The organism is Salmonella sp. 32070601201500089SM, assembly GCF_017573605.1.
Taxonomy (GTDB): domain Bacteria; phylum Pseudomonadota; class Gammaproteobacteria; order Enterobacterales; family Enterobacteriaceae; genus Salmonella; species Salmonella enterica.
Genome location: NZ_JAGETK010000021.1, coordinates 1 through 57,671, shown reverse-complemented (window position 1 = coordinate 57,671; position 57,671 = coordinate 1). Strand labels below are relative to the sequence as shown.

At 54.1% G+C, this 57,671-nt stretch carries 56 protein-coding genes, 1 pseudogene and 1 riboswitch (1 of these 58 running past the window's edge); of the genes and pseudogenes, 35 read left to right on the top strand and 22 right to left on the bottom strand.

What is annotated here, in order from left to right; genetic code table 11:
• The 3 genes from J4728_RS22615 to J4728_RS22605 form a co-directional block, all read left to right on the top strand.
• On the top strand, positions 1-287 hold the final stretch of the coding sequence (locus tag J4728_RS22615; RefSeq protein ID WP_023238012.1) for a triphosphoribosyl-dephospho-CoA synthase. It extends 412 nt beyond the left edge of the window; the window shows 287 of its 699 coding nt (coding positions 413-699); the start codon falls outside the window, past its left edge; it ends in the stop codon at positions 285-287.
• 379 nt (positions 288-666) lie between these two features.
• Positions 667-1,746 (top strand): FecCD family ABC transporter permease, encoded by a 1,080-nt coding sequence (locus tag J4728_RS22610; RefSeq protein ID WP_000128327.1) that lies wholly within the window; start codon positions 667-669, stop codon positions 1,744-1,746.
• Positions 1,746-2,522 carry an ABC transporter ATP-binding protein gene (locus J4728_RS22605; RefSeq protein ID WP_001214710.1) on the top strand — a complete coding sequence of 259 codons (777 nt, stop codon included), beginning with the start codon at positions 1,746-1,748 and terminating at the stop codon, positions 2,520-2,522. The genes J4728_RS22610 and J4728_RS22605 overlap by 1 nt, the downstream gene beginning before the upstream one ends.
• A 90-nt stretch (positions 2,523-2,612) precedes the next feature.
• Here J4728_RS22605 and gpmA read toward each other — a convergent pair whose 3' ends face one another.
• From gpmA to modE, 8 genes are all read right to left on the bottom strand, one after another.
• Positions 2,613-3,365, bottom strand: coding sequence for a 2,3-diphosphoglycerate-dependent phosphoglycerate mutase (gene gpmA / locus J4728_RS22600; RefSeq protein WP_000301556.1), 753 nt, complete (start codon positions 3,363-3,365; stop codon positions 2,613-2,615).
• A gap of 223 nt (positions 3,366-3,588) precedes the next feature.
• Positions 3,589-4,629 carry a galactose-1-epimerase gene (galM, locus tag J4728_RS22595; RefSeq protein WP_023221277.1) on the bottom strand — a complete coding sequence of 347 codons (1,041 nt, stop codon included), beginning with the start codon at positions 4,627-4,629 and terminating at the stop codon, positions 3,589-3,591.
• Entirely contained in the window at positions 4,623-5,771 is a 1,149-nt protein-coding gene (gene galK, locus J4728_RS22590) for a galactokinase (protein ID WP_023228500.1), read from the bottom strand. The genes galM and galK overlap by 7 nt, the downstream gene beginning before the upstream one ends.
• A gap of 2 nt (positions 5,772-5,773) precedes the next feature.
• Complete coding sequence (gene galT / locus J4728_RS22585) at positions 5,774-6,820, bottom strand: galactose-1-phosphate uridylyltransferase (RefSeq protein ID WP_000187471.1); 1,047 nt, start codon at positions 6,818-6,820, stop codon at positions 5,774-5,776.
• Between the two features lie 10 nt (positions 6,821-6,830).
• Positions 6,831-7,847, bottom strand: coding sequence for a UDP-glucose 4-epimerase GalE (gene galE / locus J4728_RS22580; RefSeq protein ID WP_001265465.1), 1,017 nt, complete (start codon positions 7,845-7,847; stop codon positions 6,831-6,833).
• A gap of 222 nt (positions 7,848-8,069) precedes the next feature.
• Positions 8,070-8,978, bottom strand: coding sequence for a DUF2167 domain-containing protein (locus J4728_RS22575; protein WP_208212452.1), 909 nt, complete (start codon positions 8,976-8,978; stop codon positions 8,070-8,072).
• Between the two features lie 170 nt (positions 8,979-9,148).
• Entirely contained in the window at positions 9,149-10,624 is a 1,476-nt protein-coding gene (gene modF, locus J4728_RS22570; RefSeq protein ID WP_208212450.1) for a molybdate ABC transporter ATP-binding protein ModF, read from the bottom strand.
• 67 nt (positions 10,625-10,691) lie between these two features.
• Entirely contained in the window at positions 10,692-11,480 is a 789-nt protein-coding gene (modE, locus tag J4728_RS22565) for a molybdenum-dependent transcriptional regulator (RefSeq protein WP_001147418.1), read from the bottom strand.
• 128 nt (positions 11,481-11,608) lie between these two features.
• Here modE and J4728_RS22560 point away from each other — a divergent pair, with 128 nt between their 5' ends.
• From J4728_RS22560 to modC, 4 genes are all read left to right on the top strand, one after another.
• A complete protein-coding gene (locus tag J4728_RS22560; RefSeq protein ID WP_000891513.1) occupies positions 11,609-11,758 on the top strand; it encodes an AcrZ family multidrug efflux pump-associated protein in 150 nt (49 codons plus the stop codon).
• 166 nt (positions 11,759-11,924) lie between these two features.
• Positions 11,925-12,698, top strand: a complete 774-nt coding sequence (modA, locus tag J4728_RS22555; RefSeq protein WP_000951416.1) for a molybdate ABC transporter substrate-binding protein — start codon at positions 11,925-11,927, stop codon at positions 12,696-12,698.
• A complete protein-coding gene (modB, locus tag J4728_RS22550; RefSeq protein WP_023258605.1) occupies positions 12,698-13,387 on the top strand; it encodes a molybdate ABC transporter permease subunit in 690 nt (229 codons plus the stop codon). The genes modA and modB overlap by 1 nt, the downstream gene beginning before the upstream one ends.
• Before the next feature lie 2 nt (positions 13,388-13,389).
• Complete coding sequence (gene modC / locus J4728_RS22545; RefSeq protein ID WP_000891710.1) at positions 13,390-14,448, top strand: molybdenum ABC transporter ATP-binding protein ModC; 1,059 nt, start codon at positions 13,390-13,392, stop codon at positions 14,446-14,448.
• Here modC and J4728_RS22540 read toward each other — a convergent pair whose 3' ends face one another.
• On the bottom strand, positions 14,449-15,267 hold the full coding sequence (locus J4728_RS22540) for a pyridoxal phosphatase (RefSeq protein WP_000127031.1): 819 nt from the start codon (positions 15,265-15,267) through the stop codon (positions 14,449-14,451).
• Positions 15,268-15,430: 163 nt separating this feature from the next.
• Between J4728_RS22540 and pgl the strand changes: the two genes are divergently transcribed.
• Positions 15,431-16,426: a 6-phosphogluconolactonase gene (gene pgl, locus J4728_RS22535; protein WP_000815475.1), complete on the top strand. Its 996-nt coding sequence runs from the start codon at positions 15,431-15,433 to the stop codon at positions 16,424-16,426.
• Between the two features lie 143 nt (positions 16,427-16,569).
• Here the strand turns inward: pgl and J4728_RS22530 are convergent, their stop codons facing one another.
• Complete coding sequence (locus J4728_RS22530; protein ID WP_001094776.1) at positions 16,570-17,853, bottom strand: putative acyl-CoA thioester hydrolase; 1,284 nt, start codon at positions 17,851-17,853, stop codon at positions 16,570-16,572.
• Between the two features lie 237 nt (positions 17,854-18,090).
• On the opposite strand from J4728_RS22530, the gene hutI reads away from it, so the two are divergent.
• From hutI to hutH, 5 genes are all read left to right on the top strand, one after another.
• Entirely contained in the window at positions 18,091-19,314 is a 1,224-nt protein-coding gene (gene hutI / locus J4728_RS22525) for an imidazolonepropionase (protein ID WP_001249470.1), read from the top strand.
• Entirely contained in the window at positions 19,311-20,252 is a 942-nt protein-coding gene (gene hutG, locus J4728_RS22520; protein WP_000195682.1) for a formimidoylglutamase, read from the top strand. Before hutI ends, hutG begins: the two co-directional genes overlap by 4 nt.
• A 44-nt stretch (positions 20,253-20,296) precedes the next feature.
• Positions 20,297-21,022, top strand: a complete 726-nt coding sequence (locus J4728_RS22515; RefSeq protein WP_000287413.1) for a histidine utilization repressor — start codon at positions 20,297-20,299, stop codon at positions 21,020-21,022.
• Positions 21,023-21,218: 196 nt separating this feature from the next.
• Positions 21,219-22,904: a urocanate hydratase gene (gene hutU, locus J4728_RS22510; protein ID WP_061424170.1), complete on the top strand. Its 1,686-nt coding sequence runs from the start codon at positions 21,219-21,221 to the stop codon at positions 22,902-22,904.
• A gap of 1 nt (position 22,905) precedes the next feature.
• On the top strand, positions 22,906-24,426 hold the full coding sequence (gene hutH / locus J4728_RS22505) for a histidine ammonia-lyase (RefSeq protein WP_208212447.1): 1,521 nt from the start codon (positions 22,906-22,908) through the stop codon (positions 24,424-24,426).
• Positions 24,427-24,510: 84 nt separating this feature from the next.
• Here hutH and J4728_RS22500 read toward each other — a convergent pair whose 3' ends face one another.
• A complete protein-coding gene (locus tag J4728_RS22500; RefSeq protein ID WP_000767403.1) occupies positions 24,511-24,987 on the bottom strand; it encodes a kinase inhibitor in 477 nt (158 codons plus the stop codon).
• 57 nt (positions 24,988-25,044) lie between these two features.
• A complete protein-coding gene (gene bioA, locus J4728_RS22495; protein WP_023198004.1) occupies positions 25,045-26,334 on the bottom strand; it encodes an adenosylmethionine--8-amino-7-oxononanoate transaminase in 1,290 nt (429 codons plus the stop codon).
• Between the two features lie 86 nt (positions 26,335-26,420).
• Here bioA and bioB point away from each other — a divergent pair, with 86 nt between their 5' ends.
• The 7 genes and pseudogenes from bioB (at position 26,421) to slrP (ending at position 35,460) form a co-directional block, all read left to right on the top strand.
• A complete protein-coding gene (gene bioB / locus J4728_RS22490; protein ID WP_000090729.1) occupies positions 26,421-27,461 on the top strand; it encodes a biotin synthase BioB in 1,041 nt (346 codons plus the stop codon).
• Complete coding sequence (gene bioF / locus J4728_RS22485) at positions 27,458-28,615, top strand: 8-amino-7-oxononanoate synthase (protein WP_000118944.1); 1,158 nt, start codon at positions 27,458-27,460, stop codon at positions 28,613-28,615. Before bioB ends, bioF begins: the two co-directional genes overlap by 4 nt.
• Entirely contained in the window at positions 28,599-29,354 is a 756-nt protein-coding gene (gene bioC, locus J4728_RS22480; RefSeq protein ID WP_000079911.1) for a malonyl-ACP O-methyltransferase BioC, read from the top strand. Before bioF ends, bioC begins: the two co-directional genes overlap by 17 nt.
• The gene (gene bioD, locus J4728_RS22475; RefSeq protein ID WP_208212445.1) at positions 29,347-30,033 is read left to right on the top strand and encodes a dethiobiotin synthase; all 687 of its coding nucleotides are present in this window, start codon (positions 29,347-29,349) and stop codon (positions 30,031-30,033) included. Before bioC ends, bioD begins: the two co-directional genes overlap by 8 nt.
• Positions 30,034-30,683: 650 nt before the next feature.
• Entirely contained in the window at positions 30,684-32,705 is a 2,022-nt protein-coding gene (gene uvrB / locus J4728_RS22470; protein ID WP_000042502.1) for an excinuclease ABC subunit UvrB, read from the top strand.
• Between the two features lie 308 nt (positions 32,706-33,013).
• Positions 33,014-33,187 carry a hypothetical protein gene (locus J4728_RS22465; RefSeq protein WP_001539544.1) on the top strand — a complete coding sequence of 58 codons (174 nt, stop codon included), beginning with the start codon at positions 33,014-33,016 and terminating at the stop codon, positions 33,185-33,187.
• A 7-nt stretch (positions 33,188-33,194) separates the two neighbouring features.
• Positions 33,195-35,460 (top strand): annotated as a pseudogene (gene slrP, locus J4728_RS22460) (SPI-1 type III secretion system effector E3 ubiquitin transferase SlrP).
• Positions 35,461-35,554: 94 nt separating this feature from the next.
• On the opposite strand, the gene yvcK reads toward slrP, so the two are convergent.
• On the bottom strand, positions 35,555-36,463 hold the full coding sequence (yvcK, locus tag J4728_RS22455; protein ID WP_001246031.1) for a uridine diphosphate-N-acetylglucosamine-binding protein YvcK: 909 nt from the start codon (positions 36,461-36,463) through the stop codon (positions 35,555-35,557).
• Between the two features lie 264 nt (positions 36,464-36,727).
• A riboswitch (molybdenum cofactor riboswitch) is annotated at positions 36,728-36,872 on the top strand.
• On the opposite strand from yvcK, the gene moaA reads away from it, so the two are divergent.
• From moaA to J4728_RS22410, 9 genes are all read left to right on the top strand, one after another.
• Positions 36,860-37,849 (top strand): GTP 3',8-cyclase MoaA, encoded by a 990-nt coding sequence (gene moaA, locus J4728_RS22450; RefSeq protein ID WP_017465732.1) that lies wholly within the window; start codon positions 36,860-36,862, stop codon positions 37,847-37,849. Its footprint overlaps the riboswitch before it by 13 nt.
• 21 nt (positions 37,850-37,870) lie before the next feature.
• Complete coding sequence (gene moaB, locus J4728_RS22445) at positions 37,871-38,383, top strand: molybdenum cofactor biosynthesis protein B (RefSeq protein WP_000084604.1); 513 nt, start codon at positions 37,871-37,873, stop codon at positions 38,381-38,383.
• Between the two features lie 2 nt (positions 38,384-38,385).
• Positions 38,386-38,871, top strand: coding sequence for a cyclic pyranopterin monophosphate synthase MoaC (moaC, locus tag J4728_RS22440; RefSeq protein WP_208212443.1), 486 nt, complete (start codon positions 38,386-38,388; stop codon positions 38,869-38,871).
• Complete coding sequence (moaD, locus tag J4728_RS22435; RefSeq protein WP_000598596.1) at positions 38,864-39,109, top strand: molybdopterin synthase sulfur carrier subunit; 246 nt, start codon at positions 38,864-38,866, stop codon at positions 39,107-39,109. Before moaC ends, moaD begins: the two co-directional genes overlap by 8 nt.
• A gap of 1 nt (position 39,110) precedes the next feature.
• Positions 39,111-39,563 (top strand): molybdopterin synthase catalytic subunit MoaE, encoded by a 453-nt coding sequence (moaE, locus tag J4728_RS22430; protein ID WP_208212441.1) that lies wholly within the window; start codon positions 39,111-39,113, stop codon positions 39,561-39,563.
• A 47-nt stretch (positions 39,564-39,610) separates the two neighbouring features.
• Positions 39,611-40,315 carry a Bax inhibitor-1 family protein gene (locus J4728_RS22425; RefSeq protein WP_000373611.1) on the top strand — a complete coding sequence of 235 codons (705 nt, stop codon included), beginning with the start codon at positions 39,611-39,613 and terminating at the stop codon, positions 40,313-40,315.
• A 146-nt stretch (positions 40,316-40,461) separates the two neighbouring features.
• Positions 40,462-41,169, top strand: coding sequence for a Bax inhibitor-1 family protein (locus J4728_RS22420; RefSeq protein WP_208212439.1), 708 nt, complete (start codon positions 40,462-40,464; stop codon positions 41,167-41,169).
• Between the two features lie 23 nt (positions 41,170-41,192).
• Positions 41,193-41,801 (top strand): hypothetical protein, encoded by a 609-nt coding sequence (locus J4728_RS22415; protein ID WP_208212458.1) that lies wholly within the window; start codon positions 41,193-41,195, stop codon positions 41,799-41,801.
• A gap of 7 nt (positions 41,802-41,808) precedes the next feature.
• Positions 41,809-42,369, top strand: coding sequence for a hypothetical protein (locus J4728_RS22410; protein ID WP_001052197.1), 561 nt, complete (start codon positions 41,809-41,811; stop codon positions 42,367-42,369).
• Between the two features lie 2 nt (positions 42,370-42,371).
• Here the strand turns inward: J4728_RS22410 and J4728_RS22405 are convergent, their stop codons facing one another.
• The 3 genes from J4728_RS22405 to J4728_RS22395 are packed head-to-tail and all read right to left on the bottom strand — an operon-like array spanning position 42,372 to position 45,330.
• Complete coding sequence (locus J4728_RS22405; protein ID WP_001129813.1) at positions 42,372-43,334, bottom strand: YbhN family protein; 963 nt, start codon at positions 43,332-43,334, stop codon at positions 42,372-42,374.
• Entirely contained in the window at positions 43,334-44,575 is a 1,242-nt protein-coding gene (clsB, locus tag J4728_RS22400) for a cardiolipin synthase ClsB (RefSeq protein ID WP_000649639.1), read from the bottom strand. The genes J4728_RS22405 and clsB overlap by 1 nt, the downstream gene beginning before the upstream one ends.
• Positions 44,572-45,330 carry an endonuclease/exonuclease/phosphatase family protein gene (locus tag J4728_RS22395; RefSeq protein ID WP_000192039.1) on the bottom strand — a complete coding sequence of 253 codons (759 nt, stop codon included), beginning with the start codon at positions 45,328-45,330 and terminating at the stop codon, positions 44,572-44,574. Before J4728_RS22395 ends, clsB begins: the two co-directional genes overlap by 4 nt.
• A gap of 132 nt (positions 45,331-45,462) precedes the next feature.
• Between J4728_RS22395 and J4728_RS22390 the strand changes: the two genes are divergently transcribed.
• Positions 45,463-45,873, top strand: a complete 411-nt coding sequence (locus J4728_RS22390; protein ID WP_000871970.1) for a YbhQ family protein — start codon at positions 45,463-45,465, stop codon at positions 45,871-45,873.
• Here J4728_RS22390 and J4728_RS22385 read toward each other — a convergent pair.
• From J4728_RS22385 to J4728_RS22360, 6 genes are all read right to left on the bottom strand, one after another.
• A complete protein-coding gene (locus J4728_RS22385; protein ID WP_000469050.1) occupies positions 45,835-46,941 on the bottom strand; it encodes an ABC transporter permease in 1,107 nt (368 codons plus the stop codon). The two genes, J4728_RS22390 and J4728_RS22385, sit on opposite strands and share 39 nt — an antisense overlap.
• A 115-nt stretch (positions 46,942-47,056) precedes the next feature.
• The gene (locus tag J4728_RS22380; RefSeq protein WP_000045765.1) at positions 47,057-48,187 is read right to left on the bottom strand and encodes an ABC transporter permease; all 1,131 of its coding nucleotides are present in this window, start codon (positions 48,185-48,187) and stop codon (positions 47,057-47,059) included.
• Positions 48,180-49,916: an ATP-binding cassette domain-containing protein gene (locus J4728_RS22375; protein ID WP_001287616.1), complete on the bottom strand. Its 1,737-nt coding sequence runs from the start codon at positions 49,914-49,916 to the stop codon at positions 48,180-48,182. Before J4728_RS22375 ends, J4728_RS22380 begins: the two co-directional genes overlap by 8 nt.
• Positions 49,909-50,904 carry a secretion protein HlyD gene (gene hlyD / locus J4728_RS22370; protein WP_000743434.1) on the bottom strand — a complete coding sequence of 332 codons (996 nt, stop codon included), beginning with the start codon at positions 50,902-50,904 and terminating at the stop codon, positions 49,909-49,911. Before hlyD ends, J4728_RS22375 begins: the two co-directional genes overlap by 8 nt.
• Entirely contained in the window at positions 50,904-51,578 is a 675-nt protein-coding gene (cecR, locus tag J4728_RS22365; protein ID WP_208212437.1) for a transcriptional regulator CecR, read from the bottom strand. The genes hlyD and cecR overlap by 1 nt, the downstream gene beginning before the upstream one ends.
• A 73-nt stretch (positions 51,579-51,651) precedes the next feature.
• The gene (locus tag J4728_RS22360) at positions 51,652-52,575 is read right to left on the bottom strand and encodes a LysR substrate-binding domain-containing protein (RefSeq protein ID WP_001075547.1); all 924 of its coding nucleotides are present in this window, start codon (positions 52,573-52,575) and stop codon (positions 51,652-51,654) included.
• 540 nt (positions 52,576-53,115) lie between these two features.
• Between J4728_RS22360 and J4728_RS22355 the strand changes: the two genes are divergently transcribed.
• The 5 genes from J4728_RS22355 to J4728_RS22335 form a co-directional block, all read left to right on the top strand.
• Positions 53,116-54,447: an MFS transporter gene (locus J4728_RS22355; RefSeq protein ID WP_001518324.1), complete on the top strand. Its 1,332-nt coding sequence runs from the start codon at positions 53,116-53,118 to the stop codon at positions 54,445-54,447.
• Between the two features lie 50 nt (positions 54,448-54,497).
• Entirely contained in the window at positions 54,498-55,247 is a 750-nt protein-coding gene (locus J4728_RS22350; RefSeq protein ID WP_208212435.1) for an SDR family NAD(P)-dependent oxidoreductase, read from the top strand.
• Between the two features lie 13 nt (positions 55,248-55,260).
• Entirely contained in the window at positions 55,261-56,106 is an 846-nt protein-coding gene (locus tag J4728_RS22345; protein WP_208212433.1) for a transketolase, read from the top strand.
• Positions 56,106-57,098: a transketolase family protein gene (locus J4728_RS22340; protein WP_000083414.1), complete on the top strand. Its 993-nt coding sequence runs from the start codon at positions 56,106-56,108 to the stop codon at positions 57,096-57,098. The genes J4728_RS22345 and J4728_RS22340 overlap by 1 nt, the downstream gene beginning before the upstream one ends.
• 56 nt (positions 57,099-57,154) lie before the next feature.
• Positions 57,155-57,671: aldehyde dehydrogenase family protein (locus J4728_RS22335; RefSeq protein WP_138010226.1), on the top strand; the 517-nt coding region annotated here is incomplete at its 3' end.

Below are 57,671 nucleotides of genomic sequence, written 5' to 3'. Positions count from 1 at the left end.
TGCCGGTTTACCGGCGGCTGTTGCGGGATCAACATTCTCACGGTGTCTGCCTGCAGCAGGCTCTGCTGCACCTGCTGGCCTGGAAGAGCGATTCTCCCTGGGCGCGGCAGCAGGCGCAGCGGCTGCTCTGGCAGGGCGGCGTGCTGGGCGATAAAGGTGAGTTTGCGCTTATGACGCTGGATGATGAACTGCGGGAGCGCCAGATTGAGTGGCCCGGGCTGTGGTCGCTGCTGGCCGTCACCGGGTTTCTGGCGAAATTCCCTGCCGGGCCGATATTTGCTGACTGAAAAATGAGGACTGCTGACAATTATCTGTTGTGTTGGCATTTCTGCGAGAGGCAGCTAGCGCTTTGACTGATTTACGAAATGAGAATATCAACAGATTACGTACTTTTTGTAGGTCCGTGGTTGGAACATTGCCACCTGGTTACACGTTGTCAGCAGCCTCAAGCGTGGATGGTTCCACGCTTTTTTTGTCTATGGAAAACCCCCAGCCAGGCCCTGTCTCTTGATCAGGAGGTCTGATCAAGAGACAGGGCTATGCCGGAGGATATTTATTGGAAACCGATGAGATAGTCCACCGTGTCACCAATCGAAATATAAATAAATATATAACGAAATAATTCGGCGCTATAATTCTCCTCTGATTAATAACGTAGCCCGAACCATGACCTGTCAGGATAAATCACTTTTAGCCCCCGCTCTCGCTTCCACGCCCGTCATTCCGCGCTATCGCCAGATCATACGCAAACGGGCCGTGCTCATGTTAGCTATTGCGCTGGCGATGATGGCTTCACTGATGGTGGATGTAACCTGTGGGTCTTCTGGTTTACCGCTCAGTGCGCTGTGGCAGGCGCTTTTCCAGCCGGAAAAGGTGAATGCGGGCATACACGTTATTGTCTGGGATATCCGCTTACCCTATGCCCTGATGGCGCTGCTGGTAGGCATGGCGTTAGGGTTAGCGGGCGCCGAAATGCAAACCATTTTAAATAATCCGCTGGCGACGCCGTTTACCCTCGGCGTATCGTCCGCGGCGGCTTTTGGCGCTGCGCTGGCGATTGTGTTGGGGATCGGTATTCCCGGTATTCCTGCCGCCTGGTTTATCCCGGCCAATGCGTTCATCTTTGCGCTTTTATCCGCGTTACTCCTGGACGGTATTACCCGTTGGACAGGCGTCGCCGCATCCGGAGTGGTGTTGTTCGGTATTGCGCTGGTATTCACCTTTAACGCGTTGGTCGCCATTATGCAGTTTGTGGCTGATGAAGATACGCTGCAGGGGCTGGTATTCTGGACGATGGGGAGCCTGGTCCGCGCGTCGTGGGAAAAATTGGGCGTACTGGCCGTGGTGTTTATTGCTGTGCTTTTTTGCGCGTTACGAAGCGCCTGGCAACTCACGGCATTACGTCTGGGCGAAGAGAGGGCGATGAGCTTTGGGATTCATGTCCGCCGTTTACGCCTGCTGTCATTGTTGCGTATCAGCTTGTTATCAGCGCTGGCGGTAGCTTTCGTCGGGCCGATTGGTTTTATTGGTCTCGTTGCGCCGCACATTGCGCGAATACTTTTGGGGGAAGATCACCGTTTCTACCTTCCGGGCAGCGTGCTGATAGGCGGGCTGGTGTTATCGCTGGCCTCTATTGCGGCGAAAAATAGTATTCCGGGCGTCATGGTGCCGGTGGGGATTGTCACCTCGCTGGTCGGGGTTCCGTTCTTTTTAAGCATTGTATTGCGACATCGGGGGAGTCTCTGATGCGCGGGTTAATGCTCCGCTCATTTAGCGCCGGCTATTCCACTCAGCCGGTTATTGCAGATCTCAACGTTCCCTTACTGCCGCGCGGGAAAATTACCATTTTGCTGGGGCCGAACGGCTGTGGTAAATCGACGTTACTACGTTCGCTGGCCGGGCTGAATAACGCCGACGGCGAGGCGCTGCTTGATGGCGAAGATCTCATGTCGTTATCGTTTGCCGAGCGGGCGCAGAAAGTTGTATTTTTGCCGCAGTCATTACCGCAGGGCGTACATCTGCATGTACTGGAGTCGATTATCGTGGTACTGCGGGCATCAGGCGGCAGAGACAATGCGCAGGGCAGAGCGCAGATACTGGCTATCCTTGAGCAATTGGGCATAACGCATCTGGCGTTGCAGTATCTCGACCAGCTTTCCGGCGGTCAGCGGCAGTTAGTGGGTCTGGCGCAATCGCTAATTCGTCGCCCTGAACTTCTGTTGCTGGATGAGCCGCTCAGCGCGCTGGATTTAAACTATCAGTTTCACGTAATGGATCTCGTGCGTCGGGATACCCAGGCGCAAAATAGGGTGACGATAGTCGTGGCGCATGACATTAATATTGCACTGCGTCATGGTGACCATGTCCTGATGCTAAAAGACGGCAGGCTGGTCGCCAGCGGCGCGCCGGAGACGGTGATTACTGCGGAGCGTCTGGCTGAAGTGTACCGGGTACGAGGACGCGTGGAGCGCTGTTCGCAGGGGAAATTGCAGGTGGTGCTGGACGGCGTGATCGCTGTTTAAGACGTATTGCCTGATGGCGCTGCGCTTATCCGGCCTACCCATTGCTCGTAGGCCGGATAAGGCAGCTATACCGCCATCCGGCAAAGGTGATTACTTCGCTTTACCCTGATTCGCCACGGCAGCCGCTTTCGCGGCGATTTCGTCAGCGTTGCCCAGATAGTAATGTTTGAGCGGCTTGAAGTTTTCGTCGAACTCATACACCAGCGGCACGCCGGTCGGGATGTTTAATTCAAGAATCTCATCTTCGCTCATGTTATCCAGGTATTTCACCAGCGCACGCAATGAGTTACCGTGAGCGGCGATGATCACGCGCTCACCGCTCTTCATACGCGGCAGGATGGTGTCGTTCCAGTAAGGAATAACGCGGTCGATGGTCAGCGCCAGACTTTCGGTCAACGGCAGCTCTTTCTCGCTCAGTTTGGCATAACGTGGATCGTGACCCGGATAACGCTCATCATCTTTGGTTAGTTCCGGCGGCGTTACGGCAAAACCGCGGCGCCACTGCTTAACCTGCTCGTCACCATATTTTTCGGCCGTTTCCGCTTTATTCAGCCCCTGCAACGCGCCATAGTGACGTTCGTTGAGTTTCCAGGACTTTTCCACCGGCAGCCACGCCTGATCCAGTTCATCCAGTACGTTCCACAGCGTATGGATAGCGCGTTTCAGTACGGAAGTGTAGGCAAAATCAAAGCTGAAACCTTCTTCTTTTAGCAGTTTACCTGCTGCTTTTGCTTCGCTTACGCCTTTTTCAGACAGGTCAACATCATACCAGCCGGTGAAACGGTTCTCTTTGTTCCATTGACTTTCACCGTGACGTACCAGAACCAGCTTAGTTACAGCCATACTCTCACTCCTATAAATCATATGTAATGATAATAATTCTCATTATATTGCCGCGAGGTGTTGGCGGCAATGCTTACGCATAACCATAGCGAAAATAGTGGCGCAGTGTAAGGTTCTTGTGAACTCAGAGTTGCGATTTTGTCTTTAAGTGGTGGAGGTTTGAGCAGGGCAATGGCGCGTAGGCCCGATAAGCTTGCGTCATCGGGCATGTAGCGGCATATCGTTAGAACGGAATAAACTGATACTCGGTCAGGCTGGCGTACTCCTCGCCAGGGCGAAGGATACAGTCAGGCTGCGGCCATTCAGGATGATTCGGGCTGTCCGGCAGCAGTTCGCTTTCCAGCGCCAGCCCTTGCCAGTCGGCATAAGGTTCCGGCCCGCGGGAAGGCGTACCCGCCAGATAATTGCCGGAATAAAACTGTAGCGCCGGGGCGGTGGTGTAAACCATCATTTGTAGCTTTCCATCCTGTGACCACAGACGGGCCGCCGGCTTTTTGCCATCACCCTGCGTCTGTAGCAGGAAAGCATGGTCGTAGCCTTTAACCTTGCGCTGATCGTCATCGGCGAGAAACTCGCTGGCAATGACTTTTGGCATTCGGAAGTCAAACGAGGTATTGGCTACCGATTTTAGCCCCTGGCGTGGAATACCGGATTCATCTACCGGCAGATACTCATCCGCCAGAATTTGCAGCTTATGTTGGCGCACGTCGGTCCGATCGCCGTCCAGATTAAAATAGACGTGGTTGGTCAAATTCACCGGACAGGGTTTATCGACCGTCGCCCGGTAGGTGATGGATATTCTATTGTCATCGGTCAGACGATATTGCGCCGTGGCGCAAAGATGGCCGGGAAAGCCCTGGTCGCCGTCATCAGAGGTGAGCGCGAATAATACCTGGCGATCGTTCTGGTTCACAATTTGCCAGCGGCGCTTGTCAAAGCCTTCCGGTCCGCCGTGTAACTGGTTCTCGCCCTGGCTTGGGCTTAACTGTACGGTTTCGCCGGCAAACGTATAGCGGCTATTAGCGATACGGTTCGCGTAACGGCCAATAGAGGCGCCGAGGAACGACGTCTGTCCAGGGTAGTGTTCCGGGCTGGCGCAGCCCAGCAATGCTTCCCGAACGCTGCCGTCAGACAGCGGAATACGGGCGGAAAGAAGAGTGGCTCCCCAGTCCATCAGCGTTACCACCATCCCTGCGCTGTTGCGCAGGGTTAGCAGGCGGTACGGTTGACCATCGGGGGCCAGTGCGGGCGTTTCATTTAGCACTGTCCTGCTCCTTGTGACGGTTTGCATACATAAAAGGTTTCTTTGATTCCGGTTTTCGCTTCGTACTGTTGCGCAACGGCCTGCTGCACAGCGGGAACCAGATCTTCCGGGATCAGCGCGACAACACACCCGCCAAAGCCGCCGCCGGTCATGCGCACGCCGCCTCGATCGCCGATGGTCGCTTTGACGATGTCTACCAGCGTGTCTATCTGCGGGACGGTAATTTCGAAATCATCGCGCATTGAGGCATGGGACTCCGCCATCAGTTGGCCCATACGTTGCAAATCACCTTTCTCCAGCGCGCTTGCCGCTTCAACGGTGCGCGCATTTTCGCTCAATACATGGCGAACACGTTTTGCGACTACCGGGTCCAGTTCGCTGGCAACGGCATTGAACGCCTCAAGGCTGACATCGCGCAGGGCCGGCTGCTGGAAGAAACGGGCGCCGGTTTCGCACTGTTCACGGCGGGTATTATACTCGCTGCCCACCAGCGTGCGCTTAAAGTTACTATTGATGATCACCACGGCGACACCTTTCGGCATGGAAACCGCTTTGGCGCCGAGCGTACGGCAATCAATCAGCAACGCATGATCTTTTTTGCCGAGCGCAGAGATGAGCTGATCCATAATGCCGCAGTTACAGCCGACAAACTGGTTCTCGGCCTCTTGTCCGTTGAGCGCAATTTGCGCGCCGTCCAGCGGCAGGTGATAAAGCTGCTGGAAGACGGTGCCCACCGCCACTTCCAGCGAAGCGGAGGAGCTTAACCCGGCGCCCTGCGGCACATTGCCGCTGATGACCATATCCACGCCGCCAAACGCGTTGTTACGCTGCTGCAGGTGTTTCACTACGCCGCGCACATAGTTAGACCACTGCTGGCTATCGTGGGTCACGATCGGCGCATCCAGTGAAAATTCGTCCACCTGATTGTCGTAATCGGCGGCAATCACCCGTATGGTACGATCGTCGCGCGGCGCACAGCTAATTACGGTCTGGTAATCAATAGCGCAGGGCAGAACAAAACCATCATTGTAATCAGTGTGCTCGCCGATCAGATTGACGCGGCCTGGCGCCTGAATCGTGTGGGTGGCAGGGTAGCCGAAAATTTCAGCAAACAGCGCGCGCGTTTTCTCTTTCAGATTCATTTTTATACTCCGGATTCGCGAAAATGGATGTCGCTGACCGCGCGCAGGCGTTCAGCCGCTTGTTCTGCGGTTAAATCACGCTGGGTTTCCGCCAGCATTTCATAGCCGACCATAAATTTACGGACGGTCGCAGAGCGCAGCAGCGGCGGATAAAAGTGCGCGTGCAACTGCCAGTGCGCGTTTTCTTCACCGTTAAACGGCGCGCCGTGCCAGCCCATTGAGTAGGGGAAGGAACACTGGAACAGGTTGTCATAACGACTGGTCAGCTTTTTCAACGCCAGCGCCAGAGAGTCGCGCTGCTCGTCGTTTAAATCGGTAATGCGCAGGACATGCGTTTTGGGTAACAGGAGCGTTTCGAACGGCCACGCCGCCCAGTAAGGCACCACCGCCAGCCAGTGTTCGGTTTCGACCACGGTGCGGCTGCCGTCCGCCAGTTCCCGCTGGACATAATCCACCAGCATTGGCGAGCGCTGCTCGGCGAAATAGGCTTTTTGTAAACGATCTTCGCGTTCGGCCTCATTCGGCAGAAAGCTGTTGGCCCAGACCTGCCCATGCGGATGCGGGTTCGAACAGCCCATCGCCGCGCCTTTATTTTCAAAGACCTGCACCCACGGATAGGTTTTGCCTAACTCGGCGGTCTGCGTCTGCCAGGTTCTGACGATTTCCGTCAGCGCGGGCAGGCTCAACTCCGGCAGCGTTTTACTGTGATCGGGAGAAAAGCAGATCACGCGGCTGGTGCCGCGCGCGCTCTGACAGCGCATCAGCGGATCGTGGCTGTCCGGCGCATCCGGCGTATCGGCCATCAGCGCCGCGAAATCGTTAGTAAAGACGTAAGTCCCTTTGTAATCGGGATTTTTATCGCCGGTGACACGCGTATTGCCCGCACACAGGAAGCAGTCCGGATCGTGGGCCGGCAGCATTTGCTGAGACGGCGTTTCCTGCGCCCCCTGCCAGGGGCGTTTTGCGCGATGCGGCGAAACCAGAACCCACTGGCCGGTAAGCGGGTTATAACGGCGATGCGGATGATCGATGGGATTAAATGGGGTCATAACAACGTCCTTAATCTGGGTATCCCTGCGGATGGCGTGACTGCCAGTGCCAGGTGTCCTGCGCCATTTCGTCAAGCGTGCGGGTGACGCGCCAGTTCAGCTCGCGATCGGCTTTGCTGGCATCCGCCCAATACGCCGGGAGATCGCCGTCGCGGCGCGGCGCGAAGTGGTAATTAATGGGTTTACCGCAGGCTTTACTAAAGGCGTTGACCACATCCAGGACGCTACTGCCGACACCCGCGCCGAGGTTATAAATATGTACGCCGGATTTGTCCGCCAGTTTTTCCATCGCCACGACGTGCCCGTCGGCTAAGTCCATAACGTGAATGTAATCGCGTACGCCGGTGCCATCCTCGGTCGGGTAATCGTTGCCGAAAACGGCGAGCGATTCGCGACGACCCACGGCGACCTGGGCGATATAGGGCATCAGGTTATTCGGAATACCTTGCGGATCTTCTCCCATGTCGCCCGACGGGTGCGCGCCGACCGGGTTGAAATAACGCAGCAGCGCAATACTCCACTCCGGCTGGGCTTTTTGCAGATCGGTGAGGATCTGTTCTACCATCAATTTACTTTTGCCGTAGGGGCTTTGCGGCGTGCCGGTAGGAAAACTTTCGACGTAAGGGATCTTGGGCTGATCGCCATAAACGGTGGCAGAGGAGCTAAAAATAAGGTTTTTAACGTTGGCCGCACGCATGGCGCTGACCAACCGCAGCGTACCGTTGACGTTGTTGTCATAGTACTCCAGCGGCCTGGCGACCGATTCGCCGACGGCTTTCAGGCCGGCAAAGTGAATCACGGTATCAATCGCGTGATCGTGCAGAATTTCGGTTATAAGCGCTTCGTTGCGAATATCGCCTTCGACAAAGGTCGGGTGCTTACCGCCCAAACGTTCAATCACGGGCAGCACGCTGCGCTTGCTGTTGCAGAGGTTATCGAGGATGACGACGTCATGACCATTTTGCAGCAATTGTACGCAGGTATGACTTCCAATGTAACCGCTACCACCTGTAACCAATACTCTCATAATTCGCTCCGTTAAGCCTATGGTATGGAATAACCATAGCATAACAAAGATGCGAAAAGTGTGACATGTAATAAATTAGTGGAATCGTTTACACAATGGTGATTTTACGCATTTGTATCGATTAAATGATTACAAATCATCTGGCTTGAGAATGCTTCTGCTTTTTATCCGAAAAAAAGGCGCGTTACGCGCCTGGGAATAAAACGGACGGGGCAGGAGCTGTCAGTCTTTTTTACGCGAGAGTAGCTTCCTGGCGAGCGCCCCGACAGCGATGACGCCGATAGCGGTCACTTTCCAGAATTTAAGTAACGCGATACCGAGCATAGCAAGCAGTCCTACTTTCTTGGCCGCGATACCGCCAATCAGCGCGGCGAGCCCATACTCCGCTATTTTGTCCGTTGATTCGTTGAAGTCAGCGTAGCGTTGTCCAGCGTTGAACTTGACGGAACTGAGAATTCTTTTCGCCAGAGGGATTTCGTGGTCAACAGAACCTCTGTCGGTCACCAGATTTAAAGAAAAATAGCCTTCACGTCCCAGCAGATAGGTGTTGTAGTTCACGCCTTGTTCATTCAGTGGTTCGTTGGTGCCGATATCCTGGATGGCGGCGGACCAGATCAGACGATGATTGGTTGCATCGTAGGTAGGCTTCTCGATCCAGCCAATAATTTCTATCGGCTCAATGCCTTTTGCAATACGATCTTTATTCGCTTCTTTTGTGCCTTTGCGCAGGTTATCCATTAATTCATCGGCATCCCAATTTTTTGCATCATCATCTTTTACATAACCAGAATCATCATATTCGATAGAAATAAATCCATTCATTTCCTTTTTAAATACGAGACCGTAAAAATATTCATCGTCAACATAGTTACCAATTTCACGCATAAATACCGCCGCTTCTTTTGCGGGTATCCAGGTAAATCCTTCCGGCAGATTAAGCGTGGCTTTATCACCTAAACTAATCTTTGTCGGACCCGCAACGGCGGCGCGACTCATGCCTTCAACAGCGACCTCAACGGCGGTTTTACGCGCTTCCTGCGCAGCGGTAGGCTTTTGCTCAGCATAACTGCCGGGGCAAAATAACATGGCTGCCAGTAAAAATAGTATTATTTGTGGAAAACGAAAAGCCATAATGAATCCCTTATATTCACATACGACATCATTGTCGAAAATTTCAGGATTATTATGACAATGAGGCGGTCAGCGATTCAAGAGATAGTAAGCTTATCGACCGTTATTATTATTCTTAATAAAAGGAGAGTGGTTCCAGAATGGCGCGCGGCGCCATTCTGATAATACATTTAATTATTGCATCGTCCGGAAACGTACTTATAACGTTCGCCATCTGGTACAAATTCCAGCCGGTGGGTAATACAGGCAGGCGCATCCTCTGCATGATGGGAAACGAACAGCAGTTGGGTCTCTCCCTGGCGAATTAATACATCTACAAAACGGCGTACCAGTTGGCGGTTCAGCGGGTCCAACCCTTGCAGCGGCTCATCCAGAATCAACACTGTCGGATGTTTAACTAGCGCGCGCACGATCAGCGCCAGCCGCTGCTGTCCCCAGGAGAGACTGTGGAAGGGGGCATCCGCCGTACGCTTATCGATTCCCAGAATATCCAGCCACTGTTGCGCCAGTTTTCGTTGCCTGTCTGAAACGGCCTGGTAAATGCCGATAGAATCGAAATAGCCGGAGAGAATGACATTGCGCACCGTGGTACTGACGCGGTAATCCAGATGTAAACTGCTGCTGACGTAGCCGATATGTTTTTTGATATCCCAGATTGTTTCGCCGCTTCCTCGCCGCCGCCCGAACAGCGTAAGAGCGTTGCTGTAGCCTTGCGGATGATCGCCAGTAATAAGGCTAAGCAACGTAGACTTACCCGCTCCGTTAGGACCGACGATCTGCCAGTGTTCGCCCGGATTGACTCGCCAGCTTAGGTGGTGGAGGATAGGGCGATCGTTATACGAGACTACGCCATCGTTAAGTACGATCCGTGGTTCGCCATCGGGTAACGCATGGCGGGCGGAAGGTTCGTCCGGTTCGGGTAATTGTACGTCGGTCAGACGCTCGCTGTGCGCGAGTTGAGCGACCAACGCCCGTTGCAGTAACTCTGTCGTCGTTCCGGTCTCCGCCAGCGTACAGTCGGCAAGCACGCCGGCAAACTGCACGAAGTCCGGGATCTCATCAAAACGGTTGAGTACCAGCGCCAGGGTCATACCCGCCTGGTTCAACGCCGTCAGGCGTTGCGCCAGTTGTTGACGGGCGGTCACGTCAAGCCCGTCGAACGGTTCATCAAGGATTAATAACTCCGGCTCAGACATCAGCGCCTGACATAGCAGCGCTTTTCGCGTCTCGCCGGTAGAAAGGTATTTAAAACGCCTGTCGAGTAAAGCGGAAATGCCGAACTGCTGCGCCAGCATCGCACAGCGGGCAGGATGGTGAACTTCATCCTGAATAATTTCCGCGGTAGTGCGCCCGGTATCGTCTTCGCCAGGACTGAGCATATCGGTGTTATTACGTTGCCACTCATCGCTGACCAGCTTTTGCAATTGTTCAAAGGACAGACGAGTAATGCGGGTAAACCGGCACTGGCGCTCGCCAGTTAATAACGGCAGTTCACCCGCCAGCGCGCGGGCGAGCGCCGACTTCCCGCTCCCGTTAGCCCCAACGAATGCCCAGCTATCGCCCGCATTGAGCGTCAGCGAATCCAGATGAAGTGTTTTTGTATCGCTCAGACGAAACGTGCCTTGCGAAATTTGCAACGATGACATTTTGCATCCCATTTTTTGCAGCGATGAATGACAGGGATACGTCTTTCGGCAACGGATGTCAATGTGCTTAGCACAACGTTGCAATAATCACTCTGTCCGCATTAAACCAGGCAATCACGTCATCGCCTTCCTTTAACGTGGCGGCATCTGAAGTCGGTATCGTGGCGCACAGCGTCTGGCCGTCCGGCAGCGCCATCAACACTTCACACTGTTCCGCGCCGCGCTCGATATGGCTGATCGTTCCCGACAACTGATTGTCAGCGGCGCGCGCAACGGCTGCATCCCGGGTAATGCCAACCCACGGCGCTTTTAGCAGGATCAGCACTTCTTTTCCCTCCTCCAGGCCGAGACGCTCGCCGCTTTGCGCCGTCAGCGCGACTTTGAGCCGCGTTTTGCCGTCGGCCAGCAGCACGTCGACATGCTGTTGCACCTGATCGCGATCGCGGGCGGTAATGGTGCCGAACCACTGATTTCGGGCGCTGGTTTGCAGTGAAAAGCGGGAGATAGCGGCCAGCAGACTGTCAAGCGGCAGGGCGTCATCGTCGCTTAACACATCGAACGCTTTTTGCTGAATTTGGCCCAGCAAATCGTAAAGCTGGATCAGACGCTGGCCATAGCGGGTTAATACCGCGCCGCCGCCGCCTTTGCCGCCCGTTGCGCGTTCAACCAGCATATGTTCGCTAAGCTGGTTCATGTCGTTTATCGCATCCCAGGCGCTCTTATAGCTGATTCCCGCGTCTTTCGCGCCCTGACTAATCGAGCCGGAAAGCGCAATGTGTTTCAGCAGAGAGATACGTCGGGGATCGGCAAAAAGCTTTTGCTGAAGTTTCAGGGTAAGAAGGATTTCGGCCTGCATAACCAGCTCCTGGTAAAAAGACTATTGTGACTGAAAAGCGCGTCAGCGCAAAGCCGACCGCACAAAAGGGGAGTGCTTTTCTGTGTGATGCGGTTAAAATACAAAAAGGACTATATCTGGAGTTGCCCATGTTAGAGTTATTAAAAAGTCTGGTATTCGCCGTCATCATGGTACCGGTAGTGATGGCCATCATCCTCGGTCTGATTTACGGTCTGGGTGAGGTGTTCAACATTTTTTCCGGTATCGGTCAGAAAGACCAGTCCAGACAGAACCGCTGATTTCCCCAAACGCCCGCTCAGTCGGGCGTTTTTGTTACTCAAGATCCTGCTTTTCCTGCCGATATTTTCTGTGTTTAATCGTTAATGGGTATGAATAACCGCTGGGAAACCCCTGAGATTATCGTTATATTGTCGTTTACATAACGAAACGCACAAGGAGTTACAGATGGCGCATTCCTGGTTACGCCTGGTCGCAGGGGCGACATTATCTTTCGTCATCGCTGGTCATGCGCTGGCGGATGAAGGCAAGATCACCGTATTTGCCGCCGCGTCGCTAACGAACGCGATGCAAGACATTGCGGCAGAATATAAAAAAGAGAAAAATGTGGATGTGGTCTCCTCATTCGCCTCCTCTTCAACGCTGGCGCGCCAGATAGAAGCGGGCGCGCCGGCGGATCTGTTCATCTCTGCTGACCAGAAATGGATGGATTACGCAGCCGATAAAAAAGCGGTGGATACCACGACGCGCGAAACATTGCTTGGCAATAGCCTGGTGGTGGTAGCGCCGAAAGCCAGCGAGCAGAAACCGTTTACCATCGACAACAAAACGGACTGGATTCGTCTGCTGAACGGCGGACGTCTGGCGGTGGGCGATCCGCAACACGTACCGGCGGGAATTTATGCCAAAGAAGCGCTGCAAAAGTTGGGCGCATGGCAAACGCTTGAACCGAAACTGGCGCCGGGCGAGGATGTGCGCGGCGCGTTGGCGCTGGTCGAACGTAACGAAGCGCCTTTGGGCATTGTATACGGTTCTGATGCGGTCGCCAGCAAGGGGGTCAACGTGGTGGCGACGTTCCCGGAAGATTCACATAAAAAAGTGGAATACCCCATCGCTATCGTGGAGGGGCATAAAAATGCGACCGTCAGCGCGTTCTATGATTACCTGAAAGGACCGCAGGCCTCGGCAATCTTTAAACGTTATGGATTTACGACGAAGTAATGATACTGACCGATCCAGAATGGCAGGCTGTCCTTCTTAGCCTGAAAGTGTCTTCCCTGGCCGTGCTGTTTAGCCTGCCGTTTGGGATCTTTTTTGCCTGGTTACTGGTGCGATGCCGGTTTCCGGGCAAAGCCTTACTTGATAGTGTCCTGCATCTGCCGCTGGTGCTGCCGCCGGTGGTGGTCGGCTATCTGCTGCTGGTGTCGATGGGGCGACGCGGGTTTATTGGCCAGTGGCTGTATGACTGGTTCGGTCTCACGTTTGCCTTTAGCTGGCGCGGCGCCGTGCTGGCGGCGGCGGTGATGTCCTTCCCGCTGATGGTGCGGGCCATTCGGCTGGCGCTGGAGGGGGTGGATATCAAGCTTGAACAGGCCGCCAGAACGCTGGGCGCCGGGCGCTGGCGCGTTTTTCTGACTATCACCTTACCGCTTACCCTGCCGGGTATTATTGTTGGTACGGTGCTGGCGTTTGCCCGTTCGCTTGGCGAATTTGGCGCGACCATTACCTTTGTTTCCAATATTCCGGGCGAAACCCGCACCATACCTTCCGCCATGTATACTTTGATTCAGACGCCTGGCGGGGAGAGCGCGGCGGCGAGGCTGTGCGTGATTTCGATTGTATTAGCGCTGATTTCGCTATTAATTTCTGAATGGCTGGCGCGGATGAGCCGTGAACGGACGGGGCGCTAACCATGCTGGAGCTTAATTTTTCCCAGACGCTGGGAACGCACTGTTTAACCCTCAACGAAACGCTGCCAGCCAGTGGGATCACGGCTATCTTTGGCGTCTCTGGCGCGGGAAAAACCTCGCTGATTAATGCCATTAGCGGTTTAACTCGCCCGCAAAAAGGACGCATCGCGCTGAATGGCCGGGTGTTGCATGACGCGGAAAACGGTATCTGTTTAACGCCGGAAAAGCGCCGCATCGGTTATGTTTTCCAGGATGCGCGCCTGTTCCCCCATTACAAAGTACGCGGCAATTTGCGCTACGGCATGGCGAAAAGCATGACCGGCCAGTTTGATAAGCTGGTGTCGCTGCTGGGAATTGAAGCGTTGCTTGATCGCCTGCCGGGGAGCCTGTCCGGCGGAGAAAAACAGCGCGTAGCGATAGGCCGGGCATTGCTCACCGCCCCGGAGTTGCTGCTGTTGGACGAACCGTTGGCCTCGCTGGATATCCCGCGAAAACGCGAATTACTGCCGTACCTGCAACGGCTGGCGCGGGAAATCAATATTCCCATGCTGTATGTCAGCCATTCTCTCGATGAAATTCTCCACCTGGCGGATAAAGTCATGGTGCTGGAGGATGGACAGGTTAAAGCGTTTGGCCCGCTGGAGGAGGTCTGGGGAAGCAGCGTTATGCACCCGTGGCTGCCGAAAGAGCAACAGAGCAGTATTCTGAAAGTCAGCGTGCTGGAGCATCACCCGCATTATGCCATGACCGCCCTGGCGCTTGGCGACCAGCACCTGTGGGTAAATAAACTCAATCAGCCGCTGCAATCCACACTGCGTATTCGTATACAGGCGTCGGATGTCTCGCTGGTACTACAGCCGCCGCAGCAGACCAGTATCCGCAACGTATTGCGGGCAAAAGTGGCGAATTGCTATGACGATAACGGGCAGGTGGAAGTCCAGCTTGAGATAGGCGGCAGAACGCTGTGGGCGCGAATAAGCCCGTGGGCCAGGGATGAGCTGAATATCAAGCCTGGCCTGTGGCTTTACGCGCAGGTGAAAAGCGTTTCTATCACCGCCTGACTATAGCAGGTGGGTGTAAATAAATTTGGCGATGCTATCGGTAGTGTTATCGCCGATCACGACGTCAGCGCGCGCTTTCACCGCCTCATCGGCGTTGCCCATCGCAACGCCGGTGCCTGCCGCCTCCAGCATACTGATGTCGTTGTAGTTATCGCCGAAAGCGATCACATTTTTCATTGACCCTCCCTGCGCTTCTATCCACTGGGTAAGGCGCTTGCCTTTACTGTTGCCTTTGCGCGCGATATCCACCTGATCGTGCCATGACCATTCGCACTCCAGGCCAAGCGCCTGTTCAACATGCTGACCGAACCGCTGTAGTCTGGGAATATCTTCATCGGTAAGCGCAAACTTCCACACGGCATTCACGTCGCGCGCCGCCTGCGCTAACGAAGAGACCTGTGTAAAGGTCGGACGTTGTTCCGGCGGCAAGGTCTGCGCCCACCGGGAGGTACGCACGACGTGGCCGGTTGGGTGTTCGTAAAGCATAGCGTCATCAACATACATCAGGCCGTGAATCTGATGCTCATCCAGTAAATCAATCAACTGCAACGCCTTATCCACGGGCATAGGATCGGCATCCAGGACAGTTTTAGCTTGATAATCATACAAATAGGTGCCGTTGCAGCAAATAGCAGGTGTTTCCAGCGCCAGCGCCTGATAAAAAGGATGAATAGCAACGTGATGGCGACCAGTGACAATGATAAGTTGAAAGCCCGCCTCTTTGGCGCGTGATAGCGCTTCAAGCGAGGAGGGGAGTAAGGTTTTATGCGGGGTTAATAATGTTCCGTCTAAATCGAGGGCAATCACGCGTGCAGTCATAATTTTTTCCAGATTAAGAGTAATAATTCCGTCTGTCGGCATGGTACACCGGGACGGTAAGCAGACAAAATTCTGCGTCTGAATTCAGCATTCGCCGTCAAAAGCGACTACGTTAAGCTGTGTCCTGTTATTGCAGCTACATGCCATATGCAAAGGAGTATTCATGAAACAAACAGTCTATACCGCCAGCCCTGAGAGTCAGCAAATTCACGTCTGGAGCCTGAACCACGAAGGGACGCTGACGCTGGTGCAGGTCGTGGATGTGCCCGGTCAGGTTCAGCCGATGGTGGTCAGTCCGGATAAACGCTACCTCTATGTCGGCGTGCGCCCGGAGTTTCGTGTCCTGGCGTATCGTATTGCGCCGGATGATGGCGTGCTGACGTTTGCCGCCGAATCCGCCCTGCCGGGTAGCCCGACCCATATTTCTACCGATCATCATGGTCGTTTTGTCTTTGTCGGATCGTATAACGCCGGTAATGTCAGCGTGACGCGCTTACAGGATGGCCTGCCGGTTGAGTTGGTGGATGTGGTGGAGGGGCTGGACGGCTGCCACTCGGCAAATATTACGCCTGATAACCGTACTCTGTGGGTGCCTGCGCTAAAACAGGATCGCATTTGTCTGTTTACGCTAAGCGATGACGGCCATCTGGTGGCCCAGGAGCCGGCGGAAGTAAATACAGTTGAAGGGGCAGGCCCGCGTCATATGGTCTTCCACCCGAATCGACAATATGCGTATTGCGTCAATGAACTGAACAGTTCGGTGGATGTCTGGCAGCTTAAAAATCCGCATGGCGAGATAGAGTGCGTACAAACGCTGGATATGATGCCCGCCGATTTTTCCGATACCCGCTGGGCGGCGGATATTCATATTACGCCGGATGGACGGCATCTGTATGCCTGTGACCGCACCGCCAGTCTGATTACCGTCTTTAGTGTCTCCGAAGACGGCAGCGTACTGAGCGTTGAAGGCTTCCAGCCGACGGAAGTCCAACCGCGCGGCTTTAATATCGACAATAGCGGAAAATACCTGATTGCTGCGGGTCAAAAATCACATCATATCGCGGTCTATGAAATTACGGGCACTCAGGGGTTGCTGACGGAAAAAGGCCGTTATGCCGTCGGCCAGGGGCCAATGTGGGTTGTAGTGAACGCGTACTAAAGCGTTGTGTGCCGGAGGGCGGCGGGCTGGAGCTCATCAAGGCAGGATGCCTGATTAATTTCGATAAACATCGCTTGCAGTAAAACCACGGGCCGCCACATCTGCTGCGGCGGCCCGTTTATAAGCCTGAACCGGAACGGCGATTACTGCTTAGGTTCCGCCACCACTTTACTGCCAACACCGCGGTTGTTGTATTCCCACATGCGGTTGTAGTTCGTGTCGTTCAGATTACGCTGCACCTCGTCTTTGTCATCCACGGTTCCCGTATTTCCGGCAAACGGACGTTTCGAGATGACCGCGTCGGCCCACGGTTTGGCAACGTTGAAGCCCTCGTTAATCACGCTGTCGCGGATCACTACCTGACCGTTGGTGTTGGCGTCGACATCCAGCGAGCGGCCAAGCTGCGCAACGCCATCGCCGGAGGCGTTAAAGCGGCTGTTGATCGCCAAAAAGCCATAGTAAATATTGGACAGCGTCGCCGGGGCGAAAACGTAGGCTTCCTGCTGTGTGCGGGAGTTGACGACCTGGAAGTTGGTGTTATCGAACACCACGGCGCCGCGTCCGGAAACCATATCCACATCGCCTTCAATGTAGCTGTTCGTCACCAGCGTACGCGGCTGGCGATCGGTTTGCAGACGGTTCTGCACGCCGCTGTTGGTCACAAAGAAGGTGTTCTGGCGGCCAAGGATATTGACCTTGTTAATCTGGACTTTGTCGCCATCGGTACGCAGCGCCACCGCCGGATGGTTTCCGGCATCGACGCTGTCGCCCAGCGTGTTCTCGATGGTCAGATTTTGTAGCTGCAGACCGTTATTCTGCGACCAGAACGCGGCAGAACACATCACACCGATCGTCGCGGCGTGTTTGCTTTGGCAGTTATCGAACATATACCAGGCGGGTTTACCAGGCATATATTTCCCGCCGGGATTCACCGCGCGGCGCCAGTCAGCGACACTCATTTCACCATCAATCGCCATCCCAATTTTCACATCGATCGGTTTTTCACCGGTCCCGTACAGGGTCAGACTTCCCGGCGCGGCGGGAACATACACGGTCCCCTGATAGTCGCCCGGCATAATAGCAATGTACTGGCGTTTGTTCGTGCGTTTAACCATTGCCGCATCGACCGCGGCCTGAATCGAGGTGTGCGTAACGCCTGGCGTACCTGCCGGCCCCACCACAAAGTCAGGCTGTGCGGGCAGGGTAATCGGCGACGGCGACCACGGGGCGGTATTCGGCGTCAGGGAGGCAAAATAGCGCGCCGCAACGAAGTTTTTCGCTTCATTTGCCGACAGAATTGGGCGCGAGGCGGTGCCAGGCGCGGTTTGATCGGAAGGGATCTGATCGGGTGGCGTAGAGCTACAGGCGCTCAGCGTCACGCCAAAAGCCAGTGCCAGCGCCAGACGGGAAACCGATAATGTATTCACAGGTTGCTCCGGGCTTGAAAAAGTTAAATGACATCCATTGAAGCCTGCTTTTTTATACTAAGTTGAACGAAACGGGAAGGCGAAAAGGTAAAAAGTTCCTTTTCAGGCCGGAAACACCTGTAGCATCAGATAGTTTTATCACAATTAAGCAACAACTTTCGCGCTTTGAGTTGACAATCCGGAGCAGAAAGAAAATAAATGTCTATACAACCCATGACAGGCAAGAGAGCGACAGGAATGCGGCAACTTTTACCGGGCGATACTGTCTGGCGAAACATCAGGCTGGCGACAATGGACCCGCAGCAGCAAGCCCTGTACGGGCTGGTGGATAATCAGGCGCTGATTGTGCGCGAAGGGCATATTTGCGATATCGTGCCAGAGACGCAGCTTCCTGTCAGCGGGGACAATATCCATGATATGCAGGGACGACTGGTAACCCCGGGACTTATCGATTGCCACACGCATCTGGTGTTTGCCGGTAACCGCGCCGCAGAGTGGGAACAGCGGCTTAACGGCGCGTCATACCAGCATATTAGCGCTCAGGGCGGCGGCATTAACGCGACGGTATCAGCAACCCGCGCCTGTGCGGAGGAGACGCTCTACCTGCTGGCGCGCGAACGCATGATGCGCCTTGCCAGCGAAGGCGTTACGCTGCTGGAGATTAAATCCGGCTATGGTCTGGAGCTGGCGACAGAAGAAAAGCTGTTGCGCGTCGCTGCAAAACTTGCCGCCGAAAACGCTATCGACATTAGCCCCACGCTATTGGCCGCTCATGCTACGCCAGCGGAGTATCGTGACGACCCGGACGGCTACATCACTCTGGTCTGCGAGACGATGATTCCGCAGCTCTGGCAAAAAGGGTTATTTGATGCGGTAGACCTCTTTTGCGAGAGCGTCGGCTTTAATGTGGCGCAGAGTGAGCGCGTATTGCAGACGGCGAAGGCGTTAGGTATTCCCGTTAAAGGCCATGTTGAGCAGCTTTCGCTGTTGGGCGGCGCGCAGTTGGTGAGCCGTTATCAGGGCTTATCGGCGGATCATATCGAATATCTTGATGAAGCGGGCGTCGCGGCGATGCGTGACGGCGGTACTGTCGGCGTATTATTGCCCGGCGCGTTTTATTTTCTGCGCGAGACGCAGCGCCCGCCGGTAGAACTGCTGCGCCGCTATCAGGTGCCTGTCGCCGTCGCCAGCGATTTCAATCCCGGCACCAGCCCGTTTTGCAGTTTGCATCTGGCGATGAATATGGCCTGCGTACAGTTTGGTCTGACGCCGGAAGAGGCATGGGCGGGCGTTACGCGCCATGCCGCTCGCGCGCTGGGAAGACAGGCGACGCATGGGCAGATCAGGGCCGGCTACCGGGCGGATTTTGTGGTGTGGGATGCTGAACAGCCGGTAGAGATAGTGTATGAGCCGGGGCGTAACCCTTTATATCAGCGGGTATACAGAGGACAAATCTCATGACGCAATGGTATCCGGCTTCTCCGGCGCTCTGGCAGGGGCGCGATGACAGTATAGAAGCGCCGGATGCGCGGCGTCTGTTTCAGACCGTCACGCGCAGCGAGACCTTTTCCCCCGAAAACTGGCAGCAAAAGATCGCGTTAATGGGATTTGCCTGCGACGAGGGGGTAAAACGCAATGCAGGGCGTCCCGGCGCGGCAGGCGCCCCGGACGCGTTGCGTAAAGCGCTGGCGAATATGGCCAGCCACCAGGGACATGAACGGCTGGTGGATTTAGGCAATTGGGTTGCGCCGACGCCCGATCTGGAAGGCGCGCAGCAGGCCTTGCGCGATGCGGTAAGCCGCTGTCTGCGGGCCGGGATGCGCACGCTGGTACTGGGCGGCGGGCATGAAACCGCGTTTGGACACGGCGCGGGGGTGCTGGACGCGTTTGCGCAGGAAAGCGTAGGGATCATTAATCTTGATGCGCATCTGGATCTCCGTCAGACCGACCGGGCAACATCCGGGACGCCGTTTCGTCAACTGGCGCAGCTATGCGACGCGCAGAGCCGCGCGTTTCATTATGCCTGTTTCGGCGTGAGCCGTGCGGCGAATACGCAGGCGTTGTGGCGGGAAGCGCAGTGGCGGAATGTTACCGTGGTGGAGGATCTGGACTGCCATGACGCGCTGGCGCAGATGGCGCAGTTTATCGACAAGGTGGATAAAATTTATCTGACTATCGATCTCGACGTATTGCCTGTCTGGGAAATGCCGGCCGTCTCCGCTCCCGCAGCGCTGGGCGTGCCGCTGATACAGGTTCTGCGTTTAATTGAGCCGGTTTGCCGCAGCGGAAAATTACAGGCGGCGGATCTGGTTGAGTTTAATCCACGCTTTGATGAAGATGGCGCAGCGGCGCGCGTGGCGGCGCGGCTTGGCTGGCAAATCGCGCACTGGTGGCGTTAATCTGTCATCCGGAAAACATTATCCGCATAAGGAAGGCTTCACGCATGTATTCATCCCGCTCCCGTTCTGCGCCTGCGCCTTTTTACGAAACGGTGAAACAGGACATCTGTAAAAAAATAGCCGGCGGCGTCTGGCAGCCGCACGATCGCATTCCGTCGGAAGCTGAACTGGTCGCTCAGTATGGCTTTAGCCGAATGACCATCAACCGGGCGCTGCGTGAGCTGACGGATGAAGGGTGGCTGGTACGTTTACAGGGCGTGGGGACGTTTGTCGCCGAACCGAAAGGCCAGTCCGCGCTGTTTGAAGTCCGCAGTATCGCCGAGGAGATTGCCGCCCGCCGTCATCAGCACCGTTGTGAGGTGCTCACGCTGGAGCGTGTGCGGGCAAACGCCATCCAGGCCAGCGCTCTCAACGTCAATGAGAGCGATGTCATTTTCCATTCCATCATGGTGCATTATGAAAACGATCTGCCGGTACAAATTGAAGATCGCTGCGTGAATGCGGATATTGCCGTGGATTACCTGACGCAGGATTACCGTCAGACCACGCCGCACGCTTATTTGTCGCGGATCGCGCCGCTAACGGAAGGGGAACATATTGTGGAGGCGGTGCGCGCCACGGCGCAAGAGTGCGCGTGGTTAACTATCAAAGAGCATGAGCCTTGTCTGCTCATTCGTCGTACAACCTGGTCCGCGTCGCGGATTGTTTCTCACGCCCGTTTACTTTTCCCCGGGTCGCGCTACCGGCTACAGGGACGATTTATCTCCTGAGCGGGCCGCTGCCGGAAAACGTGATTGCTGACACAATATAACAAAATTGTATCATTTTTGTTAATTCTATTCTTGTGCTTACTTGTATAGACAAGTATATGTCTGATTCTTATCTGTGGGTCTGCGGCGGTGCCTGATAGTGGCGTTTTAGCGTTATTTGGCGATGGCAGACCGATAATAATGAGGAGTCATTGCTATGCCTGAAAGCAAGTATCGTCAGCAGACTATCCGCGCGCCCCGAGGCACGGTATTAACGGCGAAAAGCTGGCTGACAGAAGCCCCGCTGCGGATGTTAATGAATAATCTCGATCCTGACGTGGCGGAAAATCCGCATGAGCTGGTGGTCTACGGCGGGATTGGTCGCGCCGCGCGCAACTGGGAATGCTATGACGCTATTGTTGATGCGCTCACCCGGCTGGAGGCGGACGAAACGTTGCTTATTCAGTCTGGCAAACCGGTCGGCGTATTTAAAACGCACGACAACGCGCCGCGGGTATTAATCGCCAACTCCAACCTGGTTCCCCACTGGGCGACATGGGAACACTTTAACGAACTGGATGCGAAAGGGCTGGCGATGTACGGTCAGATGACGGCTGGAAGCTGGATCTATATCGGCAGCCAGGGAATCGTGCAGGGAACATACGAAACCTTTGTCGAGGCGGGGCGTCAGCACTATAACGGCACGCTGGCGGGACGCTGGGTGCTGACCGCCGGACTGGGCGGCATGGGCGGCGCGCAACCGCTAGCCGCGACGCTGGCCGGAGCGTGTTCGCTGACGATTGAATGCCAGCAAAGCCGTATCGATTTTCGTCTGCGTACTCGCTACGTGGATGAGCAGGCCGCCACGCTGGATGACGCGCTGGCCCGCATTACGCGCTACACCCGCGAGGGGAAAGCCGTGTCCGTCGCCCTGTGCGCGAACGCGGCGGATATCCTGCCGGAACTGGTTAATCGCGGCGTGCGCCCGGACCTGGTGACCGATCAGACCAGCGCCCACGATCCGCTACATGGCTATTTACCCTCCGGCTGGCGCTGGGAGGAGTATCAGAAAAACGCGCAATCCGATCCCCACGGGACGATGCAGGCAGCGAAACGTTCCATGGCGGCACATGTTCGGGCGATGCTGGCGTTCAGTCAAATGGGCGTGCCGACCTTTGACTATGGCAACAATATTCGCCAGATGGCGAAAGAGATGGGGGTGGAAAACGCCTTTGATTTTCCGGGATTTGTGCCAGCCTATATTCGTCCGCTGTTCTGTCGTGGCATCGGGCCGTTTCGCTGGGTGGCGCTGTCCGGCGATCCGCAGGATATCTATAAAACCGATGCCAAAGTCAAAGAGATAGTGGCGGAGGATAAACATCTGCATCACTGGCTGGATATGGCGCGCGAGCGCATTCATTTTCAGGGGCTACCGGCGCGTATCTGCTGGGTAGGCCTGGAGTGGCGGCAAAAACTGGGGCTGGCGTTCAACGAAATGGTGCGTTGCGGCGAGGTATCCGCGCCCATTGTGATTGGCCGCGATCACCTGGATTCCGGTTCTGTCGCCAGCCCTAACCGTGAAACCGAAGCGATGAGCGACGGTTCCGACGCGGTTTCCGACTGGCCGCTGTTAAATGCGTTGCTGAATACCGCCAGCGGGGCGACATGGGTATCGCTCCATCATGGCGGCGGGGTGGGGATGGGTTTTTCGCAACACGCCGGTATGGTGATTGTCTGTGATGGCACTGACGAGGCCGCCGCGCGTATTCGCCGCGTGTTACACAACGATCCGGCGACGGGCGTCATGCGCCATGCCGATGCCGGATATGATCTCGCGGTGGAATGCGCTGTTGAGCAAGGTCTGAATTTACCGATGGTTGCGGCGACGCAGGGGAAAGGCTGATATGAACACCATGACACTCACTCCGGGGCAGTTAAGTCTCTCTCAACTGTACGATATCTGGCGTCATCCGGTACAGCTTCGGCTGGACGCCAGCGCCATTGACGGCATTAACGCCAGCGTCGCGTGCGTCAATGATATCGTTGCCGAAGGGCGTACCGCCTACGGCATCAACACCGGTTTCGGCCTGCTGGCGCAGACGCGCATCGCTGATGAAGACTTGCAAAATCTACAGCGATCGTTGGTGCTGTCTCACGCCGCGGGCGTAGGCGACCCACTGGATGACGCGATGGTGCGTCTGATCATGGTATTGAAAATCAATAGTCTGGCGCGCGGGTTTTCCGGGATTCGGTTGAGCCTGATAGAAGCGCTCATCGCTCTGGTGAATGCCGGCGTGTATCCGCTGATTCCGGCAAAAGGCTCGGTTGGCGCGTCGGGCGACTTAGCGCCGCTGGCGCATCTGTCGCTGACGCTGCTTGGCGAAGGAAAAGCGCGCTGGCAGGGCGAATGGCTTCCGGCGCAGACGGCGCTAAAAAAGGCCGGACTGGAGCCTGTCGCGCTGGCGGCCAAAGAGGGGCTGGCGCTGCTTAATGGCACCCAGGCATCAACGGCCTTCGCGCTGCGCGGTTTGTTTGAGGCACAGGAGTTATTTGCCTCCGCCGTTGTCTGCGGCGCGCTGACTACCGAAGCCGTACTGGGATCGCGCCGTCCTTTTGATGCGCGCATTCATGCCGCGCGCGGACAACAGGGGCAAATTGACGCCGCGCGGTTGTTCCGGCATCTGTTGACCGATACCAGTGCTATTGCTGAATCACATCACCACTGTCATAAAGTTCAGGACCCGTATTCCCTTCGCTGCCAGCCGCAGGTAATGGGCGCTTGTCTGACCCAGTTACGTCAGACGAAAGAGGTACTGCTGGCTGAGGCCAACGCGGTGTCCGATAATCCGCTGGTCTTTGCCGATGCGGGGGAGGTGATCTCCGGCGGTAACTTCCATGCTGAACCGGTTGCCATGGCGGCGGATAATCTGGCGCTGGCGATAGCGGAAATCGGCGCGCTATCGGAGCGGCGCATCGCGCTGATGATGGATAAACATATGTCGCAGTTACCGCCGTTCCTGGTGAAAAATGGCGGCGTTAATTCCGGTTTTATGATTGCCCAGGTCACCGCCGCGGCGCTCGCCAGCGAGAATAAAGCGCTGGCGCACCCGCACAGCGTGGATAGCCTGCCGACCTCGGCGAATCAGGAAGATCATGTCTCAATGGCCCCGGCGGCAGGGCGGCGACTCTGGGAAATGGCGGCGAATACCCGCGGCATCATTGCCGTGGAGTGGCTGGCGGCCTGTCAGGGGATAGATTTACGGGAAAGGTTAACCTCCAGCCCGTTACTGGAGCAGGCGCGGCAGACACTGCGCGAGCGGGTGGCGCACTATACGCAGGATCGTTTTTTCGCACCCGATATTGAGTGTGCGACGGCGCTGCTGGCGCAAGGCGCGTTACAGCGTCTGGTGCCGGACTTTATGTGAATGCTGCCGGATGGCGCGGCGCTTATTCGGCTTACCCAACCCGTTGGTAGGGTAAGACGTTTACGCCGCCATCCGGCACAGCGTTTAACTGAACATCGCCGTGATCGAGGCGCTGGCGAGCGAATGGAAATGCACGTTAAAGCCGACCATCGCGCCGCTGGCGTCTTCATCAACGTCAAGACGCTCGACGTCCAGCGCGTGAACCGTAAAGATATAGCGGTGCGTTTCCCCTTTAGGCGGCGCCGCGCCGCCGTAGCCCGCTTTACCGAAATCGGTACGCGTCTGAATGACGCCGTCTGGTACGGCCACCAGGCCTGAGCCGAACCCCTGGGTCAGTACGCGCGTATCCGCCGGGAGGTTCACCACCACCCAGTGCCACCAGCCGGAGCCGGTCGGCGCGTCGGGATCGTAACAGGTCACGACAAAACTTTTGGTGCCCATCGGCACGTCGTCCCAGGCCAGATGCGGCGAAATATTATCGCCATCATAGCCCATACCGTTAAAAACGTGGCGATGAGGAAGTTTATCTCCATCGCGCAAATCGTTGCTGATAAGTTTCATGCGCTCTCCTTTTGACTCACCAGAAGTGTAGCCAGAAGCAGCATCGCTTACCGCTGATTAATGGCTAAAAAATGTTTCATTGTGTACCGCGTCATTGACCGCCTGGGTCAAACGGCGCAGTTGATCCGGACGAATAATGTAGGGCGGCATCAGGTAGATTAGCTTGCCGAACGGCCTGATCCAGACGCCTTGCCCGACGAAGAAGCGTTGAAGCGCCGCCATATTGACCGTGTGCGTGGTTTCAACCACCCCAATCGCGCCCAACACCCGCACATCCGCCACCCAGGGCGAACTTTGCGCGGGGGCTAACTCAGCGCGTAACTGAGACTCGATAGACGCCACCTGCTGACGCCATTCGCCGCTTTCCAGCAGCGTCAGGTTGGCGCAGGCGACGGCGCAGGCCAGCGGATTCCCCATAAACGTCGGGCCATGCATAAAACATCCCGCCTCGCCGTTGCTAATAGTCTCTGCAACCTGGCGTGTCGTGAGCGTTGCCGAGAGGGTCATGGTGCCGCCGGTTAACGCTTTGCCGAGACACAGAATATCCGGTGCGATCCCGGCATGCTCGCAGGCGAACAGTTTGCCGGTACGGCCAAACCCGGTGGCTATTTCATCGGCAATCAGCAGAATGCCTTCGCGATCGCACATGTTACGAATACGCCTGAGCCATTGTGGATGATATATGCGCATCCCGCCCGCGCCCTGAACGATAGGTTCCAGAATCACGGCGGCTATTTCATGACGATGCGCGGCCATCAGGCGGGCAAATGGCGCGATGTCGCTTTCATCCCATTCGCCATCCATCCGGCTTTGCGGCGCCGGCGCGAACAGATTTTCCGGCAGATAGCCTTTCCACAAGCTGTGCATGGAGTTATCCGGATCGCACACCGACATCGCGCCGAACGTGTCGCCATGATAACCGTGGCGAAACGTCAGAAAACGCTGACGCGATTCGCCGCGCGCCTGCCAGTATTGCAGCGCCATCTTCATGGCCACTTCTACCGACACCGAACCAGAGTCGGCCAGAAAGACACACTCCAGCGGCTCAGGCGTTATCGCGACCAGCTTACGGCACAGATTCACCGCAGGTTGATGGGTTATGCCGCCGAACATGACATGCGACATGGCGTCAATTTGCGCTTTCATCGCCGCGTTCAATTGCGGGTGGTTATAACCATGAATGGCCGCCCACCAGGAGGACATCCCCTCAATCAGGCGTTCGCCCGAGGCGAGAACCAGCTCGCAGCCTTCGGCCCGCTCAACGGGATATACCGGCAGCGGCGAGGTCATGGAAGTGTAAGGATGCCAAATATGGCGTTTATCGAAGGCCAGATCGTCCGTTGTCATAATCGACTTGTAAACCAAATTAAAAAGATTTAGGTTTACGAGTCTACACCATATCAAAAACAAACAACATATTTTGGAGAAGCCCGATGGCTCGCCACCCACGCTGGACACTGTCGCAAGTAACCGAATTATTTGAAAAACCACTGCTGGAATTGCTGTTTGAAGCGCAGCAAATTCATCGCCAGCATTTCGATCCGCAGCAGGTACAGGTTAGTACGCTGCTGTCGATCAAAACCGGTGCCTGCCCGGAGGATTGTAAATACTGCCCGCAGAGCTCGCGCTATAAAACCGGGCTGGAAGCCGAGCGCTTAATGGAAGTGGAGCAGGTACTGGACTCCGCCCGTAAAGCGAAAAACGCCGGTTCGACCCGCTTCTGTATGGGGGCGGCCTGGAGGAATCCGCATGAACGCGATATGCCTTATCTGGAGAAGATTGTACAGGGCGTCAAAGCGATGGGGCTGGAAACCTGTATGACGCTCGGCATGTTGAACGAGAGCCAGGCGCAGCGTCTGGCTAATGCCGGGCTGGATTACTACAACCACAACCTCGATACCTCGCCGGAGTTTTACGGCAATATCATCACTACCCGTACCTATCAGGAGCGCCTCGACACGCTGGAAAAAGTCCGTGAAGCAGGGATTAAAGTGTGCTCCGGCGGCATTGTGGGTCTGGGCGAAACGGTTACCGATCGCGCCGGACTGTTGTTGCAGTTGGCGAACCTGCCTACGCCGCCGGAAAGCGTGCCAATCAACATGCTGGTGAAGGTAAAAGGCACGCCGCTTGCGGATAACGATGACGTGGATGCGTTTGATTTTATTCGTACTATCGCCGTAGCGCGCATCATGATGCCGACCTCATACGTGCGTCTTTCCGCAGGACGTGAACAGATGAACGAGCAGACTCAGGCGATGTGCTTTATGGCCGGGGCGAACTCGATTTTCTATGGCTGCAAATTGTTAACTACGCCAAATCCGGCAGAGGACAAGGATCTGCAGTTATTCCGTAAGCTGGGGCTGAATCCGCAGCAGACCAGGGTGCTGGCGGGCGATAACGAGCAGCAGCAACGTCTGGAGCAGACGCTGATGACGCCTGACACCGATGATTATTACAACGCGGCAGCCTTATGAGTTGGCAACAACGCGTCGACGATGCGCTGACGGCGCGTCGGGCGACGGATACGTTGCGCCGCCGCTATGTGGTATCGCAGGGTGCCGGACGCTGGCTGGTAGCGAACGGGCGACAGTATCTTAACTTCTCCAGCAATGATTACCTCGGCTTAAGTCAACATCCGCAGATTATTCGCGCCTGGCAACAGGCAGCGACGCGTTTTGGCGTCGGCAGCGGCGGGTCGGGTCATATCAGCGGTTATTCCGTGGCGCACCAGGCGTTAGAGGAGGAACTGGCGCAATGGTTAGGATATCCACGCGCGCTGCTGTTTATCTCTGGCTTTGCGGCGAATCAGGCGGTCATTACCGCCTTAATGAAAAAAAATGACCGGATTGTGGCCGACAGGTTGAGTCATGCTTCCCTGCTGGAAGCCGCTAATCTGAGTCCGGCGCAGCTTCGCCGCTTTATCCATAACGATACGCAGCATCTGTCGCGTTTACTGCAATCGCCCAGCGTGGGTCAGCAACTGGTGGTGACAGAAGGTGTATACAGCATGGACGGCGACAGCGCGCCGCTGGCGGAAATCCAGCACATTGCCCGCAGGCATCATGCCTGGCTGTTGGTTGATGATGCGCACGGCATCGGCGTGACTGGCGATGAGGGGCGGGGCACCTGCTGGCTGCGGGGGGTGAAGCCTGAGTTGCTGGTGGTGACTTTCGGTAAGGGGTTTGGCGTCAGCGGCGCAGCGGTGCTCTGCTCGGAAAGCGTCGCGGATTATCTGCTGCAATTTGCCCGTCATCTGGTTTACAGCACCAGTATGCCGCCCGCCCAGGCGCAGGCGTTAAGCGCCTCGCTGGCGGTGATCCGTAGCGATGAAGGTGGTGAACGGCGCGAAAAACTCGCCGCTCTGGTTCAGCGCTTTCGGGCCGGCGTTAACGCGTCCCGGTTTACGCTACTGAATGCCCATAGCGCCATCCAGCCGTTAATCGTGGGCGATAACAGCCGTGCATTGCGCCTGGCGGAGGCGCTGCGTCAACAAGGATGCTGGGCGACGGCGATTCGCCCGCCGACGGTGCCTGTCGGCACGGCGCGCCTGCGCTTAACGTTAACGCAGGCGCATGAAGCGTGCGATATCGACCGTCTGCTGGAGGTGCTGCATGGCGCAGGTGAATAAGCAGGCTATTGCGGCGGCGTTTGGCCGGGCCGCATCGCAATATGAACAGCACGCCTCTTTACAGCAACACAGCGCGGATGCGCTGCTGACGCTGTTGACAGGCCGCCAGTTTGCCAGTGTGTTGGACGCAGGCTGCGGCCCCGGACGTATGAGTCGTTACTGGCGAGAGCGGGGGAGCGAAGTGACCGCCCTGGATCTTTCGCTGCCGATGCTGCAACAGGCTCGCGATCGTCAGGCGGCGCATCACTATTTGCTGGCGGATATCGAAGCGATTCCCCATGACGCCGAAGTTTTTGACCTGGCCTGGAGCAACCTGGCGGTCCAGTGGTGCGGCGATTTACGCGATGCGTTGAGCGAGTTGTATCGGGTTGTACGGCCCGGCGGCGTGGTGGCGTTTACCACCTTGTGCCAGGGGTCGTTGCCGGAGCTGCGTCAGGCATGGCAGGCCGTCGATAATCGCGCTCACGCGAATAGCTTTTTGCCGGAAGAGGCCATTGACCACGCGCTGCGCGGCTGGCGGGCGTCTCGTCATACTCAGGCGATGACATTGTGGTTTGAGGATGCCCTGAGCGCGATGCGCTCGCTTAAAGGCATTGGTGCCACCCATCTTCATGAAGGGCGGGAGTCGGATGTATTAACCCGCGCCCGGCTTAGACAGATTCAGTTGGCATGGCCGCAGCGGCAGGGGAAATATCCGCTGACGTACCATCTTTTTATGGGAGTGATTGAACGTGACTAAACGCTATTTTGTGACCGGTACTGATACTGAAGTCGGTAAAACGGTTGCCAGTTGCGCCTTATTGCAGGCCGCAACGCAGTTAGGTTATCAAACCGTAGGCTATAAGCCCGTCGCTTCCGGCAGCGAAATGACAACCAACGGGCTACGCAATAGCGATGCCCTGGCCTTGCAGCGTAACAGCAGCCTGCCGCAACCTTATTCCGCTATCAATCCTTATACTTTTGCCGAGCCTACCTCTCCCCACATCGTTAGCGCCGACGAAGGCCGGGCGATAGACGCGGCGGTATTATCACGCGGATTACGAACGCTGGAGGCGCAGGCAGACTGGGTATTGACAGAAGGGGCGGGCGGCTGGTTTACACCGCTCTCTGCCACGCTGACGTTTGCCGACTGGGTACAGACGGAGCAGCTGCCGGTGATTCTGGTTGTTGGCGTCAAGCTGGGCTGTATTAATCACGCCATGCTGACGGCGCTGGCGGTAGAACAGGCCGGATTACCACTTGTCGGATGGATAGCCAACGACATACAGCCGCCGGGCGCGCGTCATGGTGAATATCTCGCGACGCTTCGCCGCGTCATACCGGCCCCGCTGTTAGGGGAAATCCCGTGGCTGGGCGTTTCTCCATCGCAGGCGGCGACAGGACAGTATCTGGACCTTAGCCCCCTGGAACGCGCCTGACCGCGCCTAAAAACCGCCTTCTTGCAGGATCAGACGATCCTGCTGTTCTTTCGCCAGACCCTCCTGACGTCGCCAGGCTAAAAATGTGCAAAATGTGAGCGTCTACGCCTCAATTTTTCCCTTCTCGTTAGCCAATAATCTGCCAAAAATAGCGATAATTTTTTTTTATCGCCCGGCGAAAACGTCAGGGGCTGATTTTGCCAGGCGGCAGGGGATACGGGCTGGAAGCAGTTATCCACTATTCCTGTGGATAACCTTGTGTATTAGAGTTAGAAAACACAACGTAAGCGAGAGGCGACGCGGCCTGCGACTAAATTGGCGCGAAAGACGGCTTGAGGAAATATCCCTTTTCAGACAGCAAGTTATATAAAATCAATGGTTGTAAAGGAAGGGGGATACGTTGACATAAAACTTTCATCATCCGACTTGACAAATGTTAAAAAAGACTCTGGTCTGGGGATAACCAGCACACTGCTGGAATTTTACCCCGCGACTGTCTATGTTTTACCTCTAAATAGCGTGGGGTATCTGCCGATAGCCATTATACACTGGAGTGTTACTGTTTTTTCATCCAGTATTTTTTATTGGCAATATTCACCGTCGAGAGTAAAATTACACCCCTGCCCGCTCACTCCTTCAGGTAGCCGCTCATGAGTAAACCGTTCAAACTGAATTCCGCTTTTAAACCTTCTGGCGATCAGCCGGACGCTATACGTCGTCTGGAAGAGGGGCTGGAGGACGGGCTGGCGCATCAGACGTTATTGGGTGTGACCGGCTCCGGGAAGACATTCACCATTGCCAACGTCATTGCGGACTTGCAGCGGCCAACGATGGTGCTTGCGCCCAATAAAACCCTGGCGGCGCAGCTCTACGGTGAAATGAAAGAGTTTTTCCCGGAAAACGCGGTGGAGTATTTCGTCTCCTACTATGACTACTATCAGCCGGAAGCGTATGTGCCAAGTTCGGATACGTTTATCGAAAAAGACGCTTCGGTAAACGAACATATTGAGCAAATGCGGTTGTCGGCAACGAAAGCGTTGCTTGAGCGACGCGATGTCGTGGTGGTGGCTTCCGTGTCCGCGATTTACGGTCTGGGCGATCCGGATCTCTACCTGAAAATGATGCTGCATCTGACGGTGGGAATGCTGATTGACCAGCGCGCGATTTTGCGTCGGCTGGCGGAATTGCAATACACCCGTAACGATCAAGCTTTTCAGCGTGGTACCTTTCGCGTGCGCGGCGAAGTGATCGACATCTTCCCGGCTGAATCTGACGACATCGCGCTACGCGTTGAGCTGTTTGATGAAGAAGTGGAACGCCTGTCGCTGTTCGACCCGTTAACCGGGCAGGTAGAGTCAACGGTGCCACGTTATACTATCTATCCCAAAACGCACTACGTGACGCCGCGCGAGCGTATTCTGCAGGCGATGGAAGAGATAAAAGATGAGCTGGCGGACAGGCGTAAGGTCTTGCTGGCGAATAATAAGCTGCTCGAAGAGCAGCGATTAAGCCAGCGCACGCAGTTCGATTTAGAGATGATGAACGAGCTGGGCTACTGCTCAGGCATTGAAAACTATTCCCGCTTTCTGTCGGGCCGCGGGCCGGGCGAACCGCCGCCAACCTTGTTCGATTATCTGCCCGCCGACGGACTGCTGGTGGTGGATGAGTCTCATGTCACCATCCCGCAGATAGGTGGCATGTACCGCGGCGACCGGGCGCGCAAAGAGACGCTGGTCGAGTATGGCTTCCGTCTGCCTTCGGCGCTGGATAACCGTCCGCTGAAGTTTGAGGAGTTTGAAGCCTTAGCGCCGCAAACTATCTATGTTTCCGCCACGCCCGGCAACTATGAGCTGGAAAAATCTGGTGATGAGGTGGTGGATCAGGTCGTGCGACCGACCGGGCTGCTGGACCCGATTATTGAAGTGCGTCCGGTGGCGACCCAGGTGGACGATCTGCTGTCCGAAATTCGTCAGCGTGCGGCCATTAATGAGCGTGTCCTTGTCACTACGCTTACCAAACGGATGGCGGAAGATTTGACCGAATATCTGGAAGAGCACGGCGAGCGCGTGCGTTACCTGCACTCAGATATTGATACCGTGGAGCGCATGGAAATCATCCGCGATTTGCGTCTGGGCGAGTTTGACGTTCTGGTGGGGATTAACCTGCTGCGCGAAGGGCTGGATATGCCGGAAGTCTCGCTGGTGGCGATTCTGGACGCCGATAAAGAGGGCTTCCTGCGCTCCGAGCGCTCCCTGATTCAGACCATAGGGCGCGCGGCGCGTAACGTTAACGGTAAAGCGATTCTGTATGGCGATAAAATCACGCCGTCGATGGCGAAGGCGATTGGCGAAACCGAGCGACGTCGCGAGAAGCAGCAGAAGTACAACGAAGAGCACGGTATCACTCCGCAGGGGCTGAACAAAAAAGTGGTCGACATCCTGGCGCTGGGGCAGAACATTGCGAAAACCAAAGCGAAGGGGAAAGGCAAGGGCCGTTCTACGGCAAAAGCCGGAATTGTCGAACTGGATATGACGCCGAAAGCGTTGCAGCAGAAAATTCATGAACTGGAAGGGCAAATGATGCAGCACGCGCAAAATCTGGAGTTTGAAGAAGCCGCGCAAATTCGCGACCAGTTGCACCAGTTACGCGAGTTGTTTATCGCGGCGTCCTGACAATGTGTCGATCTCCAGCGAGTCATCGTTACCATGGCTCGCTTTTGAGAATTTCAGTGCAATAGTAAGGGCTAAGTCAGTCAGGAATGAAAAACAGTGACAGGCTTTGACTAACGGGATTGTCGAAAAACTCAAAACATCAATGGGGTAGCTAGTTTAATCACAACTGAAGAAAATTAGCGTTGAGGCTGAACCCAACGCTAATTTTCCCTCTCTCCTCGGCTATGAAAAAAAACGCCCCGTATTATCGGTATAGCTATCCTCATGATCGTCATTTTAATCTTATATGAGTTCGTTGAAAGCGTGTCATGGCAACAGATTACATCATTCTACTTAAAAAAGAGGTGATGGAAGCGCGAGCATTTATAAGTCAAGCGCTGCAAATACTGAATGATTTGTCCGAAATAATGACGACTATGGCCTCTTGTTTAAAGTTGAGAATATCCTTATCTGTTACTTTAGGTTACGTTCAGATCAGGTAGGGAAAATATGTTTAATATTACTAATATACAATCTACGGCAAGGCATCAAAGTATTAGCAATGAGGCATCAACAGAGGTGCCTTTAAAAGAAGAGATATGGAATAAAATAAGTGCCTTTTTCTCTTCAGAACATCAGGTTGAAGCACAAAGCTGCATCGCTTATCTTTGTCATCCACCTGAAACCGCCTCGCCAGAAGAGATCAAAAGCAAGTTTGAATGTTTAAGGATGTTAGCTTTCCCGGCGTATGCGGATAATATTCAGTATAGTAGAGGAGGGGCAGACCAATACTGTATTTTGAGCGAAAATAGTCAGGAAATTCTGTCTATAGTTTTTAATACAGAGGGCTATACCGTTGAGGGAGGGGGGAAGTCAGTCACCTATACCCGTGTGACAGAAAGCGAGCAGGCGAGTAGCGCTTCCGGCATCCAAAGATGCTGTGAATTATGAGTTAATCTGGTCTGAGTGGGTAAAAGCGGCGCCAGCGGAAGAGGCAGCAAATCGTGAAGAAGCCGTACAACGGATGCGTGACTGCCTGAAAAATAATAAGACGGAACTCCGTCTGAAAATATTAGGACTTACCACTATACCCGCCTGTATTCCTGAGCAGATAACTACTCTGATACTCGATAACAATGAACTGAAAAGTTTGCCGGAAAATTTACAGGGAAATATAAAGACCCTGTATGCCAGCAGTAATCAGCTAACCAGTATTCCTGCCACGTTACCGGATACCATACAGAAAATGGAGCTGAGCATTAACCGTATTACTGAATTGCCGGAACGTTTGCCTTCAGCGCTTCAATCGCTGGATCTTTTCCATAATAAAATTAGTTGCTTACCTGAAAATCTACCTGAGGAACTTCGGTACCTGAGCGTTTATGATAACCGCATAAGGACACTGCCAGAACATCTTCCGTCAGGGATTACCCATTTGAATGTGCAGAGTAATTCGTTAACCGCTCTGCCTGAAACATTGCCGCCGGGCCTGAAGAATCTGGAGGCCGGCGAAAATGCCTTAACCAGTCTGCCCGCATCGTTACCACCAGAATTACAGTTCCTGGATGTAAGTAAAAATCAGATTACTGTTCTGCCTGAAACACTACCTCCCACGATAACAACGCTGGACGTTTCCCGTAACGCATTGAGTAATCTACCGGAAAACCTCCCGGCGGCATTACAAATAATGCAGGCCTCTCGCAATCACCTGGTCCGTCTCCCGGAGTCGTTACCCCATTTTCGTGGTGAAGGACCTCAACCTACAAGAATAATCGTAGAATATAATCCTTTTTCAGAACGAACAATACAGAATATGCAGCGGCTAATGTCCTCTGTAGATTATCAGGGACCCCGGGTATTGTTTGCCATGGGCGACTTTTCAATTGTTCGGGTAACTCGACCACTGCATCAAGCTGTCCAGGGGTGGCTAACCAATCTCGAGGAGGAAGACGTCAACCAATGGCGGGCGTTTGAGACGGAAGTAAACGCGGCAGCCTTCAGCATGTTTCTGGATCGTCTTAGCGATACGCAGAACACCCGACACCCGGATTTTAAGGAACAAGTCTCCGCCTGGCTAATGCGCCTGGCTGAAGATAGCGCACTAAGAGAAACCGCATTTATTATAGCGATGGGTGCAACGATAAGCTGTGAAGATCGGGTCACACTGGCATACCACCAAATGCAGGAAGCGACGTTGGTTCATGATGCTGAAAGAGGCGCCTTTGATAGCCACTTAGCGGAACTGATTATGGCGGGGCGTGAAATCTTTCGGCTGGAGCAAATAGAATCGCTCGCCAGAGAAAAGGTAAAACGGCTGTTTTTTATTGACGAAGTCGAAGTATTTCTGGGTTTTCAGAATCAGTTACGAGAGTCGCTGTCGCTGACAACAATGACCCAGGATATGCGATTTTATAACGTTTCGGGTATCACTGAGTCTGACCTGGACGAGGCGGAAATAAGGATAAAAATTGCTGAAAATAGGGATTTTCACAAATGGTTTGCGCTGTGGGGGCCGTGGCATAAAGTGCTGGAGCGTATAGCGCCAGAAGAGTGGCGTGAAATGATGGCCAAAAGGGCTGAGTGTATTGAAACGGATGAGTATCAGAGCCGGGTCAATGCTGAACTGGAAGCGTTAGGAATAGCAGGTGATCCTGACGCAGAGCGCATGGCTGGAATGCGGATAATGGAAGAGATCAATCAGACCCTCTTTACTGAGATCATGGAGAATATATTGCTGAAAAAAGAGGTGAGCTCGCTCATGAGCGCCTACTGGTGATAGCTGAACGCAGTTTATCAGAAGAGGGAGAGAGCCTGTTTACCCTTCGGTGTAAACAGGCTTCTGATAAGCGCAGCGTCGTCGGTAAACGGGCTTAACCCAACGCCTGTAGCGCTTTTTCCAGCGCATTGTGTAGTAACTGACGATCGTGGCGATAGGGGATATCGCTGGCCTCCAGCACTTCCTGAATCACCAGCCGATCGTTCACCGCACTGACGTCAACTTGCGGTCCAACCACCACCGCGTCAATGACTTTTTTGCCAATATATTGCTCCATCATCGCCAGCTTATCGACCAGCGTTAAACTGGCGGCGGGCAGACTCAGTTCGCGACCCAGATTGCCGATATACACCATTGGCGCTGGGGTGCGCCGCAGCGCCTGCGCCAGTTCATCCAGCAGCAGGCAAGGCATCAGGCTAGTATAAAAACTGCCAGGGCCAATCAGAATCAGATCCGCGTCATTAATGGCCTGTACCGCTTCCCGCGTCGCCGGAACGTTTGGCGTTAACATGATCTCCTGCGGCGGCGTCGCTAACTGATCGATATTCACCTCGCCATAAATCTCATGCCCCTGATCGTCAATCGCCATCAGATCTACCGGTAGCTCCGACATCGGGATCAGCTGCGCGTCCACTTTAAGCAGATTACGAATTAAATTAATCGCTTCCAGAGGCCGCACGCTCAGGTGATCTAACGCCTTTAACATCAAATTTCCGAGGTTATGACCAGAAAGTTCGCCATTACCGCCAAAACGGTACTCAAACATAGCGGATGCGACGCTGGGTTCGGTAATTAACTGATTCAGACAGTTGCGCATATCGCCCCAGGCGATCCCGCCTTCCGAGCGGCGAATACGGCCAGTTGACCCCCCGTTATCTGTGGTAGTCACAATGCCGGTCAGGCGTGAACCTAATGAAGAAAGCGAGGAGAGGACGCGTCCTAATCCATGCCCTCCGCCGAGGGCAACGACACGATCAAGGTCAGCCAGCGTACGATTGCGCATAAAAATTCCTGAAGTCAAATAAGCAGCGCTACAGTAGCGCAAGTCGCGGGTTTTCAGCAATTAGCCGACCGGCTAAAAGACAATTAATTATTCCCGACTACCCCTTTATAGCGAGGGCGTTACCACGGCTAAATGATATATATCAATGTAAAAGTGTGATTTTCACGTATTCTGTCGCTAAATAGCACGATCATATCGCTATGTATATGTTTATATAGCGAAAGCGTGATGGCGAAATTGTCATTTACACGCTAGTATCGGCGTAACCACAGTAAACACTCTAGCCTCTGCACCTGGGTCATTTTTGATATGGTGCTTTGGCCGTGACAACGTTTAACGTTTGCCACCAGGGCGCAGGAAGAAATGACTCCGCCTCCCGTATTTGGAAAGGTGTACATGGCTTCACAACTTACCGATGCTTTCGCGCGTAAGTTTTACTACTTGCGTTTGTCGATTACCGATGTGTGTAACTTTCGTTGCACCTACTGTCTGCCGGATGGCTACAAACCTGGCGGCGTCACTAACAACGGTTTCCTTACCGTCGATGAAATTCGTCGCGTTACGCGCGCTTTTGCCAGTCTTGGCACGGAGAAGGTGCGTCTTACCGGCGGCGAGCCTTCATTACGCCGCGATTTTACCGACATCATTGCCGCCGTGGGTGAAAATGATGCTATTCGCCAGATTGCGGTGACCACTAACGGTTATCGACTGGCGCGCGATGCCGCGAGCTGGCGCGAAGCGGGGCTGACGGGCGTCAATGTTAGCGTGGATAGTCTGGATGCGCGTCAGTTCCATGCGATTACCGGTCAGGACAAATTCCGCCAGGTGATGGCGGGCATCGATGCCGCCTTTGACGCCGGTTTCGAAAAGGTGAAAGTCAACACCGTGCTGATGCGCGACGTGAATCACCATCAGTTGGATACCTTCCTTGCCTGGATTCAGCCTCGCCCCATTCAGCTACGCTTCATTGAACTTATGGAGACGGGCGAGGGGAGCGATCTCTTCCGCAAACATCATATTTCGGGTCAGGTATTACGCGACGAGCTGATTAAGCGCGGTTGGATCCACCAGCTCCGCCAGCGTAGCGATGGCCCGGCGCAGGTTTTTTGTCACCCCGATTACGCCGGTGAGATCGGTCTCATTATGCCGTACGAAAAAGATTTCTGCGCCACCTGTAACCGCCTGCGTGTTTCGTCCGTCGGGAAGCTGCATTTATGTCTGTTTGGCGACGGCGGCGTGAGTTTACGCGACCTGTTACAGGATGATGCGCAGCAATACGCGCTTGAGAAACGTATTTCTGACGCGTTGCGGGAGAAAAAGCAGACCCACTTCCTTCATCAGAGCAATACTGGTATTACGCAAAATTTATCTTACATTGGCGGTTAATCCTTAATAAGGAGATTTCAGATGAGTCAGGTCAGCGCTGAATTTATCCCGACCCGCATCGCTATTCTTACTGTTTCCAGCCGACGCGGCGAAGAAGACGACACCTCCGGTCATTATCTGCGTGATTCGGCGCAGGAGGCCGGGCATGAAGTGGTGGCGAAAGCCATCGTTAAAGAGAACCGTTACGCGATTCGCGCCCAGGTTTCCGCCTGGATCGCCAGTGATGAGGTGCAGGTCGTATTGATAACTGGTGGGACCGGTTTGACCGAAGGCGATCAGGCGCCGGAAGCGCTGTTGCCGCTGTTCGATCGTGAAGTGGAAGGATTTGGCGAAGTGTTTCGCATGCTCTCGTTTGAAGAGATCGGCACCGCAACTCTGCAGTCGCGCGCGGTAGCTGGCGTGGCGAATAACACCTTGATTTTCGCCATGCCGGGCTCCACAAAAGCGTGCAGAACCGCATGGGAGAATATCATTGCGCCGCAGCTGGATGCCCGTACACGCCCATGTAATTTTCACCCTCATTTAAAGAAATAACGATGTCGCAATTAACCCATATAAACGCCGCAGGCGAAGCGCACATGGTGGACGTTTCCGCGAAAGCGAAAACCGTTCGTGAAGCGCGTGCGGAAGCATTCGTTACCATGCGTAGTGAAACGCTGGCGATGATTGTTGATGGCAAACACCACAAGGGCGATGTTTTCGCCACCGCCCGAATTGCCGGTATTCAGGCCGCCAAACGCACCTGGGAGCTGATCCCGCTGTGCCACCCGCTACTGCTAAGTAAAGTGGAGATTCAGCTTCAGGCCGAGCCGGAGCATAACCGCGTGCGTATTGAGTCTCTGTGCCGTCTGACCGGTAAAACCGGCGTCGAAATGGAAGCATTAACTGCGGCGTCCGTCGCGGCGTTAACCATCTACGACATGTGTAAAGCGGTACAAAAAGATATGGTAATTGGTCCGGTGCGCCTGCTGGCGAAAAGCGGCGGCAAATCGGGGGATTTTAAGGTGGATACGCATGATTAAGGTGCTTTTCTTCGCCCAGGTTCGCGAGCTTACAGGAACTGATGCGCTGGATCTTCCAGCAGATTTTTCCACCGTTGAGTCGCTGCGACAGCATCTGGCGACAAAGAGCGATCGTTGGGCGCTGGCGCTGGAAGACGGCAAGCTGTTGGCGGCGGTCAACCAGACGCTGGTAAGTTTTGACCATCCGCTGACGGCGGGCGATGAAGTGGCGTTTTTCCCGCCAGTCACGGGGGGCTAACATGCACGAAACGCGAATTGTAGTCGGCCCTGCGCCGTTTAGCGTCGGGGAGGAATATTCCTGGCTGGCGGCGCGCGACGAAGACGGCGCGGTCGTCACCTTTACCGGAAAAGTGCGCAATCATAACCAGGGCGATAGCGTTAAGGCGCTGACGCTGGAACATTATCCCGGCATGACTGAGAAAGCTCTGGCGGAGATCGTCGCGAAGGCGCGTTCCCGCTGGCCGCTGGGTCGGATAACGGTGATTCATCGCGTTGGCGAATTATGGCCGGGCGATGAGATTGTGTTTGTCGGCGTCACCAGCGCGCACCGCAGTAGCGCGTTCGACGCCGGTCAGTTCATTATGGATTATCTGAAAACCCGTGCGCCGTTCTGGAAGCGTGAAGCCACGCCGGAAGGCGATCGCTGGGTCGAAGCGCGCGACAGCGACCAGCAGTTGGCGAAACGTTGGTAGCAGAATGTGATACGCTTTAGGGTATCATTTCCACACAGGAGTTCATCATGGACAGATTTCCACGATCTGATTCAATAGTGCAGGCACGGTCCGGCCTGCAGACCTATATGGCGCAAGTGTATGGCTGGATGACGGTCGGACTGTTACTGACCGCGTTTATCGCGTGGTATGCGGCTAATACGCCAGCCGTCATGATGTTTGTCTTTTCCAGTAAGATCACCTTCTTTGGCTTAATTATTGCCCAGCTTGCGCTGGTGTTTGTTCTGTCGGGACTGGTGCATAAACTTAGCGCCGGAATGGCGACGACGCTGTTTATGCTCTATTCGGCGCTAACCGGATTGACGTTATCCAGTATTTTTATCGTTTACACCTACTCCTCTATCGCCAGCACGTTTGTGGTGACGGGGGGAATGTTTGGCGCCATGAGCCTGTACGGGTACACCACTAAACGCGATCTTAGCGGTTTCGGCAATATGCTGTTTATGGCGCTTATTGGTATCGTTCTGGCGTCGCTGGTCAATTTCTGGCTGAAGAGTGAAGCGCTGATGTGGGCGGTAACCTATATCGGGGTGGTGGTGTTTGTCGGTCTGACCGCCTATGACACGCAGAAACTGAAAAATATCGGCGAGCAAATAGATACCCGCGATAGCGCTAATCTGCGTAAATATTCGATTCTCGGCGCGTTAACGCTGTACCTGGACTTTATCAACCTGTTCCTGATGTTACTGCGTATTTTTGGTAATCGCCGCTAATTATAGCGATCTCTTAAAATCCTGGCCCTGCGCCAGGATTTTTTTTAGGACTTTATTTAGGGCGAAACAGCATAAACATCTTAGAAATATTTTCCTGCGCTTGCCATTCTTATCACCGTGATCATGAGAAGAGTGATAAATGACAAGTGGGACCTCTGGCTGCAATACGTATACGGCAAATAGCATTTATTCCCGCGACAATGTTATCCCTTACCTATTGGTATACTGCGCTGGGACTATGGTGTACCGCCGGCATTATATGGCTAACGTTGTATACTCATTTTTTTATAACCCACGTTCATCCTGTTGTTGTTTTGTGGATATCAGCACTTTTGCTTGGCCTGGGGTATGGGGCCATTACCTGCCTTTCCCGCTTTGGCACTGTTGTCGCAACGTTGATATATATTGCCATCATTACGCTTACCGGCGTGTCATTAGCTTACCTTTTCTCAGGTGGCGCGACCATTTTCGTGATTGTTGGAATCATGTTTAGTCTTAATGCCTTATTTATTTTCTACCTGAATATCAGTTCTGGTCTATTCAGGCCGTTAATTTTTATGGCGGTAAGCGGGAGCATCGCTGCGATAGTTGTCAATAGCCTGGTGGCCAGTAGCACTCTGGTCTGGATAGTCAGTGTGCTGACGGTATTGGTATGGACATTGATTACAGCACTAGAAAAATCGACACTTCATGGTTATGCCCGCATGTTATACCACAGCGAGTTTTCATCCCTGCCTCGTTGCGCTTTATTTGGCGCGCTGACGCTTTACCTTGGTATTATTAATGCTGTGGTTACGCTGTGTCGTTATATCATTTTGATGATTCTGGAAATACTATTATCTTTCAGGCCGTAGGCGTTGCAGGTTTTTTATTCAGGTTGGTGATGATGGGTATAATGAGTAAATTATGTGGCAAACAATTTTGGTTAGCGTTTTGTGAAGCTAAAGACGTCACTCGCGCCATTAAAAATGGCGGCGAGGATTTTAATAAGAAATGCCCGCCAGCGCTGATTTCTCATTTCATTACCGGATTGTCATGGGAACATTCATTACCCAATCCTGAGCCTGTTTGCGCGTTTAGTTTTATGCTTCTTGTGGGAGGTGTGTGTAGTGCGCATTTTGCTTTCGATAAGTTTATCCTGTATTGGCCGCTAAATATAATCATTTATTTTGGCAGTGCTATAGGTATGATGCTATGTGTTATGGCTGAGGTATGGCTTATTGCCAAGGGTTTTATCCTGGGGTTGCGCCTCTGCGTTTTACTGTTTTTATTAAATATTATGCTCTGCGGTACTGGATTATTTGACGTGTTGTGCCATCAAAATAGCGAACTAAAGAGTGATCTTGTTATCGCGATTATTATGGTTGTGCTTTGCCGCTGGGTGATGAATGGCGAAACGTTTACGATGATGATTCGTTTCTGCCTGGGGCGTCGATTAGTGCGAGTCGCATTACAAAAATATCTCACCTCACAGACAAGGAAATGATAAGCCCATGAACCTGATGACGTGGCTAACAGGAAAAACACTGGCGGAGCTGGTGAAAAAAGGGCAGTTGATCCCGCCAGAAATTAAGTTACCTGTGTATCCGGCCAGCCACTACAAAAAAAACTGGTATGAACAAGGTATTCCTCACGGAGGTGTTATTGGGCTTACGGCGATCATGATGACGATGACATGGATCGTCAGTATAAACATGGTTATTGCGCAGTTTGAGCTGCACAATAAAAAGCATCTGGAGCTGGTCTTCTTCCTGGCCGTGGGCTATATCGCTTTTCTTACCCCGTCAAATCAGCTCCTGCTTAAAGGAAGAATGAGCGGGGTCATTATTTACCGCTATGCGCTATTACTGGCCATTATTTCCGTTACGTTGGCAACGTTCTGTACCCTGTCATCAGTATTCATGGGTGAGTTTAACGAAGTGCTCCTGCTGCTGTTTAGCTGGTCATTGCTGCTTTTTTCCCGCTTACAGATGAATACGTCTTTTTTCTCAGCATATGTTTATTTTTACCGGATAAAACGCGTTGTGCTGGAAAGCGAAAACGCGTCTGCTTAAATTCATTTCGCCATCGCCCGCTCGTTTTTCGCCCGCAACTTCTTCGCCCGGCTCTCCAGGATCAGATAGCACACCAGCGCCAGCAACAGGGGAATAAAATAGTAAAGCACACGGTACGCGAGCAGGGCGGCGATAATCGTGCCTTGCGACGTATGTTCGCCCGCCAGCAACGCGAGGAATACGGCCTCCAGCACGCCGATGCCTGCCGGAATATGCACGATGACGCCCGCGATACTGCTCACCAGCAGTACGCCCAGTACAAAGAAATAGTTCACATCCTGACCCATCAGCAGCCAGATGATGGCGCCCATCGCCATCCAGTTCGCGCTGGAGATCGCCATCTGCGCCAGCGCGAATTTCCATGACGGCAGCACCAGTTTCTGCCCTTTAATCGTCATATGCCGCCGCTTCGCAAAGGCGCAAAACCACAGATAGACCGCGATAATCAACAATAAAACGATACCGAGAATACGTAGCGTGCCTTCATCGATATACCAGTGGTCGGGAAGCTGGACAACGCCGAAGGTAAAAATGATGCCGCCAAGCAGAATATAGCCCAGCCAGTTAGTGGTAATGCTGAGTGAGAAAATGCGCGTAATAGTACTGCCGGGCAACCCGAGGCGAGAGTATAGTCGGTAACGCATCCCGATCCCGCCGACCCAGGTGCTGAGCGTCAGGTTAAAGGCATAGCAGATGAACGATACCAACATCACCTGTCGCTTCGCCAGCTTATGGCCGCAATAAAGCCGTCCAAGCAGGTCGTAGCAGCCGTACAGAAGATAGCTTACGATCACCAGTCCTACAGCGCTTAAAAGCGCCGTGCGGTTATAGTCGCGGATGACGGTCCAGACATCGCCCCAGTCGACCTTTTTAGCATAAACCACCAGCAGAACGACGACCGCAATAAAAAACAGCCAGGTCAGCACTTTTTTAGCCAGCCGCCAGCGCGGATGCGATTTAGCCATTAGGGCTTCACTCCTGTATTTTCTGGATCAACGCGATCCTGGGTTTCCATTTCTGGCTGGGCAGGCGGGGGAACCTGCGCCAGATGCGGGGTATGCGCAGGTAGCCAGCCGACCAGCGCCGGGAAATGACGTAAAAAGTGGAACGCCAGCACGCTTTTGGTCAGGTTCCACCAGGTGCGTTTCGGCAGCATAGACTCATCGACCTGCTTACAATCGTTCACGATGATGCCTTGTAAGTTATCGCGCAGGGTCTGGTTAAAAGTACGATCGTGAATGATCAGGTTAGCTTCAAGGTTAAGCGACAGGCTGAGCGGATCGAGATTACTCGACCCTACCGTGGCCCAGTGATCGTCCATCAGCGCCACTTTGCCATGCAGCGGACGGCGTCGGTATTCATAAACCTGCACGCCGCCCTTCACCAGATAGTTATAGAGCAACCGCGCGCCGACTTTGACTATCGGCATGTCTGGTTCCCCCTGGACAATCAGTTTTACGCTCACGCCACGGCGGGCGGCTTTACGCATTGCGTGGAGCAAGCGATAGCCGGGGAAAAAATAGGCGTTAGCGATAATCACTTCACGCTTTGCCTGGGTCAGCATTTTCAGATAATGACGTTCGATATCGTCGCGGTGCTCTTCATTATCCCGCCAGACAAACAGCGCCTGCGCTTCGCCGGGGTGACGGTTTTCTTCTGCCTGGTGATGGCGCTTCCACCAGCGGCGCGCGGGGCTTTGCCCCGGCAAATTTTCGACTTCGAATTGCAGGATATCGGCCACAACAGGCCCTTCGACCCGTACCGCGTAGTCTTGTTTCGCCTGCGGGCCGTAATCCGACATATGCTCGGCGGAGTAGTTAATGCCGCCGACAAAGGCAATACGATCATCAATCACCACAATTTTGCGGTGCATTCGGCGGAAGATATTGGTTCGCAACCCCAGTAGACGCGGGCGGGGATCGTAATAGCGAAAAATAACGCCCGCCGAGGTCAATTCGCCGACAAACGCGTCGCTGAGATCGGGAGAGCCGTAGCCGTCGAGTAATACTTCGGCTTTTACGCCGCGCTGTGCGGCTTTTAGCAGAGCGGCATGGAGTTTTTTACCCACCTCATCTTCAAACAAGATAAAGGTTTCCAGAATGATTTTTTGCTGTGCCTGAGCGATAGCCTCAAACACGGCAGGATAGAACTGGTCGCCGTTTTCCAGTAGCTGAATTTGATTACCTTCACGCCAGCCGCATTTCATAGATGGATCTCCGCGCTAAGGGGGGCATGGTCTGATAAATGTCGCCAGTTCCGCAGCGGCAGCGCCGTAGGAGAACTGGCGTTCGCATTCTTGACGTAAATACGATCGAGTCGCAGCAGCGGCATACTCACCGGGAATGTGCGCGCCGGTCGGCCATGGGCACGGGTGAATATCTCCTCCAGCCCGGCCGCGTTTAACGGCGGGCCGGCCTTTTGCCGCCAGTCATTAAAGTCTCCGGCCACCAGCACCGGTTCTGATTCCGGCAAGGCATTCACCCATCCCGCCAGCATGGTTAACTGCGCCTGGCGGTGGCTCTCCCGCAGGCCGAGATGTACGCACATGACGTGGATAGGGCGGTTGAGCATGGGCGGCGTAATGCGGCAATAGAGCACGCCGCGTTTTTCGCTACCGCCGACCGAGACGTCGCGATTTTCATAATGTTCAATGGGATAGCGAGAAAGAACCGCGTTACCGTGGTGGCCTTCCGGATAGACCGCATTGCGGCCATAGGCGAAATCGCTCCACATGGTGTCGGCCAAAAATTCATAGTGGGTAGTGTCCGGCCAGTTTTCGATATGCAGCGGATGTACTTCATGCGCGCCCATCACTTCTTGCAGACAGACGATATCGGCGCCGACCGTTCTGACGGCGTCGCGCAGCTCCGGCAGGATGAAGCGTTTATTAAAGGCGGTAAAACCTTTGTGCGTATTAATTGTGAGCACTTTGAATGAAAAATTTCGCGTGTGTTGAGTCATTTTCTTCCTGTCCGCGTCACTATCCTGATTGAAATAGTGTAGTCGTCGTCACAAAAAGATGCGGTCTTACGGAATTTTCCGTAAAGTTCGGTACTCTGAATAATGAGAGAAAAATGCTTCAGGAGAAAAGCCATGAAGTGGCAACAACGCGTTCGTGTCGCAACCGGCCTCGGTTGTTGGCAGATTATGTTGCATTTACTGGTAGTGGCGATGCTGGTAATAGGCTGGATGAGCGGCACATTAGTGCGCGTCGGCCTGGGATTATGCGTGCTTTATGGCGTGACGGTACTGCTGATGCTGGCGTTGCAGCGCCATCATGAGCAACGCTGGCGCGATGTGGCGGATGTGCTGGAAGAGCTGACTACCACCTGGTACTTCGGCACCGCGCTGATTGTCCTCTGGCTGCTATCCCGCGTATTGCAAAACAATGTCTTACTGGCGCTGGCGGGGCTGGCTATCCTGGCCGGGCCCGCCGTGGTCTCGCTACTGGCGAAAGATAAAAAGCTACATCACTTTGCGTCTAAACATCGCATACGCCGCTGAACCCGTGGTGGCCGCTATCACCAATAGCGGCCACAAACTTCCCCAGACAATCCCCAGACTCGCGTCCTTAAGATAAATTTGCTTGGTAATATCAGTAAAGTGGCGGATAGGGTTTATCCACGTCAGGTTTTGCAGCCAGACCGGCATGTTTTCCACCGGCGAGACATAACCCGAGAGCAGAATCGCCGGCATCATAAAGACAAAGACGCCGATAAACGCTTGCTGTTGCGTGGCGCAAAGCGATGATATCAGCAAGCCAAAGCCTACCAGCGACAGCCCGTAAATCACCATCGTGAAATAAAACAGCGCTAATGAACCGGCGAAGGGAATTTGGTATGCCCAAATGCCGATAGCTAGCACGATCGTGGCCTGGAAGGTCGCGACAATCAGAGCCGGCACCGCTTTGCCGACGAAAATCTGCCAGGTGGTGAGCGGAGAGACCAGCAGCTGATCCAGAGTGCCTTGTTCACGCTCGCGGGCGACGGACAGCGAAGTGACGATCATCACGCCGATAGTGGTGATCATGGCGATCAGCGAGGGCACCACAAACCACTTGTAGTCCAGATTCGGGTTATACCAGTTGCGTACCACCAGTTCGCTATTGTTGGGCTTTGGCTTGCCGTCCATCAGTGTCTGCTGATACTCCTTGACGATCTGTTGCAGATAATTGGCGGCAATTTGCGCGCTGTTGGAGTTACGTCCATCAAGAATGAGTTGCATCGGCGCAGGCTGGAAGGTATCCAGATTCCGCGAGAAATCCGCCGGGAAGCGTACCAGCAGCAGCGCTTTTTGCGTATCGATAGTCGGCTGGATCTCCTGCGGACTGTTCAGCAATAGCACATGGGTAAACGCTTTCGCGCGGGCAAAGCGCTGGGTAAGTTCTACCGAATGTTTGCCGTTATCTTCGTTATAGATGGCGATAGTCGCGTTAGTGACTTCAAGCGTCGCGGCGAACGGAAACAGGATGACCTGAATCAGCACCGGCAGAATCAGGATCGCGCGCGTTTGCGGTTCGCGTAAAAGCGATTGCAGTTCTTTGCGAATTAACGTCCATAAGCGATGAAACATGTCCGTCCTCTCAGTCCAGTTTGTAGGCCTGATAAGCAAAGCGCATCAGGCATAATGCCGGATGGCGGCGTGAACGCCTTATCCGGCCTACGACGACAATTATCCATACACATATTTAATCCAGTCGTCGTTTGGTTTTTAGCCACGTCAGGCCAATAAACATCACCGCCGAGGCGATTAAAAACAGTACGTTAACGCCTAACACGACCGGAATATTGCCGGCCAGAAACAGACTTTGCAGGGTGCTGACAAAATAGCGCGCCGGAATAATATAGGTCACCGCGCGGATCACCGCAGGCATACTGTCTATCTGGAAGATAAATCCGGACAGCATAATCGAGGGCAAAAAGGCGGCGTTCAGCGCCACCTGCGCGGCGTTAAACTGGTTGCGAGTGATGGTGGAAATCAACAGCCCCATCCCCAGCGTACTCAGTAAAAACAGACTGGTGATGATAAACAGAATCACCAGCGAACCGCGATACGGCACGCCGAGAATAAACACCGATACCAGCATACAGAGCAGCATCGCCAGCATACCGAGAAAGTAATAGGGAATAAGCTTACACAGCAGCAGTTCAACACGCGTCACTTCGGTTGAGAGCAGCGCCTCCATCGTGCCGCGTTCCCATTCGCGGGCAACGACCAGCGAGGTGAGGATGGCGCCAATTACCGTCATGATAATGGTCACCGCCCCGGGAATGATAAAATGCTGACTGATCGCCGCCGGGTTAAACCAGTAGCGCGTCTGGACGTCGATAAGCGGTTCAAAGGTATCGCCGCGATCTTCCGCGCGCTGCTGTTGCCAGATTTGCCAGATGCCTTCAACATAGCCCTGAACGAAGTTGGCGGTATTTGGCTCGCTGCCGTCGGTAATCACCTGAATCGGCGCGCTGTCACCGTCGCGCGCCATTTGCTGCGCGAAATCCACCGGAATCACCACCAGTCCGCGAATGCGTCCGGCCTGCATTTTTTCAATTAATTCATGGCGGTTATCGCTAATGGTCGCGTCGATATAGGGTGAACCGGTCATCGCATGAGTGAAATCCAGCGCCTCCTGGCTTTGTTGTTCAAGCAGAATCCCCACCCGCAGTTTGCTGGAGTCGAGGTTAATGCCGTAACCAAAAATAAACAGCAACAGCAGCGGGATCACCACCGCAATCAGCCAGCTACTGGGATCGCGCACGATCTGGCGCGTCTCTTTGACGCACAACGCACGCACGCGGCGCCAGGAGAGAGACTTACTCATGCGTATGCTCCTTATCCCAGTCATTGATGAGAGTGATAAAGGCCTGCTCCATCGTTGGATCGGCCTGTTGCTCATCGGCGGCCTGCGCTTTGAGATCGTCCGGCGTACCGCTGGCGATAAGCTTCCCGCGATAAACCAGTCCGATGCGATCGCAATATTCCGCCTCATCCATAAAGTGGGTCGTCACCATTACCGTGACCCCTTTTTCCACCATGCTATTAATATGCAGCCAAAATTCACGGCGGGTGAGGGGATCAACCCCGGACGTTGGTTCATCAAGGAATAAAATATCCGGTTCGTGCATCAGCGAGCAGGCCAGCGCCAGTCGCTGTTTAAAGCCCAGCGGCAGCGCATCGGTGGGATGCGACGCGATGCTTTTCAGACCAAACGCTTCACTCATGCGCTGAATTTTTTCATTTTGCGCGCGGCCCCGCAAACCGTAGACGCCGGAGAAAAAACGCAGGTTCTGCTCAACCGTCAGGTTGCCGTAAAGCGAAAATTTTTGCGCCATATAGCCCAGATGCTGACGGGCTTTGCCGGAGCTGACTTTCAGGTCCATATCCAGCACCAGCGCCTTGCCGGACGTCGGCACCAGCAGGCCGCACATCATTTTAAAGGTGGTTGATTTACCCGCGCCGTTCGGGCCGAGCAGGCCAAAAATCTCGCCGCGCTGTACGACGAAATTAACATGGTCCGTGGCCGCGAAATCGCCAAATTTTTTCGTCAGTTCCTGCGCTTCAATCACCGTTTCGCCGGCAGTGCCTTCAACCGTATGCAGGATTGAACCCAGCGGAGACTCCGAGGTTCCCGCTCCGCCAAGCAGATCGATAAACGCATCTTCGAAACGCGGCGCGGTCTCATTGAGGGTGATTTCCGGCATCCCTTCGGCCTGACGAATATCTGCTGCGGTCGCCTCTTTTTTCAGGATCAGGCGTACTGAACGTCCCTGAATCATGCCGTCGCTCACCTGCGGCAGTCTGAGCGCTCTCTGTAGTAACTTACGGTTGTTTTCCTGTGGACTACTCATCAGAAAGCTACGCCCGGCCATCGTTTGCGTCAGCGCTTTAGGTTCGCCCTGATAGAGCAGCTCGCCTTCATTCATCAGCAGCACATCGCGACACTGTTCGGCTTCATCCAGATAGGAGGTGCTCCATAAAATCAGCATCCCGTCACCCGCCAGTTCGTGAACCATTTGCCACAACTCGCGCCGTGAAATCGGGTCAACGCCAACGCCCGGTTCATCCAACAGCAGCACTTTCGGTTCGCCGACCAGCGTACAGGCCAGCCCCAGTTTTTGCTTCATCCCGCCGGACAATTTCCCCGCCAGACGGCCAGTGAAAGGGCCGAGGGCGGTAAATTCCAACAAACGGGCAAAGGTCTTTTCCCGTATCTCGCCGGTAACGCTGCGTAAATCGGCATAGAGATTAAGGTTCTCCATGACGGTAAGATCTTCATACAGACCAAATTTCTGCGGCATATAGCCCAGAACCGCGTGCAGCTCGCTGTCGTTTTGTATCGGGTCGAAGCCCAATACGGACGCGCTGCCGCCATCGGCTTTGAGCAGGCCTGCCAGCATACGCATTAGCGTGGTTTTTCCTGCGCCGTCCGGCCCTACCAGCCCGGTGACATAACCGGAATGAATGGTACAGTCGAGCGGCGCGACGGCGGGTTTATCCATTCCCGCAAAGCGCTTCGTCAGACCGTGCAGCGTAATAACGGCCTCACTCATGCCGTGCCTCGTCATTAAATTTCACCGTGACTGGCATCCCCTGGCGTAACGCATCGTCCGCATCGGTGACGATAATGCGCAGGCGATAGACGAGATCGGTACGCAGATCCGGCGTTTCGACGGTTTTCGGCGTAAATTCCGCGGTGGGCGAAACGAAACCAATCTTGCCGTGGTAAGGTTTGTCAGGACGACCGTCGGTATACAACAGAATGTCGCGCCCCGGTTGCGTCTGACTGAGGTTGCGTTCATCGACATAGGCGCGCACCCAGACGGGGCGGGTCAGCGAGAGCGTTAATACCGTGCTGCCGGCGTTCAGCATACTGCCAGGCTCGACCGCGCGGGTGAGCAAGGTTCCGTTGGCAGGCGCGATAAGCGTGGTGTCCTGCAAATCAAGCTGCGCCTGCGCCAGTTGGGCCCTTGCCTGTTCCAGGCTGGCTTTCGCCTGGGCGATATCCTGTTCACGATTACCGGTACGGTACTGGCTCAGTTTATCCTGCGCGGACTTCAGCGTCGCCTGCGCCTGATCGCGCGATGAGCGGGCGTTTTCCAGATCGTTAGCGGAAATGGTGCGGCTTTTCCACAATCCTTGCTGACGGTTATAAAAGTTTTGCGCGTAGTCATAGGCGGCTTGCGCCTGTCTGACGGCGGCGGCGGCCTGGGCTATCTCTTCATCGCGATAGCCTGCCAGCATCAAATCATATTGCGCCTGCGCGACCGACACGCCAGCTTTCGCCTGCATCAGCGCGTTTTCGTATGGCGCGTGATCCAGTTCGCCGAGCACCTGTCCGGCTTTGATGGCATCGCCTTCATCAACATTCAGCGACGCCAGCCTGCCGCCGACGCGAAAGCTGATATTGACGGTACGGATATCGACATTACCGTATAGCGTCAGCCCATCGTCCTGCCGACTTTGATACCACCAGGTTCCACCGGCAATCACAGCGACGATCGCTGCGATTGCCAGTCCGATAACGACAGGTTTTTTCATCAGTCCAGACTCCTTTGCGTTAAACCGTGCAGAATAAGATCGATGTGGCAGGTTACCGTCTGGTAAATCAGCTCCGCTTTTTCTTCATCAAACTGCGGCCAGCCGGTACGTAACAGAATAGTTTCTTTGCCGAGACGGAACGCCAGCACTTCGCCCAGTAAGGCATGGGTATGCAAAATCATGCGCGTATCCTTGGCGTCGCAGCCGGTATAAGCGGCAACCAATCTTGTCAGATGGGTGTGCAACGGATCGATAACCTGTTCATGGACCAATTGATAGGCCGACGTGGGAGAGAGCTGCTCGCGTGAAATAAATTTGCTCAGGTTAACGGTGTCTTCCTGCGTCAGCAGCATAATCATGTTCTTGCAGGCGAGCAGAATGAGTTCGCGTATGGCGTCCCGGTCAGGGGCAGGCTGGCTAAACAGACGTTCCGCTTTTTCAGCATGGGGGCGAAATTTTTCGCCAAGAAAATCGGCAATCCACTGGGCGCAGGCGAGGTATAAATCCTCTTTTGAGCCGAAATAGTAAGTAATGGCGGCAATATTTTGCCCCGCCAGCGCGGCGATATCGCGCGTGGTGGCATGGAGGCCATACTCGCCAAACTGCGCCAGTGCGGCGGCAATGAGCTGACTTTTCGCCTGCTCGCCCTTGGTGGTCGTGGTGGGAATATTCATCACACGCCCTAATTTTTAATCAATCGATTGATTAACTTTAGGCGCACATTTCAGGTTTGTCTACCGCCAGCTATTAGATCTGAAATCCTTCGCGGCTTAGCTCTTTGGAAACCCAATTAAAGAATATCCTCACTTTCTCTTTTTGTTCATTGTGGTGTGGCAAAACGAAGTGGTGAGCGTTAACCGGCATACTCACGTCAGTCGTAAAAACGGGCGCCAGGTGGCGTTGGCTAACGCTTTGTCCGGCCAGTAAATTGCTTTCAAGAATAATACCCATGCCCATGCGTGCAGCCTCAATGCTCATATAGGAGCGGTCAAAATTAAAAATAAAGTTTTTATTCCAGCCGCGAACCTTATGCCAGGACAGCCAGTTGCTCCAGTTGATCAGCGTGCTATCTGAATGAATAAGATCGCAACCCAGTAAATCTTCAATGTTTTGAATGCTATGACTCGCTAAATAAGTCGATGATGTATAGGGGAGCATACGTTCATTTTTTATGGTTTTGACGACCAGCGTCGGCCATTGTGAAAGGCCGTGGCGGATATCGATATCGATATTATCACGGGAGAACTGAATACTTTCGTAAGAACAGGTCAGGCTAATTTTAAGCTCAGGCCAGGCCTGGCGAAATTTATTCAGACGGGGCATCAACCATAGTAATCCAAAACTCGGTGCTGAATGTATGCGTAAATAATCCTGGTGAATATCATTTATGACCTGGTTGGTAGCCTGTCCAATAATGTTTAACGCCCCCGAAACCTCTTTTAAATATTTTTCACCAATAGCGGTCAATACGACGCCTTTACTGCTGCGCGAAAAAAGTTTCTTTCCCAGATACTGTTCCAGACTGGCTATCTGATGGCTTACCGCGGAGGCCGTAACATTGAGATTTTCAGCTGCCAGATTCAGGCTGTTGGTATCAGCCACTTCAATGAATGCCTGGATATTGCGTAAAGATGGCACAGGCAAGCTTTTATTCTGTAGTGGCTGGTTCATGATTATCTCCGGTGAATGGAATGATGATCGCCCAATTTTATTACCCCAGGAAGTAAATTCAGCGGTTACTCCCCTAATACCTGGTCAGCTTAACATAGGCGAAAAATAAGTTATGGGGTAATTCGTGATGAAGTTAACAGTTTTATCTGCCATTTCTGTCAGTCAAGCTGATTCGACAATAATTTGAATCCAGTCACGAAGCAATTTTTCCTCATTCATAATTGAGGTTTTTTGAATACCGTTTCTTTTGGGGATTGTTATATTGCAACCACAGGCCTGATAACAAGGCGCGATGCGGTAAGGTTCGCGAAAAAAATATATACCCAAAATAATTCGAGTTGCTTAAAGGCGGCAAGGGAGTGAGTCCCCAGGAGCATAGATAACTATGTGACTGGGGTGAGCGACAAATCTGCCGGGAGCAGATTTGAACGTCGCGTGCGACGGCCCGTCAGGGCGAGGCCCATGGATGGGCCGAGTATCCGTAGCCAACACATAAGCAACTTGAAGTATGAAGGGTATAAACAATAATGAGGATACCCTATGTCACGTATAGATACTGTAGTCTGTACTGACGCCAGGAAGACAAAATATCGTTTGGTGGTTTTGACGATGATTTTCCTGGTGTATGCAATAAATTACGCCGACAGAACCAATATCGGCGCGGTGCTGCCGTTTATCATTGATGAGTTTCATATCAACAACTTTGAAGCCGGAGCCATCGCCAGTATGTTTTTCCTTGGCTACGCGGTAAGCCAGATCCCGGCAGGTTTTTTTATCGCCAAACGCGGCACGCGGGGGTTAGTTTCACTGTCAATTTTCGGCTTTTCCGCTTTTACCTGGCTGATGGGCACGGTAAGTTCGGTGTTTAGCCTGAAGATGGTGCGACTGGGACTGGGGCTTAGCGAAGGACCATGCCCGGTGGGGCTGGCTTCAACGATTAATAACTGGTTCCCGCCGAAAGAGAAAGCCACGGCAACCGGCGTTTATATCGCGGCCACCATGTTTGCGCCGATTATCGTGCCGCCGTTGGCGGTGTGGATTGCGGTCACCTGGGGCTGGCGGTGGGTCTTTTTCTCCTTTGCGATCCCGGGGATCGTGGCGGCGATTGCCTGGTATTTACTGGTTAAGTCAAAACCTTCAGAGAGCGGATTTGTTTCGCAAAGTGAACTGGAAGAGATTAATGCCGGGCGTGATATCCATAAAAACACCGTGCGGGAAAATATATTAATTGCCGATCGTTTCACTTTGCTGGATAAAATTATTCGGGTGAAAAAAATGGCGCCTATCGATACGGCAAAAGGATTATTTACCTCCAAAAATATCCTCGGTGACTGCCTGGCCTATTTTATGATGGTTAGCGTGCTGTATGGCTTATTAACCTGGATTCCGCTCTATTTAGTGAAAGAGCGCGGTTTTGATGTCATGAGTATGGGGTTTGTAGCCAGTATGCCGTGCATCGGCGGGTTTATTGGCGCGATTGGCGGCGGATGGATTTCGGATAAAGTATTAGGCCGTCGTCGTAAGCCAACGATGATGTTTACCGCTATTTCCACCGTGGTCATGATGTTAATTATGCTGAATATTCCGGCAAGCACCTGGGCGGTATGTGTTGGGTTATTCTTCGTCGGTTTATGCCTGAATATTGGCTGGCCCGCATTCACAGCATACGGTATGGCGGTTTCGGATACGAAAACTTATCCCATTGCCTCTTCTATTATCAATAGCGGCGGCAACCTCGGCGGGTTTGTCGCTCCGATGGCTGCGGGTTTTTTACTTGATAAGACCGGCAGCTTTAATTCTGTATTTACCTATTTCGGTATCTGCGCAGCAATTGGTCTGGTGGTTATTCTCTTCCTCGATGAGCCACAATAACGGAAATATATCCTGTTAATTAATATGACGTAATGTCATGGAGTGAAAATATGTTATTAAAAGATAAAGTCGCCATTATTACTGGCGCGGCCTCCGCACGCGGTTTGGGTTTTGCTACCGCGAAATTATTTGCTGAAAACGGCGCTAAAGTGGTCATTATCGACCTCAATGGAGAAGCCAGCGAAGCCGCGGCTGCGGCATTAGGCGAAGGTCATCTCGGGCTGGCGGCAAACGTCGCTGACGAAGTTCAGGTTCAGGCGGCAATTGAACAGATCATAGCTAAATATGGTCGGGTCGATGTACTGGTGAATAACGCCGGTATTACTCAGCCGCTGAAGCTAATGGACATTAAGCGCGCTAATTATGACGCGGTGCTTGACGTCAGCCTGCGCGGCACGCTGTTGATGTCGCAGGCGGTTATCCCGGTCATGAGAGCGCAAAAATCCGGCAGCATTGTCTGCATCTCCTCCGTTTCCGCCCAGCGCGGCGGCGGTATCTTCGGCGGCCCGCACTACAGCGCGGCAAAAGCCGGCGTGCTCGGTCTGGCGCGGGCGATGGCGCGTGAGCTTGGCCCCGATAACGTCCGCGTAAACTGCATCACTCCGGGGCTGATTCAGACCGACATCACCGCCGGTAAGCTGACCGATGAAATGACGGCCAAAATCCTTGCCGGGATCCCGATGAACCGCCTGGGCGATGCGGTAGACATCGCGCGCGCCGCGCTGTTTCTGGGAAGCGATCTCGCGTCCTACTCCACCGGTATCACCCTGGATGTTAACGGCGGCATGTTAATTCACTAAGCGAGGCAATGAGATGAAGATGACCGAATCACAAAAAGTCGCCGCGGCGGCGTGGCGCATCCGCCGCTACGCCCTGCAAATGGGGGAAGTTCAGGGACAGGGCTATATCGGCCAGGCTCTGGGCTATGCCGATGTGCTGGCAACCGCGTTCAGCCACGCGATGACCTACCGTCCGGAAGACCCTGAGTGGGAAGGGCGCGACCGCTTCCTGCTTTCTCACGGCCATTACGCTATCGCCTACTATGCGGCGCTGCTGGAAGCGGGAATTATCCCGGAAGAGGAGCTGGAAACCTACGGTTCCGACGACAGCCGCCTGCCGATGTCGGGGATGGCGACCTACACGCCGGGGATGGAGATGTCCGGTGGTTCGCTGGGGCAGGGGCTGTCCATTGCCGTAGGAATGGCGTTCGGGCTGAAGCAAAAGAGCAGCACGTCCTGGGTTTATAACTCTATGTCGGATGGGGAGCTGGACGAAGGTTCAACCTGGGAAGCGGCGATGTCGGCAGCCCACTATGGCCTGACTAACTTGATTAACATCGTTGATGTCAACAAACAGCAGGCGGACGGCGATTCGCGCAAAATCCTCGGCTTTGAGCCGCTGCATGAAAAATGGGCCGCTTTCGGCTGGTACGTACAGCGCGTGGACGGTAACGATCTGGCCGCGGTGATTGCCGCCTTCGACAACGCGAAAAGTCATACCGGCAACCAGCCGCGGGTCATTCTCTGCGACACGTTGATGGGTAAAGGAGTGCCGTTCCTCGAAACCCGCGATAAGAACCATTTTATTCGCGTCGATGCTGACGAGTGGCAAAAAGCGATTGCGGTGCTGGACGCTAACAAACCGGAAGGAGTGCTGTAATGAGCCAGAGTAAACCACGTTTAAAAACGTCCGCGATGATTGCTTCTATCGCCGATGAAGGCCAGGCGACGATCCCTGCGCCGTTTGGCGTCGCGCTGTCAAAACTGGCGGCGCAGCGCCCGGAAATCGTCGGTATGACCGCGGACCTGTCAAAATACACCGATCTACATATTTTCGCCCAGGCTTTCCCGGATCGCTTTTTCCAGATGGGAATGGCGGAACAGTTGCTGATGGGCGCGGCGGGGGGCATGGCGAAAGAGGGATTTATTCCCTTCGCTACCACCTACGCTGCGTTTGCCACCCGTCGCGCCTATGATTTTATCCATCAGGTGATCGCCGAAGAGCATCTGAACGTGAAGATCTGCGCAGCGCTGCCGGGTCTGACAACGGGCTACGGGCCAAGCCACCAGGCAACCGAAGATCTGGCGATTATGCGCGGCATTCCCGGCATGGTTATCGTCGATCCTTGCGATGCGCTGGAGATAGAGCAGGCGGTACCGGCAATTGCTGACCATAACGGCCCGGTGTATATGCGCCTGCTGCGCGGTAAGGTGCCGCTGGTGCTGGATAAGTACGACTATCAGTTTGAGCTGGGCAAGGCGAAACTGCTGGAGGACGGCAATGATGTGCTGATTATCTCTTCCGGGCTGATGACCATGCGTGCTCTGGAGGCGGTTGAAAAGCTACGCGCCGATAATATCAGTGTGGCCGTATTGCACGTGCCGACAATCAAGCCGCTTGATGAAAAAGCGATTATTGAGCAGGCGTCGAAGCCCGGTCGCCTGGTGATGACCGCGGAAAACCATACCTCGGTCGGCGGGTTGGGGGAGGCGGTTGCCGCACTGCTGATGCGCAAAGGCGTACGCTGTGAGCTGGATACCGTTGGTTTGCCTGACGAATTCCTGCTGGCCGGCGCGCTGCCGACGCTGCACGATCGCTACGGCATCTCCACCGCGATGATGGTAGAAAAAATTAAGCATCGTCTGCGTTAATGACTTTCGCCGCCGCGTTCTGCGGCGGCGCTTCTCTGTTTCCGTTCGAGGTTTCCATGTCGATTAATTCCATTGAAGAATTAAACGCGCTGGTTGCGCGCGTCAAAAAAGCCCAGCGTCAGTACGCGAGTTTCACGCAACAACAGGTAGACAAAATCTTCCGCGCCGCCGCTCTGGCCGCCGCTGATGCCCGCATTCCGCTGGCCAAAATGGCGGTCGCCGAGTCTGGTATGGGCATCGTGGAAGACAAAGTGATTAAAAACCACTTCGCTTCCGAATATATCTATAACGCCTATAAAGATGAAAAGACCTGCGGCGTGCTGTCAGAAGACGACACTTTCGGGACCATTACGATTGCTGAACCTGTCGGTATTATTTGCGGCATCGTTCCGACAACCAACCCGACCTCTACCGCGATTTTCAAGTCGCTGATTAGCCTGAAAACGCGTAACGCCATCATCTTTTCTCCGCATCCGCGCGCTAAAGAAGCAACCAACAAAGCGGCAGACATCGTTCTGCAAGCGGCTATCGCTGCCGGCGCGCCGAAAGATCTGATTGGCTGGATCGATCAAC

Excerpts from the sequence above, each read along its gene's own strand:
- hutG (WP_000195682.1), top strand. The coding sequence starts at position 19,311 with ATGACGCAATGGTATCCGGCTTCTCCGGCGCTCTGGCAGGGGCGCGAT.
- cecR (WP_208212437.1), bottom strand. The coding sequence starts at position 51,578 with ATGAATATTCCCACCACGACCACCAAGGGCGAGCAGGCGAAAAGTCAG.
- J4728_RS22340 (WP_000083414.1), top strand. The coding sequence starts at position 56,106 with ATGAGCCAGAGTAAACCACGTTTAAAAACGTCCGCGATGATTGCTTCT.
- galE (WP_001265465.1), bottom strand. The coding sequence starts at position 7,847 with ATGAGAGTATTGGTTACAGGTGGTAGCGGTTACATTGGAAGTCATACC.
- bioB (WP_000090729.1), top strand. The coding sequence starts at position 26,421 with ATGGCTCGCCACCCACGCTGGACACTGTCGCAAGTAACCGAATTATTT.
- J4728_RS22345 (WP_208212433.1), top strand. The coding sequence starts at position 55,261 with ATGAAGATGACCGAATCACAAAAAGTCGCCGCGGCGGCGTGGCGCATC.
- modF (WP_208212450.1), bottom strand. The coding sequence starts at position 10,624 with ATGTCATCGTTGCAAATTTCGCAAGGCACGTTTCGTCTGAGCGATACA.
- modA (WP_000951416.1), top strand. The coding sequence starts at position 11,925 with ATGGCGCATTCCTGGTTACGCCTGGTCGCAGGGGCGACATTATCTTTC.
- J4728_RS22385 (WP_000469050.1), bottom strand. The coding sequence starts at position 46,941 with ATGTTTCATCGCTTATGGACGTTAATTCGCAAAGAACTGCAATCGCTT.
- pgl (WP_000815475.1), top strand. The coding sequence starts at position 15,431 with ATGAAACAAACAGTCTATACCGCCAGCCCTGAGAGTCAGCAAATTCAC.
- J4728_RS22425 (WP_000373611.1), top strand. The coding sequence starts at position 39,611 with ATGGACAGATTTCCACGATCTGATTCAATAGTGCAGGCACGGTCCGGC.
- moaE (WP_208212441.1), top strand. The coding sequence starts at position 39,111 with ATGCACGAAACGCGAATTGTAGTCGGCCCTGCGCCGTTTAGCGTCGGG.
- galT (WP_000187471.1), bottom strand. The coding sequence starts at position 6,820 with ATGACCCCATTTAATCCCATCGATCATCCGCATCGCCGTTATAACCCG.
- hutI (WP_001249470.1), top strand. The coding sequence starts at position 18,091 with ATGCGGCAACTTTTACCGGGCGATACTGTCTGGCGAAACATCAGGCTG.
- clsB (WP_000649639.1), bottom strand. The coding sequence starts at position 44,575 with ATGAAATGCGGCTGGCGTGAAGGTAATCAAATTCAGCTACTGGAAAAC.
- J4728_RS22405 (WP_001129813.1), bottom strand. The coding sequence starts at position 43,334 with ATGGCTAAATCGCATCCGCGCTGGCGGCTGGCTAAAAAAGTGCTGACC.
- J4728_RS22605 (WP_001214710.1), top strand. The coding sequence starts at position 1,746 with ATGCGCGGGTTAATGCTCCGCTCATTTAGCGCCGGCTATTCCACTCAG.
- J4728_RS22515 (WP_000287413.1), top strand. The coding sequence starts at position 20,297 with ATGTATTCATCCCGCTCCCGTTCTGCGCCTGCGCCTTTTTACGAAACG.
- J4728_RS22360 (WP_001075547.1), bottom strand. The coding sequence starts at position 52,575 with ATGAACCAGCCACTACAGAATAAAAGCTTGCCTGTGCCATCTTTACGC.
- J4728_RS22380 (WP_000045765.1), bottom strand. The coding sequence starts at position 48,187 with ATGAGTAAGTCTCTCTCCTGGCGCCGCGTGCGTGCGTTGTGCGTCAAA.
- bioF (WP_000118944.1), top strand. The coding sequence starts at position 27,458 with ATGAGTTGGCAACAACGCGTCGACGATGCGCTGACGGCGCGTCGGGCG.
- J4728_RS22575 (WP_208212452.1), bottom strand. The coding sequence starts at position 8,978 with ATGGCTTTTCGTTTTCCACAAATAATACTATTTTTACTGGCAGCCATG.
- hutH (WP_208212447.1), top strand. The coding sequence starts at position 22,906 with ATGAACACCATGACACTCACTCCGGGGCAGTTAAGTCTCTCTCAACTG.
- hutU (WP_061424170.1), top strand. The coding sequence starts at position 21,219 with ATGCCTGAAAGCAAGTATCGTCAGCAGACTATCCGCGCGCCCCGAGGC.
- modB (WP_023258605.1), top strand. The coding sequence starts at position 12,698 with ATGATACTGACCGATCCAGAATGGCAGGCTGTCCTTCTTAGCCTGAAA.
- moaA (WP_017465732.1), top strand. The coding sequence starts at position 36,860 with ATGGCTTCACAACTTACCGATGCTTTCGCGCGTAAGTTTTACTACTTG.
- bioA (WP_023198004.1), bottom strand. The coding sequence starts at position 26,334 with ATGACAACGGACGATCTGGCCTTCGATAAACGCCATATTTGGCATCCT.
- J4728_RS22350 (WP_208212435.1), top strand. The coding sequence starts at position 54,498 with ATGTTATTAAAAGATAAAGTCGCCATTATTACTGGCGCGGCCTCCGCA.
- gpmA (WP_000301556.1), bottom strand. The coding sequence starts at position 3,365 with ATGGCTGTAACTAAGCTGGTTCTGGTACGTCACGGTGAAAGTCAATGG.
- J4728_RS22355 (WP_001518324.1), top strand. The coding sequence starts at position 53,116 with ATGTCACGTATAGATACTGTAGTCTGTACTGACGCCAGGAAGACAAAA.
- J4728_RS22540 (WP_000127031.1), bottom strand. The coding sequence starts at position 15,267 with ATGACTGCACGCGTGATTGCCCTCGATTTAGACGGAACATTATTAACC.
- moaB (WP_000084604.1), top strand. The coding sequence starts at position 37,871 with ATGAGTCAGGTCAGCGCTGAATTTATCCCGACCCGCATCGCTATTCTT.
- galK (WP_023228500.1), bottom strand. The coding sequence starts at position 5,771 with ATGAATCTGAAAGAGAAAACGCGCGCGCTGTTTGCTGAAATTTTCGGC.
- moaC (WP_208212443.1), top strand. The coding sequence starts at position 38,386 with ATGTCGCAATTAACCCATATAAACGCCGCAGGCGAAGCGCACATGGTG.
- modE (WP_001147418.1), bottom strand. The coding sequence starts at position 11,480 with ATGCAGGCCGAAATCCTTCTTACCCTGAAACTTCAGCAAAAGCTTTTT.
- hlyD (WP_000743434.1), bottom strand. The coding sequence starts at position 50,904 with ATGAAAAAACCTGTCGTTATCGGACTGGCAATCGCAGCGATCGTCGCT.
- J4728_RS22390 (WP_000871970.1), top strand. The coding sequence starts at position 45,463 with ATGAAGTGGCAACAACGCGTTCGTGTCGCAACCGGCCTCGGTTGTTGG.
- J4728_RS22560 (WP_000891513.1), top strand. The coding sequence starts at position 11,609 with ATGTTAGAGTTATTAAAAAGTCTGGTATTCGCCGTCATCATGGTACCG.
- moaD (WP_000598596.1), top strand. The coding sequence starts at position 38,864 with ATGATTAAGGTGCTTTTCTTCGCCCAGGTTCGCGAGCTTACAGGAACT.
- uvrB (WP_000042502.1), top strand. The coding sequence starts at position 30,684 with ATGAGTAAACCGTTCAAACTGAATTCCGCTTTTAAACCTTCTGGCGAT.
- modC (WP_000891710.1), top strand. The coding sequence starts at position 13,390 with ATGCTGGAGCTTAATTTTTCCCAGACGCTGGGAACGCACTGTTTAACC.
- J4728_RS22610 (WP_000128327.1), top strand. The coding sequence starts at position 667 with ATGACCTGTCAGGATAAATCACTTTTAGCCCCCGCTCTCGCTTCCACG.
- J4728_RS22465 (WP_001539544.1), top strand. The coding sequence starts at position 33,014 with ATGGCAACAGATTACATCATTCTACTTAAAAAAGAGGTGATGGAAGCG.
- bioC (WP_000079911.1), top strand. The coding sequence starts at position 28,599 with ATGGCGCAGGTGAATAAGCAGGCTATTGCGGCGGCGTTTGGCCGGGCC.
- J4728_RS22375 (WP_001287616.1), bottom strand. The coding sequence starts at position 49,916 with ATGAGTGAGGCCGTTATTACGCTGCACGGTCTGACGAAGCGCTTTGCG.
- yvcK (WP_001246031.1), bottom strand. The coding sequence starts at position 36,463 with ATGCGCAATCGTACGCTGGCTGACCTTGATCGTGTCGTTGCCCTCGGC.
- J4728_RS22395 (WP_000192039.1), bottom strand. The coding sequence starts at position 45,330 with ATGACTCAACACACGCGAAATTTTTCATTCAAAGTGCTCACAATTAAT.
- J4728_RS22410 (WP_001052197.1), top strand. The coding sequence starts at position 41,809 with ATGAACCTGATGACGTGGCTAACAGGAAAAACACTGGCGGAGCTGGTG.
- J4728_RS22500 (WP_000767403.1), bottom strand. The coding sequence starts at position 24,987 with ATGAAACTTATCAGCAACGATTTGCGCGATGGAGATAAACTTCCTCAT.